Origin of the sequence: Arthrobacter sp. ISL-5, assembly GCF_018613835.1 — a bacterium.
Lineage (GTDB): Bacteria > Actinomycetota > Actinomycetes > Actinomycetales > Micrococcaceae > Arthrobacter.
Genome location: NZ_JAGGPM010000011.1, coordinates 1 through 57,671, shown reverse-complemented (window position 1 = coordinate 57,671; position 57,671 = coordinate 1). Strand labels below are relative to the sequence as shown.

General features: G+C 64.9%; 40 protein-coding genes and 1 pseudogene (1 of these 41 running past the window's edge). 23 read left to right on the top strand and 18 right to left on the bottom strand.

Features of this window, described 5'->3' with window-relative positions:
• The 4 genes in view from J7I89_RS05785 to J7I89_RS05770 are tightly spaced (at most 3 nt apart) and all read right to left on the bottom strand, a layout consistent with a single transcriptional unit that may run on beyond the window.
• Positions 1-595 carry the 5' portion of an SDR family NAD(P)-dependent oxidoreductase gene (locus J7I89_RS05785; RefSeq protein ID WP_214968177.1) on the bottom strand. Its footprint begins 215 nt before the window's first position, so the window shows 595 of its 810 coding nt (coding positions 1-595); the start codon lies at positions 593-595; its stop codon lies off the left edge, out of view.
• Between the two features lie 3 nt (positions 596-598).
• Positions 599-2,152, bottom strand: a complete 1,554-nt coding sequence (locus J7I89_RS05780; protein ID WP_214968175.1) for a glycerol kinase — start codon at positions 2,150-2,152, stop codon at positions 599-601.
• On the bottom strand, positions 2,145-3,113 hold the full coding sequence (locus J7I89_RS05775; protein ID WP_214968174.1) for a transketolase family protein: 969 nt from the start codon (positions 3,111-3,113) through the stop codon (positions 2,145-2,147). The genes J7I89_RS05780 and J7I89_RS05775 overlap by 8 nt, the downstream gene beginning before the upstream one ends.
• Entirely contained in the window at positions 3,110-3,988 is an 879-nt protein-coding gene (locus tag J7I89_RS05770) for a transketolase (RefSeq protein ID WP_214968172.1), read from the bottom strand. Before J7I89_RS05770 ends, J7I89_RS05775 begins: the two co-directional genes overlap by 4 nt.
• A 167-nt stretch (positions 3,989-4,155) precedes the next feature.
• On the opposite strand from J7I89_RS05770, the gene J7I89_RS05765 reads away from it, so the two are divergent.
• The 3 genes from J7I89_RS05765 (at position 4,156) to J7I89_RS05755 (ending at position 8,834) form a co-directional block, all read left to right on the top strand.
• A complete protein-coding gene (locus tag J7I89_RS05765) occupies positions 4,156-4,650 on the top strand; it encodes a ribose-5-phosphate isomerase (RefSeq protein ID WP_214968170.1) in 495 nt (164 codons plus the stop codon).
• Between the two features lie 190 nt (positions 4,651-4,840).
• Positions 4,841-5,320 (top strand): 6,7-dimethyl-8-ribityllumazine synthase, encoded by a 480-nt coding sequence (locus tag J7I89_RS05760; RefSeq protein WP_214968169.1) that lies wholly within the window; start codon positions 4,841-4,843, stop codon positions 5,318-5,320.
• A 2,236-nt stretch (positions 5,321-7,556) separates the two neighbouring features.
• Positions 7,557-8,834, top strand: coding sequence for a PLP-dependent aminotransferase family protein (locus J7I89_RS05755; protein ID WP_251044979.1), 1,278 nt, complete (start codon positions 7,557-7,559; stop codon positions 8,832-8,834).
• 407 nt (positions 8,835-9,241) lie between these two features.
• On the opposite strand, the gene J7I89_RS05750 is transcribed toward J7I89_RS05755, so the two are convergent.
• From J7I89_RS05750 to J7I89_RS05735, 4 genes are all read right to left on the bottom strand, one after another.
• Positions 9,242-10,615, bottom strand: a complete 1,374-nt coding sequence (locus tag J7I89_RS05750; protein ID WP_214968167.1) for an NAD-dependent succinate-semialdehyde dehydrogenase — start codon at positions 10,613-10,615, stop codon at positions 9,242-9,244.
• A 29-nt stretch (positions 10,616-10,644) separates the two neighbouring features.
• Complete coding sequence (locus J7I89_RS05745; protein ID WP_214968165.1) at positions 10,645-12,294, bottom strand: thiamine pyrophosphate-dependent enzyme; 1,650 nt, start codon at positions 12,292-12,294, stop codon at positions 10,645-10,647.
• 142 nt (positions 12,295-12,436) lie between these two features.
• A complete protein-coding gene (locus tag J7I89_RS05740; protein WP_214968163.1) occupies positions 12,437-14,119 on the bottom strand; it encodes an amidohydrolase in 1,683 nt (560 codons plus the stop codon).
• 101 nt (positions 14,120-14,220) lie between these two features.
• On the bottom strand, positions 14,221-15,147 hold the full coding sequence (locus tag J7I89_RS05735) for a LysR family transcriptional regulator (RefSeq protein WP_214968162.1): 927 nt from the start codon (positions 15,145-15,147) through the stop codon (positions 14,221-14,223).
• 142 nt (positions 15,148-15,289) lie between these two features.
• Here J7I89_RS05735 and J7I89_RS05730 point away from each other — a divergent pair, with 142 nt between their 5' ends.
• Positions 15,290-16,639 (top strand): MFS transporter, encoded by a 1,350-nt coding sequence (locus tag J7I89_RS05730; protein WP_214968160.1) that lies wholly within the window; start codon positions 15,290-15,292, stop codon positions 16,637-16,639.
• Between the two features lie 26 nt (positions 16,640-16,665).
• Here the strand turns inward: J7I89_RS05730 and J7I89_RS05725 are convergent, their stop codons facing one another.
• Positions 16,666-18,249 (bottom strand): amidohydrolase, encoded by a 1,584-nt coding sequence (locus J7I89_RS05725; RefSeq protein WP_214968158.1) that lies wholly within the window; start codon positions 18,247-18,249, stop codon positions 16,666-16,668.
• 277 nt (positions 18,250-18,526) lie between these two features.
• Here J7I89_RS05725 and J7I89_RS05720 point away from each other — a divergent pair, with 277 nt between their 5' ends.
• The 6 genes from J7I89_RS05720 (at position 18,527) to J7I89_RS05695 (ending at position 26,434) form a co-directional block, all read left to right on the top strand.
• Entirely contained in the window at positions 18,527-20,140 is a 1,614-nt protein-coding gene (locus tag J7I89_RS05720) for an ABC transporter substrate-binding protein (protein ID WP_214968156.1), read from the top strand.
• Positions 20,141-20,154: 14 nt separating this feature from the next.
• Positions 20,155-21,186 (top strand): ABC transporter permease, encoded by a 1,032-nt coding sequence (locus J7I89_RS05715; RefSeq protein ID WP_214968154.1) that lies wholly within the window; start codon positions 20,155-20,157, stop codon positions 21,184-21,186.
• On the top strand, positions 21,176-22,870 hold the full coding sequence (locus J7I89_RS05710; protein WP_214968152.1) for a dipeptide/oligopeptide/nickel ABC transporter permease/ATP-binding protein: 1,695 nt from the start codon (positions 21,176-21,178) through the stop codon (positions 22,868-22,870). The genes J7I89_RS05715 and J7I89_RS05710 overlap by 11 nt, the downstream gene beginning before the upstream one ends.
• Positions 22,867-23,685, top strand: a complete 819-nt coding sequence (locus J7I89_RS05705; protein WP_214968150.1) for an ABC transporter ATP-binding protein — start codon at positions 22,867-22,869, stop codon at positions 23,683-23,685. The genes J7I89_RS05710 and J7I89_RS05705 overlap by 4 nt, the downstream gene beginning before the upstream one ends.
• Before the next feature lie 147 nt (positions 23,686-23,832).
• A complete protein-coding gene (locus tag J7I89_RS05700; RefSeq protein WP_308159813.1) occupies positions 23,833-25,059 on the top strand; it encodes a M20 family metallopeptidase in 1,227 nt (408 codons plus the stop codon).
• A gap of 34 nt (positions 25,060-25,093) precedes the next feature.
• A complete protein-coding gene (locus tag J7I89_RS05695) occupies positions 25,094-26,434 on the top strand; it encodes an MFS transporter (protein WP_214968146.1) in 1,341 nt (446 codons plus the stop codon).
• 776 nt (positions 26,435-27,210) lie between these two features.
• Here the strand turns inward: J7I89_RS05695 and J7I89_RS05690 are convergent.
• Positions 27,211-28,299 (bottom strand): IS110 family transposase, encoded by a 1,089-nt coding sequence (locus tag J7I89_RS05690; RefSeq protein WP_251044977.1) that lies wholly within the window; start codon positions 28,297-28,299, stop codon positions 27,211-27,213.
• Positions 28,300-29,578: 1,279 nt separating this feature from the next.
• Between J7I89_RS05690 and J7I89_RS05685 the strand changes: the two genes are divergently transcribed.
• Both J7I89_RS05685 and J7I89_RS05680 read left to right on the top strand, forming a co-directional pair.
• Positions 29,579-30,967: an APC family permease gene (locus J7I89_RS05685; protein WP_214968144.1), complete on the top strand. Its 1,389-nt coding sequence runs from the start codon at positions 29,579-29,581 to the stop codon at positions 30,965-30,967.
• Between the two features lie 158 nt (positions 30,968-31,125).
• Entirely contained in the window at positions 31,126-32,697 is a 1,572-nt protein-coding gene (locus J7I89_RS05680) for an amidohydrolase (protein WP_251044976.1), read from the top strand.
• Between the two features lie 1,155 nt (positions 32,698-33,852).
• On the opposite strand, the gene J7I89_RS05670 is transcribed toward J7I89_RS05680, so the two are convergent.
• From J7I89_RS05670 to J7I89_RS05660, 3 genes are read right to left on the bottom strand one after another with little or no spacing between them, the layout of a single operon-like run.
• Complete coding sequence (locus J7I89_RS05670; protein WP_308159812.1) at positions 33,853-35,184, bottom strand: amidohydrolase family protein; 1,332 nt, start codon at positions 35,182-35,184, stop codon at positions 33,853-33,855.
• Positions 35,185-35,233: 49 nt separating this feature from the next.
• Complete coding sequence (locus tag J7I89_RS05665) at positions 35,234-36,211, bottom strand: PDR/VanB family oxidoreductase (protein WP_214968140.1); 978 nt, start codon at positions 36,209-36,211, stop codon at positions 35,234-35,236.
• The gene (locus J7I89_RS05660; RefSeq protein WP_308159811.1) at positions 36,208-36,897 is read right to left on the bottom strand and encodes an XRE family transcriptional regulator; all 690 of its coding nucleotides are present in this window, start codon (positions 36,895-36,897) and stop codon (positions 36,208-36,210) included. Before J7I89_RS05660 ends, J7I89_RS05665 begins: the two co-directional genes overlap by 4 nt.
• Before the next feature lie 194 nt (positions 36,898-37,091).
• On the opposite strand from J7I89_RS05660, the gene J7I89_RS05655 reads away from it, so the two are divergent.
• From J7I89_RS05655 to J7I89_RS05630, 6 genes are all read left to right on the top strand, one after another.
• Positions 37,092-38,363 carry an amidohydrolase family protein gene (locus J7I89_RS05655; RefSeq protein WP_214968139.1) on the top strand — a complete coding sequence of 424 codons (1,272 nt, stop codon included), beginning with the start codon at positions 37,092-37,094 and terminating at the stop codon, positions 38,361-38,363.
• Positions 38,360-39,139 carry an ABC transporter ATP-binding protein gene (locus tag J7I89_RS05650; RefSeq protein WP_214968138.1) on the top strand — a complete coding sequence of 260 codons (780 nt, stop codon included), beginning with the start codon at positions 38,360-38,362 and terminating at the stop codon, positions 39,137-39,139. Before J7I89_RS05655 ends, J7I89_RS05650 begins: the two co-directional genes overlap by 4 nt.
• A gap of 128 nt (positions 39,140-39,267) precedes the next feature.
• Positions 39,268-40,020 carry an ABC transporter permease gene (locus tag J7I89_RS05645; protein ID WP_251044975.1) on the top strand — a complete coding sequence of 251 codons (753 nt, stop codon included), beginning with the start codon at positions 39,268-39,270 and terminating at the stop codon, positions 40,018-40,020.
• An 86-nt stretch (positions 40,021-40,106) separates the two neighbouring features.
• Positions 40,107-41,300 (top strand): ABC transporter substrate-binding protein, encoded by a 1,194-nt coding sequence (locus J7I89_RS05640; protein WP_214968135.1) that lies wholly within the window; start codon positions 40,107-40,109, stop codon positions 41,298-41,300.
• A gap of 94 nt (positions 41,301-41,394) precedes the next feature.
• A complete protein-coding gene (locus J7I89_RS05635) occupies positions 41,395-42,744 on the top strand; it encodes an FAD-binding oxidoreductase (protein WP_214968133.1) in 1,350 nt (449 codons plus the stop codon).
• The gene (locus tag J7I89_RS05630) at positions 42,741-43,523 is read left to right on the top strand and encodes a creatininase family protein (RefSeq protein ID WP_214968132.1); all 783 of its coding nucleotides are present in this window, start codon (positions 42,741-42,743) and stop codon (positions 43,521-43,523) included. Before J7I89_RS05635 ends, J7I89_RS05630 begins: the two co-directional genes overlap by 4 nt.
• A gap of 443 nt (positions 43,524-43,966) precedes the next feature.
• Here J7I89_RS05630 and J7I89_RS05625 read toward each other — a convergent pair whose 3' ends face one another.
• Complete coding sequence (locus J7I89_RS05625) at positions 43,967-44,650, bottom strand: TetR/AcrR family transcriptional regulator (RefSeq protein WP_214968130.1); 684 nt, start codon at positions 44,648-44,650, stop codon at positions 43,967-43,969.
• A gap of 228 nt (positions 44,651-44,878) precedes the next feature.
• Between J7I89_RS05625 and J7I89_RS05620 the strand changes: the two genes are divergently transcribed.
• The 5 genes from J7I89_RS05620 to atzF are packed head-to-tail and all read left to right on the top strand — an operon-like array spanning position 44,879 to position 53,624.
• Positions 44,879-46,381 (top strand): amino acid permease, encoded by a 1,503-nt coding sequence (locus J7I89_RS05620; RefSeq protein ID WP_214968128.1) that lies wholly within the window; start codon positions 44,879-44,881, stop codon positions 46,379-46,381.
• Positions 46,382-46,427: 46 nt separating this feature from the next.
• A complete protein-coding gene (locus J7I89_RS05615; RefSeq protein ID WP_214968126.1) occupies positions 46,428-47,309 on the top strand; it encodes an urea amidolyase associated protein UAAP1 in 882 nt (293 codons plus the stop codon).
• Complete coding sequence (locus J7I89_RS05610; RefSeq protein WP_214968125.1) at positions 47,306-47,983, top strand: urea amidolyase associated protein UAAP2; 678 nt, start codon at positions 47,306-47,308, stop codon at positions 47,981-47,983. Before J7I89_RS05615 ends, J7I89_RS05610 begins: the two co-directional genes overlap by 4 nt.
• Positions 47,980-51,762 carry an urea carboxylase gene (uca, locus tag J7I89_RS05605; RefSeq protein ID WP_214968123.1) on the top strand — a complete coding sequence of 1,261 codons (3,783 nt, stop codon included), beginning with the start codon at positions 47,980-47,982 and terminating at the stop codon, positions 51,760-51,762. Before J7I89_RS05610 ends, uca begins: the two co-directional genes overlap by 4 nt.
• On the top strand, positions 51,759-53,624 hold the full coding sequence (gene atzF / locus J7I89_RS05600) for an allophanate hydrolase (RefSeq protein ID WP_214968121.1): 1,866 nt from the start codon (positions 51,759-51,761) through the stop codon (positions 53,622-53,624). The genes uca and atzF overlap by 4 nt, the downstream gene beginning before the upstream one ends.
• Before the next feature lie 353 nt (positions 53,625-53,977).
• On the opposite strand, the gene J7I89_RS05595 is transcribed toward atzF, so the two are convergent.
• From J7I89_RS05595 to J7I89_RS05580, 4 genes and pseudogenes are all read right to left on the bottom strand, one after another.
• Positions 53,978-54,136 carry a VOC family protein gene (locus J7I89_RS05595; RefSeq protein ID WP_214968120.1) on the bottom strand — a complete coding sequence of 53 codons (159 nt, stop codon included), beginning with the start codon at positions 54,134-54,136 and terminating at the stop codon, positions 53,978-53,980.
• A 562-nt stretch (positions 54,137-54,698) separates the two neighbouring features.
• Positions 54,699-56,054: pseudogene (locus J7I89_RS05590) on the bottom strand (IS1380 family transposase); the annotation flags it as partial.
• A gap of 316 nt (positions 56,055-56,370) precedes the next feature.
• Positions 56,371-56,775 (bottom strand): nucleotidyl transferase AbiEii/AbiGii toxin family protein, encoded by a 405-nt coding sequence (locus J7I89_RS05585; protein WP_214968115.1) that lies wholly within the window; start codon positions 56,773-56,775, stop codon positions 56,371-56,373.
• Positions 56,754-57,266: a hypothetical protein gene (locus tag J7I89_RS05580; RefSeq protein WP_214968113.1), complete on the bottom strand. Its 513-nt coding sequence runs from the start codon at positions 57,264-57,266 to the stop codon at positions 56,754-56,756. Before J7I89_RS05580 ends, J7I89_RS05585 begins: the two co-directional genes overlap by 22 nt.
• Between the last annotated feature and the right edge of the window lie 405 nt (positions 57,267-57,671).

The following is a 57,671-nucleotide window of genomic DNA, read 5'->3' as shown; positions in this document are numbered from 1 at the left end:
TCTTGACGATGCCGGGGCAGTAGCTGTTAACGCGGACCCCGGACGGTGCGAGTTCCTTGGCGAGGGATTGGGTGAGGCCGATGACGCCGAACTTGCTGGCTGCATAGTGGGGAGTGAAAATGAATCCCTGCCGGCCCTGACCGCTGGAGGCGTTGAGAATGACACCGTGGTCGCTGGCCTTCAGCAGGGGTGCCGCTTCCCGGCAGCAAAGGAAAACGGCCGTGGTGTTGACGGCGAGGACTTTGTTGAATTCGTCCAGGCTGAGGTCTTCGAGGTTGGCGATCGTGATGATCCCGGCGTTGTTGACGAGGATGTCCAGGCCGCCCCACAGCTCGACGGTCTTGGCGAATGCCGCCTTGACCTGGGCCTCGTCTGTGACATCCGCTATTGCGTGGTCGACGTCAAAGCCGGCTGCCCGAAGATTTGCCGCCGCCTCGCTGACCTGCGGGCTGCGGTCAACAAGGAGTACCGATGCGCCGGCCTCGGCGAAGGCCTGGCCAATGCCGTAGCCGATGCCGCTGGCTCCGCCCGTAACCAGGGCGCGACGTCCCTTGAAATGGCCCTGAAAGATTTCAGATCCGATCATTGTGTTCATTAGTCACTCCGTTACTGCCGGGGCCAATGCGACGTGCATCGTTCCCGGTGTGGGGAAAAGGGTGGTGTCTTCAGGGGACCAGCGTGCCTTGGCCACCGCACGGGACCAGCTTGACCTTCTGCGGTCCGCGTCCTGGACGGGCATTGCCGGAAGGATCTCGGTCCTGTTCCGGGGAAGGCTTTCAACGGCCTCCCGGCTGAACAGTCCCGTCTCGATCGCGGCCATGTGTGCCACACCCAGTGCTGAAAGATCCGGGACCGTGCTGCGGAGCACGGTGCGTTGGCTCAGATCAGACTGCAGCTGCATCAGCCAGGTGTTGGATGTCGGTCCGCCATCGGCCAGCACAGAGCTGATGCGTGGCGAAAGTGCCTGCTCGGCCGCCCGCAGCACATCTTCGATCTGCAGGGCAATTGATTCGAAGGCGGCCCGGGCCAGGTGGGCTGAGGTCGTTCCGAGGTTGATTCCACTGATAGTCGCTTCTGCGCGTTCGTCCCACCACGGGGCACCAAGTCCTGCGAATGCCGGGACGATGTTGACCCCGCCGCTGTCCCCCACAGTCCGGGCCAGCGAGTCCAGATGCGCGACGTCACAGTCGAGCACCTGGGACAGCCATACTGCGGTGGCGCCTGTGGCAAGGATGTTCCCTTCGAAGGCGTAACGGGGGGTCCCGTCGTGCCAGGCCAGCGTCCGGACCAGGCCCCCCATGTCAGCCGGCCGCACCTCGTCCGGAAGCAAACCCATCACGGAGCTGCCCGTACCGTAGGTGGCCTTGACCGTGCCCGGGCCCCGGACGCCGTGTGCGTACAGCGCCGAGTGTGAGTCACCCATGACAGCGTGGACCCGGGAACCCTTGGCCCGCCCCCCAAGCAAGGGGGAGCTAGCCGCGTTGGACGCCACGATCGTCGGGAGGACCTGAGCCGGGACATTGAAGAGATCGAGCAGTTGCTGGTCCCAGTCCACTGAATCCAGGTTCAAAAGCTGAGTGCGGCTTGCGTTCCCCGCCTCGATCCTGTGTTCACCCGTTAGGCAGCTCAGTAGCCAGGAATCGACGGTTCCGGCTGCGATTTTGCCCGCCTTGCTGAGGCGGCGGTCCGGGTCCGCGGCATCGAGCAGCCACTGGATTTTCAGGGCGGAGAACATCGGGTCGATCGGCAGGCCGGTCGACTGGCGGACCAGGTCGCCGGCACCGTCGCCGATCAGGTTTTTGGCCTGTTCGGCGGTGCGGCGGTCCTGCCATCCCAGAACCGGACCCAAGGGCTGTCCGGTCTCACGGTCCCAGATCATCGCTGACTCGCGCTGGGTGCTCACGCCAAGTCCCAAGACCGTGTTTTCCAGGCCGTTGAGGCTGTCTGAGACGGCTTTAAGGACGCTGTCGCGTATGACGATGGGATCCTGCTCGACCCAACCCGGCCGGGGGTGCTGCTGCGTGAGACTGACCTGTGCCCGGGCGATGATCCCGCCAGAGCCGTCCATGACCAGGGCCTTCGTAGCACTCGTGCCTTGGTCCACCGCGACAACTACGGCGGTCGCGGCAACGGCAGGGGCCAGGTTAGTCACGATGCAGTACCTCACGTGCTGCGGCCGAAATGTGGTCTGCGGTAAGGCCGAAGTGGTCCAGCAGGAATGCGGTGCTCCCGGTGGGTGCGAAGTGCTTCAGGCCCAGGATGCGCATCGGAACGCGGGCTCCATCCTCCAGCTGGCCTACGACGCTTGCTACTGCGGCGCCCAGGCCGCCGGCGACGTTGGCTTCCTCTGCCGTGATGATGGCGCCGGTCTGGCGGGCTGCGTCCTTGATTGCATCTTCATCGAGCGGGCTCAGGTAGGCGGCGTTGAGGACGCGGGCTGAGACTCCCTCGGCGGCGAGCGATGCGGCTGCCCACAGGGCCCTGGACACTTCGGTTCCGGTGGCGATGATGGTCAGGTCGCTTCCTTCCCGTGCGACGACGAACTTTCCTCGTTCGAGCCCGACGTTGTCCTCGGACACGTGCGGGACCTTGAACCGGCCAACCCTGATGTAAGTGGGCCGCGGATCGGCCACTGCATTGCGGACCGCGGCGCGGGTCTGTGCTCCGTCGGCGGGAACGACAATGTCCAGGCCCGGCAGCGCACGCAACCAGGAGAAGTCCTCAACTGAGTGATGGGTCGGGCCAAGCTCGCCGTAGGCCATGCCCGGGCTCATGCCACACAGAATGACGTTGTGCTGGCTGTACGCTACGTCCGCCTTGATCTGCTCCAGCGAGCGGCCGGTCAGGAAGGGTCCGGCCGCGCAGACGAACGGAATGAGGCCTGCGTTGGCCAGCCCGGCACCGACGCCAACCATGTTCTGCTCGGCGATGCCAACGTTGATCAGACGGTCCGGGAACTCATCCCGGAATTTGGTCAGGTTGCTGGAACCGACCGAGTCGTTGCACACCGCGACGACTTTGTCGTTGGTGCGGGCCAGCGCGATCAGCTCGTCGGCAAAATCCTGGCGGTTGTCGAACGTGGGTGCATCGGTCAGCACTGTGGTTGTCGTCATGACAGCTCCTGAAAAGCCTGAAGGGTTTGTTCTTTGGACGGTACTTTGTGGTGCCATTCGACTCGGTCCTCGATGAACGAGACGCCTTTGCCCTTGATGGTATTGGCGATGACAGCCACGGGGGAGCCTGTGGTGGAGGGACTCATGGCCTCGATGAGGTCGTTGTAGTTGTGGCCGTCAACGACCCGCACTTCCATGCCGAAAGCGGCAAGACGGGCATCGAGCGGATCCAGCCCGTTCGTCTCTTCGGTCCTCGCGCCCTGCTGGAGACGGTTGCGGTCAACGATGACGGTCAGGTTGTCCAGCTTCTGGTGGGATGCCGACATCAGTGCTTCCCAGTTGCTGCCCTCCTGCATTTCACCGTCGCCTGTGACAACGAAGACCCGCGAACCGCTCTTCAGTAGTTTGGCGCCGATTGCGGTACCGACCGCAACCGGGAGACCGTGACCCAGAGGTCCGGTGTTGGTTTCGACTCCGGGAACTTTCACTCTGTTCGGGTGCCCGTTCAGTGCGGACAAGGGCGCCATGAACGTGTCCAGTTCCGAGACGGGGAAGAAACCGGTGTGGGCCAGAGTCGAGTACAGGGCGCCCGCGCAGTGGCCCTTGCTGAGGATGAAGTGATCGCGGTCTTCCTTGCGGGGATCCTCCGGATCGACATCCATCACCGCATCAAAGAGCACCGTCAGGATGTCCGTGACGGAGAAGTCCCCGCCAATGTGGCCCTGGCCGGCATCAGAAATCATTTTCAGGATGGAGCGGCGCGTGGCCTGGGCGCGCTCGTGCAGCTTTGCGGCGCGGGTGGCGGGATCACCGTCCAGAACTTCCTGGCGGAGGGATCGCCAGGCTGCGGCCTGGGAAGCGTCTGCAGTTAACATTTGCATATCCATTCAGTAGTGACTGTATGTGCAACAATGTTACCCATGCCACATTTCTCTGTCAACACACTCCTTCGGGAAGGGGTTGACTGCGGCGCATCTCACGAGCCTGGGGGAGCCCCTACCTGCTTGATCCCGGCTCTTCATGAAAAGCAAAGGAAGTTACAGTGACCGAATCTCCTGCATTTCCGCGGGTCCACATAGCCACCGACCACGCCGGCATGGAACTGAGCGCCCACTTGGTCAGCCACCTGTCCGCGAAGGGCTACGAAGTGGTGGACCACGGACCCAAGGAATACGACGCCTTGGACGACTACCCATCGTTCTGCATCAACGCGGCCGTGGCAGTGGCAGCGGATCAAGAAGCAGGGGTCCACGCCCTGGGCATCGTCTTGGGCGGGTCCGGGAATGGCGAGCAAATCGCCGCCAACAAGGTCCGGGGCGTTCGCGCCGCCCTTGCGTGGAACCACTCCACCGCCACACTGGCCCGGCAGCACAACGACGCCAATGTTGTGGCCGTCGGCGGACGCCAACACAGCATGGAAGAAGCAACTGACCTGATCGAGGCCTTCCTGCAGGAACCCTTCAGCAACGACGAACGCCACATCCGCCGCATCGGCAAGATCGCCACCTACGAGGCCACCGGCGAAGTCGTCGGGTAACTCTTACCATCGGGTAACTCCTACCAAGGGAGTGACCTACACCGAAAACTGCGGTCCATGGTGGCGCGGCACTCGGGCCGCCAGGTTCCACAATGCAAGACGGGAACAAATCACCACTGTGCATGCGCCCCGGCCCCGCACCTTGGACACATACCTGCCAAGGTCAGTATCAGCGTGAAAGAATCCTCTAATGACCTCCCAAAGAAAGGAACTTACCTTGTCACCTCTCGCCACTTCCTCCTTCCGGGTAGCGATCGTCAGTGCCCGATGGCATGCCGACATCGTTGATCGTGCGGTGGACAGCTTTCAGACGCGACTCAAGGAACTCGGCATCGTCAACGTGGATGTCCACCAAGTGCCCGGGGCCTTCGAAATTCCGCTGCTCGTCCGACGGCTCGCAGCGTCAGGCCGATACGACGGTGTCGCCACCTCTGCTCTGGTGGTTGACGGAGGTATTTATCGCCACGAATTTGTCGCACAAAGCGTCGTGGACGCCCTCATGAGAGTGCAGTTGGAAACGGATGTACCAGTATTCTCCGGTGTCCTAACTCCTCACCATTTTCACGAGCACGAAGAGCATCGCAACCAGTTTTCCCAGCATTTCGTGACCAAGGGGAAGGAGCTGGCAGACGCTCTCGCCTCAACTCTCGCATCATTGGCGGCCCTGTAGATCCAACGAGACCTGAATGAGCTGGCTGGAACTCTAGTCCTGCTTGGCGGCGTCACTGCAGGCTACGAGATCGACCGTCGCCGACCCGGCCGGCGCCCCAACACGTCCAGTTGTTCCTCTGCCCATGTCGAAATGACGACTGGTTCCGGCAACAGGCTCTGAGCTCGGAGCACGCGGCAACTCGTTAAGCGGGACGTCTGACGGGTTGTTACGCGAAAGCGGGCCCAGACCCCTGGTGGGGGCCGGCCAGAGGGGCGTCAGCCACACTACAGATCTGCCCTTCTCGGCACAGCTTGCTTAACGTGGGCTATCGGCCATCGATCCAGTCGTGCCTATGCTTGCCTTGGGATGTTTCCGCTCCTAGGAAGCCTGTCAGCAGTCGCTAACAGGCTTCCTAAGTCGTGAGCCGCAGGTTGCGTTCCGTCGCCATTTCCGTGGTGGAATCCTGTCGCGGCAGAATGTTCCTGCCGAGCCTCCAGACGTCTATTTTCGGTTCGCTCTCGGCTGGTTCCTGAACGCCGATATCGGACGTTTCGTCGTTCTTGGGGCTGAGCCAGAGAGCAACGCCGGTGACCGGTCCTGGACCACGAAGGCCGTGAGGAACAGGCAGAGGGCTCCGCGCCAAGCTTTCGACCGCGGCGGTTGCAAAACCACTGGTTGCGCGGTGTCCGGCAACGGAGGAACAAGCCGATATGACGCTCATCGATTGTGAGGTGCCCGGTAGATCGATGCTCAATCGCTGGGCAAAAAGGCAGTGTGGACAGCGTCCACACACTGGGCTTCGGATCGGGTCGTACTGGGGCCGGACTGGGCCGGATTGGGGATGTTTTCAGGACTTCCCAGTGTTTGCGCGGGCTGGAATGCAGTTCGAGTCCCACCTTGGGCACAGCATGACCCCTCATCAGAGGAGTTTTTGCTTTAATGTGTGGACATTGACCCTCCGCGGGTCCCTCTGACGCTGGCGGCGGATTGTGGCTGGTGCCGCGGTGGCCTGTTCGGTTGTGTGTGGGGCGGTGTCAGGGTCCTGGCCGCTGGGCCCTCCGCCTGCTGGAATCTAGGGTTATGTGCCGTCCTTTCTGGCTGTTCCGGTGGCCAGTTGTTGGCCGTCACTCATTCATGGCCGGGAGTTGTGGTGACGACATGACGAAGCCGACTTTTCTTTGAGGACCTTCCGCGGGACTGCTTTCTGCGAGCCACACAGAGTGCGCTTATCGCGTGTTTGTCCGGCCAAAGGGGGTGTGGACATTGTCCACACACTGTCCACGGGCGGCTTTTCGACCTGCGTTTTCGTCCCTTCCTGCTGGTTCTCCCGGTACCACTTCATGCAGGTCTCTGTTGCAGGCAACATGACCTTGCGCCCGCGGGCCCTCGGTGTCCTAGGACGTTCCCGGGTTCAGCGGGAACGTCTTTTGGGGTATCTGCGGCTGTAGGGTCCGATCCGTCGACAGAGTCGAGGTGTGTGGGATCCGGACTCTTCTTCCGGGGGCGGTCCTGGTTGGCTTGATCCGTAAGACCTGTCCATAGTTGGACGCGCGTCTATCATTTTCCTCCCGTGAATAGGGTCAGTGCCGTTCCCGCTAAGATAGGCGTCCCGCGCAGACTTGCGGTAGACGAGGCGGCTGCCGCACCTCTCAGAGACGGGCCCGTCACCGACGGTCATTCCGCTGAACACGGCGACGAGCACGCTGGCGGTACTGGCGTCGTGGACGAGGTAGCCGGCCGTTGCTGGCACCGGATGTGTCTGTCAGATTTGGGCGTCGTTCTGATAGCGGAGTCACCGCTGGGTTGAGGGTCCGGAGTGCAACTTGGGGAACCGGGAGCGATTCAAAGTTTCGAGAGGAAATAAGCGACGGGGGAGCGCCGAACGAAACTTTGGATCGTGAGCGGCGCATAGCGCCCTGGTTGCGTGGAGGATCCGCCCAGCGATGATGGGGATCAGAATGACAAACAGCGAGGACGCTTCTGGTCATTCGTGATTGGGAATTGGTGGTGCGGCATGACGTGAGGATCGTGTCGATTCGGATAACAATCCTGTTAAAGCGTCCCGGCCCGGGGGCTCTCCCTCGGCTCTGGCACAACGAGGAAGCCCGCAGGGGACCGGTTTGCTCCAGTTTGGCTGCCGCAGGGGCGAGGAACCTTATGCCGTCCCGGTATGCCCATCCGCGGACTTTGGTCTTAGACAGCATCGGCGGGCCGGCGCGACACTGGAAGGATACTCGCGACCGAAAGGTATACCATGTCCGTTTCAGTGGAAACTTCCCCAGGATTTGCCAACCCGTCCGGTGACATAAGCGTCCCCGCCCGGCAGCAGCACCTCGCGCAGCGCACCCTCGCCGCACGGCCCTCGGAAGTCCGCAAAGTCTTCAGGGCCGCCCAGCGGCCCGGCATGATCTCCTTCGCCAACGGCGCGCCCTACCTCGGTGCCCTACCGTTCGACCGGATCGCTGCAGACGCCCAGCGGATCCTGCTTGACAGCGGCGAACGCTCCTTCCAGTACGGCTCCAGCGACGGCATTCCTGAGCTCCGCGCCCACATTTCCGAACTCATGAAACTCGAGGGCATCACGGCCGGTCCGGACCGGGTCATCGTGACCTCCGGTAGCCAGCAGGCCCTGGACATAGCCGCCCGCGTCCTCGTCAACCCGGGCGACGTCATCTTCGCTGAGGCCCCGTCCTACGCCGGCGGCATGGCCGTGTTCACCAGTTACGAGGCCGACATTGTCCACGTCCCTATGGACGCCGACGGCCTGATCCCGGCGGAACTCGAACGGCTCATCCGCGAAGTCCGTGCCGCCGGCAAGACCGCCAGGGGCCTCTACACCATCCCCAACTTCCAGAACCCCGGCGGCGTGAACCTCTCCGCCGAACGCCGCCTGCAGGTCGGCGAGCTGTGCCGCAGCAACGACCTGCTGATCTTCGAGGACAACCCCTATGGGCTCCTGGGCTTCGACGGGGAAACGATGCCTGCCATCCAGCCCGACTTCGAGGACATCACCCTCTACTTCGGCTCGTTCTCCAAGATGATTGCGCCCGGGCTCCGTGTAGGCTGGGTCCTGCCGCCGGTGTCCCTCTACGGCCACCTGCTCAATGCCAGCGAAACCTCACAGCTCAACCCCTCGGTGTACTCGCAGCAGCTCATCAGCGCCTACCTCGATGACCCCGCCTGGGAAGACAAGCTGGCCGAATACCGGGCGATCTACCGGGAGAAGTTCACCGCCCTGGTGGAAACACTCGCGAAGGTCATGCCCGCCGGCACCACCTGGAACCGGCCCACCGGCGGCTTCTACCTTTGGGTGGAGGCCCCGGCCGGGATCGACACCGAAGCACTCGTCTACGACTGCATCGAACGCGGCGTGGTGTACGTCCCAGGAACCGCCTTCTACACGAACGGCAGCGGCCACAGCGAACTGCGGATGTCCTTCTGCCTGCCGTCCCTGGACGACATCCGCAAGGGCGCCGCCATCCTCGGCGAGGTATTCAGTGCCGCCCTTGCGGGAGCAGCAACCTCGGATTAGTCGCACTGCGAAGCAACAACGTGAGGCGCCCCCAGAGCTGTCTGGGGGCGCCTCACGTATATGTGGGTATTTCAGATCGGATTACACAGCGGCCGGGGCGGCTTCCGTATGACGTCCGAAGAAGATTTCGAATGAATCGAAATCGATCAGCCGTCGGGTGCCGGTGATGGTGTCCTGAATCCAGAACACTCCCAATTCCGGGTGGGCTTCTTCGATGTGGCCCCGGTGGTGAACTTTGTGGTTCTGCCGTGCCTCGATGAGATCACCAAGGCAAAGGTGGCTGAAGTCATAGGACCGGAACTTGTCGGGGGGGGAGGGCGGTCATGTGGGGCCCCTTCTGGGTGGGGGTGGGTGTCTGGGGCCGTGCGTGGTGGTTCTGCCGTTTCTTCATCGGGGATTCCCGCCGCCTACTTCGCGGTACGGATTAGCTTCCGGTTCACGAACTCGTCCATGCCGTACCTGCCCAGTTCGCGGCCCACGCCGGAGCGCTTGATGCCGCCGAAAGGCAGCTCGGCCGCGGTGCCGGGGGCTTCGTTGATGTACACCATGCCGGCATCCAGGCGGTCTGCGATCTCCGCGGCCTTGGCCGGGTCGGTGGACTGGATCACGGCGCCCAGCCCGTAGGCGGAATTGTTGGCCAGCTCCACTGCCTCGTCCTCGGAGGACACCCGGTACAGCACCGCCACCGGGCCGAACAGCTCCTCAGAGAAGGCGCGCATGTCCTCGGTGACGCCCGCCAGGACCGTCGGCTGGAACCAGGATCCCGGCTGCTCCAGCCGCCCACCGCCGGTGAGCACCGTGGCGCCCTTGGCGACGGCGTCGTCCACCTGCTCCGCCAGCCCGTCCAATGCGGCGGCGGAGGCCAGCGGCCCCATGAACGTGTCCGCCTCTGTGGGGTCACCCACCTTCACGGAGGTCACGGCACCCACGAACTTCTCCACGAACTGCTCGTACACCGCGTCCGCCACGATGATCCGCTTGGCCGCATTGCAGGCCTGGCCGGTGTTGCCAAAGCGGCCGAACAGGGCGTGCGTGGCCGCCTGGTCCAGGTCCGCGGAGTCCAGCACCAGGAACGGGTCCGAGCCGCCGAGTTCGAGCACCACCTTCTTGAGGTTCCGGCCGGCGATCTCCGCCACGGCGGAACCTGCGCGCTCCGAACCCGTCAGCGAGACACCCTGCACACGGGGGTCGGCGATGATGTCCGCCACCTGCCCGTTTGTGGCGAAGACGTTGGCATAGGCGCCTTCGGGTGCGCCGGCGTCGCGGAAGATCTGCTCCATGGCCAGCGTGGATTCCGGGCATTGCGGGGCGTGCTTGAGCAGGATGGTGTTGCCGTTCATCAGGTTGGGCGCGGCGAACCGGGCCACCTGGTAGTACGGGAAGTTCCACGGCATGATCCCCAGCAGCACGCCCAGGCCGTCCTTGCGGACAATCGCCGTGCCGCCGGCCGCGACCTCCAGCTCCTCGTCCTCGAGGAAGGTCGGGCCGTTTTCGGCGTAGTACCGGTAGATGGACGCCACGATGTCCACCTCGATCTGCGCCTGGAAGACGGGTTTGCCCATCTCGCGGGTAATGATCGCGGCAAGCTCGTCGCGGCGCTCGGTGTACAGCTCGGCCACGCGGCCCAGCAGCTTCACCCGGTCCGCTAGCGCCGTGCGGTTCCATGCCTTGAAGGCGGCGTTGGCGGTGGTTACTGCGGCGTGGATCTGCTCATCGGTGGCGGTGGGGTAGGCCTTGACGGTCTCCCCGGTGGCCGGGTTGGTGACGGCATAGAGGCTCATGATGTGCTCCTTCAGTCGGGTTGGATCGGTTAGGGGAGGGCGATCGCAGGGTCGGTGATGACGTGGATGATGGCCGGGATGCGCTGGTCCTGGACAGCTTTCAGGGAACGTTCGACGGCGATCGCGGCCTGGTCGTCGCTGGTCACCGTTTCGCCGTGGCCGCCGAAGGCGCGGGCGTAGGCCGCGAAGTCGGGGTTGGCCAGCTGGGTGCCGCTGACGCGGCCCGGGAAATGGTGTTCCTGGTGGTCCCGGATGGTGCCGTACTGGCCGTTGTCCATCACGATGATGAGCATCGCGGCGCCGTACTGCACTGCCGTGGCGAACTCCTGGCCGTTCATCAGGAATTCCCCGTCGCCGGCGATGGCCACGGCCAGGCGCTCCGGGCTTTGCAGTGACGCGGCCACTGCCGCCGGCACGCTGTAGCCCATGGAACCGTTGCGCATGCTCAGTTGCGACGGGAACACGTTCGTGGGCAGGTACCGCTGTGCCCAGGCGCAGTGGTTGCCTGCGCCGAAGCTGTATACGGCGTCCTGCGGCAGGCGCCGGACCAGTTCGGACACCACGGCGCTCATGTGGCCGGTGCCTTCACGGGTTGCCGGCAGGGCTGACACGTCCGGGAGTTCGCTGAACGCAGCCTGCGCGGACCGGCCGGCGGCACGCCAGGAGTCCCACTCGGCGGCCTTGCCAAGCCGCAGGTCCTTGACGGCCGCGGCGAAGGCCAGCGGGCTGGCCAGGATGTGGGCCGTCACGGCGCCGGAGCGTCCCCGCAGGGAACTGTCGATGTTGACCACGATGTTCGTGGCGTCCAGTGACTGCCGCACGGTGTAGCCGTCGGTCGGTACGTCGGTGGGCACCGCGCCGATGGCCAGCAGCACATCAGCCTCGGCGAAAATCTGGGCGGTCTCCGCGGTGCGGCCGTAGCCCAGGGCGCCGACGAACACATCGGAATTGAATGGGATACGGTCCGAGGCGCGCCAGTCCTGGATGACCGGGATACCGTTGACCTCGGCGAAGGTGGTGATTGCTGCTGCTGCCTCCGGCGTCCAGCGCTGGCCGCCCACAAAGAGGGCGGGCTTCTCTGCGCCTCCCAGCGCGGTGCGGACCAAGTCCAGCTCAGCCGCGGACACTGCCCCTTCGGCCACGGCCATGGGCGCGTGCAGGCCACCGGTGAACTCGTGGGTGATGACGTCTTCCGGCAGGCCCACGATCACGGGACCGGGGCGCCCTGACTTGGCGGCGAAGAATGCTTCGGCAACCACCTCAGAGGCCCGGGAGGCTTCGTCAAGGACAAGGACGCGCTTGGCCTGGGTGCCGAACCACGCTTTGGGGTCGAATTCCTGGAAGGACTCGCGCTCGCGGTCCGCGACAGGGATCAGGCCCACGAACAGGACCATCGGGGTGGCGTCCTGCCAGGCGGCGTGGATCGCGACGAACGCATTGGCGGCTCCGGGTCCGCGGGTCACCATGGCCACGCCGGGCTCGCCGGTGAACTTGCCGTGGGCTTCGGCCATATAGGCGGCACCGCCTTCCTGGCGGCATACAACCGTTTCGATGTCGGCTCCGTGGAGTCCATCGAGAACGGCCAGGTAGCTTTCTCCCGGGACGGCGAATACACGGCTGACGCCGTGCAGGGCCAGTGAATCAACAATCGCCTGGCCGGCGTGGGTCTTCTTTTCCAAAATAGTGTGCTCCTCAACAGGGGGATGACCCGGAACCTGGCATTTTGTGGCGGCCCGCTGCGGTGCCGGCGCCAAGGGGTTTCCTCAAGTATTGACAGCCAAGATCATGCTGTCTAATACATAAAAAGCTGGAATTCGATAACTAAGAGGCATGAAGTGTGCCGTGGACCAGTTCGCCGCCCACCACTGTCGCGGTGACGCGGACCGCCCCGATGGATGCCGCCGGAACGCGGTAGATGTCCTCGCTCAGTGCCACGAAGTCGGCCAGCATGCCCGGCGCCAACGACCCCTTGTAGTGGTCCTCGTGCACGGCGTGTGCACTGCCCACGGTGTAGGCGCGCACGGCCTGGGCCACGCTGATGCGTTCCTCCGGAACGAAGTCAGCCCCAGAGGACGTGCGGCGGTTCACCAGATCGTGGATGTTCAGCAGAGGGTCCCCTGACACCACCGGCGCATCCGAGCTGGCCGGGATTTCTATGCCGGCGTCGAGCAGGGACTTCACCCGGTAGGCGAGGCGCGTCCGCTCCGGCCCCAGCGCCCGGGCCGCGCCGTCACCGAGTTCGCTGATGAAGCGGCCCTGCGGTACGGGGATCAGGCCCAGGGATGCCAGCCGTTTGATCTGGTCATCGCCGGCCACGTTGACGTGTTCCACCCGGTGGCGGGCATCCGGGCGCGGGTAGAGCTGCTGGGCTTCCTCGAAGATGTCCAGTACCACATCCAGTGCGGCATCGCCGATGGCGTGCGTTGCCACCTGCCAGCCCGCGCGGTGTGCTCCGATGACGCGGCGGCGCAGCTCCTGGGCCGGGAATTGCAGGAGCCCGCGGTTGCCTGCCGGCTCGCCGGCCGCGTGCTGGTAGTCGCAGCACATGAACGCGCTGCGGCCGATCAGCGAACCATCGGACAGGATCTTGGCCGGCCCCAGCCGTAGCCATTCGTCGCCGAAACCGGAACGCATGCCCAAGTCCAGGCCCAATCGCGCAACGGGGCCCGCACCGTTAGCGGCGTCCACGTCCCCGTCCCCGAGCCCGTGAAGTGTGGTCAGGTACGGCATCACCGTGGCGCGCACGCCCAGCGTTCCGCCATCGCGCGCGGCCTGGTAACCGGCAATGTCGGACAGGCTGTGACCGATGTGCTGCGGCGCCCCCAAACCGGGTTCGGTAATGCTGGTGACGCCGAGTTCGAGGAGGGCGGCACTGCCTGCACCCACCATGCCGGCCACGTCGGCCACCCCCGGCGCGGGGATGGCGTCCATGACCAGTGCCCGGGCCGTTTCCTGGAGCAGGCCGAGTGCCTTGCCTTCCGCGTCCGCAGGTGCGGCGCCGCCGTCGGGCGCGGTGACATTGCGGCGGCCGGGATAGCCTGCCCGTTCGAAAGCGGCCGTGCTGGCAACCCCCATGTGCCGGGAGTTGTGCATCAGCCACACCGGGTGGCCGTGGCTGACGGCATCCAGCTGCTCCGCCGTCGGGTGCTGGTTGCCGAGATGATTCTGGTCGTATCCGGCCCCCTGCACCCAGACACCTTCCGGAGCGGCCAGGCAGGCGCGCTCCACCGCGGCCAGCAGTTCCTCCATGCCGGGACACGCCGCGGGACGGAGATCCGCTTGCACCAATGCCTGCCCCACATAGCTCAGGTGGCAGTGCGCATCATTGAAGCCGGGAACGACGGCGGCGCCCCCCAAGTCGAAGACGTCGCGGAAGAGCGAGGCGGGCAGGTCGCTGTCGAGACTGACGATGCGCCCGTTGTGGACGCCCACGCTGTGGGCATGCGGACGCCGGCGGTGTTGGGTGTAGAACGATCCGTTGGTGTAGAGCGCGTCCAAGAGCATGCAGTTCTCCCGATGTGTGTGGATGCGTTATTGCGATCCATCAAGTATCGGAAGCAGGCCTCATGCTGTCTAATGTTTATTTGGTTGCTTATTCATGCTCATCAGGCATGGTCAGTGACCTTGGCGTCATTGATAACTGCGCCCTGCTGGTTGAGGAAAGCTCGGATCCGGCGGGCCACTGCCAGGATGGTGTCCTCGGCGAAATGGCCCGGGATCCAGGCGGTATGCAGCGGAAGGCGCAACGCGGGCCCCGGCCTGGCCTCTGTGCCCGCCAGGATCCTGATGGGGTGGGTGCCGTAGGCAGGCAGGTCAGTGGTGACGCCGATCCCGTGCCCGGCCGCTGCCAGCGCCATGATGGTCTGCCCGTCGTCGCATTCGGAGACCTGGCGGAAGCTTAGATGGGCCTGGTTGAGGGCGTCGTCCAGGATGTAGCGGCTGACGCTCTGGTGGGAGGACAGGATGGCATGCTGGCCGGACAGGGCGGAGAGCGGAAGTTCGGTGACGCCGTCGCGGGCCCACTTATGGTCCGCAGGCACGTAGGCGGTCAACGGGATGCTGCCCAGCGGCATGGTGGTCAGTCCCGGCTCCGGCGCGGCGGGGGAGACGGCGAAATCGCAGCCGTGCAGCAGCGCTTCGGCAATTGCAAAGTGGCTGGTCTCCTGCGTAATGATGAGCGGATCCTCGGGCCCAGTGGTGGCGATGTACGGCGCCAGGAACCCGCGGACCGAGGCCGCCGTGGCCGCTGCCACCAGGGTGGTCACGCGTCCGGTGCGCAGGGCGTCCGCGGCAGCTTCCAGGCCCTGGGTTTCCACCATGAGACGTCGGGCGGCCGGGATGAACGCCCGTCCGGCGGGCGTCAGGGCCAGCTTGTTGCCCTGGGCCTCGAAGAGGCGTAGCTTGAGCTCGTTTTCCAAGGTCTTTATCTGCCGGCTGAGCGCGGGCTGTGCGATGTGGATCCGTTCGGCGGCGGCGGTCACGGTGCCCGCGTCCACGACGGCAAGGAAGTACTGCAGGCGGCGAAGGTTCATGGCAACAGCATGCTCTTTGGGTATACCTCAACGCAAGAAGAAGTATTGGCGGGTATGCAGCGCCTCACAGTACGTTTCATGGGACAGAGCCGTCCGCGCTCTCGCAGCCCATCAACATTGCACCGCCATTTGAGGATCTCCCATGACACGTCTCCCATCCCGAGCAGCGAACACACCGCCTGCAGCGCCGCCCACCCCCGCGCCGCCCACCCCCGCGCCGCCCGTCCCCGCAGCGGCCCCGTCCAGCCCCGGCAAGGTAGTGGCCGCCGCCTTCATCGGCACCGCGCTGGAGTGGTACGACTTCTTCCTTTTCGGAACCACCGCAGCGATCGTCTTTGCGCCGCTGTTCTTCCCCGGCAGCGATCCCGTGGCCTCCACCGTCTCCGCGTTCCTGAGCTTCAGCGCAGCGTTCATCGCCCGCCCCGTCGGTGCTCTGATCTTCGGGCACGTCGGTGACAAGTACGGCCGGCGCGGCGCCCTGGTGGCCACTGTGATGATCATGGGAGCCGCCTCCACACTCATGGGCCTGCTGCCCACCTACGAAACGGCCGGCGTCGTCGCCCCCGTTCTGCTGACTCTCCTGCGTGCGGTCCAGGGCGTTGCCACAGGCGGCGAGTGGGGCGGCGCCACCCTGATGGCCATCGAGTACGCCCCGGCGAAACGCCGCGGACTGTACGCGGCGCTGGTCCAGCTGGGATCACCGGTGGGCACCCTGCTCTCCACCGGAGCCATCACCCTGGTGGCCCTGCTGCCCAAGGACGACTTCATGGCCTGGGGCTGGCGGCTTCCGTTCATTGCCTCGATTGTCCTGGTGGCCGTAGCGCTCTGGCTCCGCTGGAACGTGGAGGAGACGCCGGAGTTCCAGGAACTCAAAGCCAGTGACGGAACCACAAAGGCACCGGTGGTCGAACTGTTCCGCCAGTACAAGGCGAAGCTGGCCATCGGCGTGTGCACGTACCTGGTGGGCAACGCCGGCTTCTTCATCCTCACCACGTTCATGATCAGCTACGTCACCCGGGTCCTGGGACTGCCGTCCACCGTGATCCTCACGGCCATGACCATCGGCGCCGTGGCCCAGATGGTCATGACCGTGCTCGCCGGCCGCCTTGCCGACCGCTTCGGCGCGGCACGGGTGGGCATCATTGGCTACTCGGTCTTTATCGCCCTGGCCTTCCCCATCTTCTGGCTCGTGGACAGCAGGGATCCGGGACTGATCATCCTGGCCATGGTGCTGGCCTTCGGCCCCTGCGCCATCACCTACGCCATCATCGGCGCACTGATCGACCGGCTCTTCCCGGCACAGGTCAAGTACACGGGCATGGGGCTGTCCGCCAACCTGTCAGCGGTCGTCGCCGGGTTCATGCCGGCCCTGGCCACCGTCTTCCTCACCTTCTCCGGCAACGCGTCGTGGGGACCGGCCTCGCTCCTGGTGGTCATCGGCCTGATCTCCCTGGGCGGTGCCATCGCCACCTCCAAGGTGCGGGCCGCCTAGCCCAGACGCACTCGTGTACGCCTGGATCAGGCATCCCGCCGGTGCCGAACAGCCCCGCCTGTGACGGTCATGTGGACCTGAGTGTCCCTGATCCCGGCGGGGTCTGCAGTGAAAATGTCGGTGTCCAGGACAACGAAGTCGGCGAGCATGCCGGGGGCCAGCGTGCCCTTGAGCGACTCCTCGCCGGAGGCAAACGCCGGGGCCACGCAGTACGCATGCAGTGCCTCGGCCAGCGAGATCCGCTCCTGCGGTTCCCAGCCGCCGTCGGGCTCCCCGGCGGCGGTGGTCCGCGTGATGGCGGCGTGCAGACCGTGGAACGGGTTGGGGACCTCCACGGGGGAGTCCGAGCCGAAGGCCACGGTGGCCCCGGCGTCCAGCAGGCTCCGCCAGGCGTAGGACGCCAGGCCCCGGCCCTCAACCATGCCCAGAATGGGCAGGTCGCTGGGGCAGTGCTGCGGCTGCATGGACGCCACCACACCCAGTTCGGCCAGCCGCGGTACCTCGGCGGGCTGCAGGAACTGCACGTGCTCGATCCGGTGCCGCAGGCCGTTCAGCGCGGTGGTGTCCCGAATCGCGGCCAGGGCGTCCAGAACCAGGGTGTTGGCGCGGTCGCCTATGGCATGGACCGCGACGGCGATGCCAGCCTCCGCCACGCGCCCGGCCAGCGCCAGCAGCTCAGGATAGGCCGTGACCTCCACCCCGTGGCCGGTGCCGCCCGGAAAAGGCTGGCTCATGTGGCACGTGTGTGATCCCGCCGCGCCGTCGGCAAAGATCTTCACGGCGCCGTGCCGGATCCAGCTGTCACCCTGGCCGGTCCGGATGCCGGCTGCTATGGAGGCCTCAAGGTCGTCCTGGGCCAGCAGCTTGTGGACGCGCAGGGTCAGCTCTTCCTCCTCGAGCAGGGTCCGGTAGGCGGCCAGGGCGTCAGCGCCGTCGATATCGTGGACGCCGGTGATGCCAAGGGACAGCAGGTACCGCTGCGCCTCACGCAGCTGCTCCGGAAGGTTTCCGGAGACCCCCGACGCCGCCAGTTTCCGCACCGGGTCGACGGCGCTTTCCCGCAGGATCCCGGTGGCCTCACCGCCCGCGTCGCGGACTATTTCCCCGCCCGCCGGATGGGGTGTGTCCCGCGTAATGCCCAGCAGCTGCAATGCCTGCGAGTTGGCCCAGACCGTGTGGCCGTCCGCGCTGGTGAGGGCCACAGGATTGCGCGGGCAGACCGCGTCCAGGCTGGTCCTGTCCGGCTGCACCGGAACCTGCCATGTGTTGAAATCCCACCAGCCGCCCAGGATCCACTCGCCTGCCCGGTAGCGCGGCAGAACGGCGCCGACGCCGGCCAGCGCTTCGGGCAGGCTGCCCGCGCCCCGCAGATCCACTTCGTGCATGGACCTGGCCAGGCTGGCGGTGTGGATGTGGGCGTCGGTCAGACCCGGAATCACGACGGCGTTGCCGAGGTCCACGGTGTTGGTTCGCGCGGGTGCGTGGGCACGCAGTTCGGCCGCCGGGCCGGCTGCCAGGATGACGCCGTCCGCCACCAGCAGGGCGTCGGCGCGGGGCTGGGCCGGGTTGAGGGTATGGAAGATCGCATTGGCAAAGAGGGTGGGGGTCACCGGAACAGGGTAAGGGTTCCGCGGGCGCATACCCGCCACCGGGTCCGCAACAAACGAGTCACATACCGGCGCCCTTGGCGCTGCTCCCGCCTGCATCGAAGGCCCAGTCCCGCTGTGGCCGCGGAACTCCGCAGTTCATGCCCTGCCGGCATGGCATCTCTAAATAATGAGTCTTAGACGTTCTGAGATGCGGGTCACATACTCGATTCTGCAGGTGTCCGCCGCCGCTTCACGCCGCGGCTCCTGCGCTCGCATCGGACCAATCTAAGGACCCCTCGTGATTCAGACTTTCCCGCCCACCGCAGGCGCTGCGGTCCGGCGCGGCCGCAGGCTCGCTCCATTGGCCGCCGCCGCCGTGGCCATCGCCGTCGCCGCCACCGGCTGCACCACCGGCACCGCCACCACGGGTTCCACAGCCGGGCAGGCTTCCATCGACACCATCCGGACCGTGGTCAACGCCGACCCCACCAGCTTTGCTCCTGTAGAGGTCCGCAACGCCGACGACTACGGCGTCAACCGCCTCCTCTTCTCCACGCTGGTGCGCCGCGACGAGAACAACAAGATCGTGCCGGACCTCGCCACCAAATGGGACATCACCCCCACCCAAGGCACGTTCACCATCCGCAGCGGGGCAACCTGCGCTGACGGCACGCCCATCACCGCAGGCGTGGTGGCGGAATCGCTCAAAGTGTTCGCTTCCCCGGACAGCAAATCCAGCTTCCGCCCGCTCGTCCTGGGCGAAGGGCCCGCCACCGTCACGGCCGATGACGCCGCCGGCACCGTCACCGTCAAGCTTGCCCAGCCATGGACAGACCTCCTCCAAGGACTGTCCCTGCACGCCACCGGGATCGTCTGCCCAGCCGGCCTCAAAGACCCCAAGGCGCTGACCGCAGGTGACATCCCCGGTGCGTTCTCCGGTCCCTACACCCTGACCAAAAAGCAGCACGGCGTGGCCTACACGTTCACGCTCCGCGACGACTACAGGGCCTGGCCCGAATACCAGACCGAGATCGCGGGTACCCCGGCCAGGACCATCGAGGCCAGCGTCAACGCCAACGCCAGCGCCGTGTCCAACGAACTCCTCACCGGCACCAAGGACCTTGCCACCATCCGTGGCAAGGACGCCACCCGCTTCGATGGCAACAAGGACTTCAGCACCCAGGTGATTCCGCAGGGCAGCCTGTACATGATGTTCAACGAACGCCCCGGCCACCCCTTCACCGACCTTGCGCTGCGCAAGGCCGTTGCCCAGGCCCTGGACGCCACTGCCTTCAACCAGGCAGCCTCCGGCGGCCTCGGCGAGCTCTACGCCTCCTTCGCACACCCGGGTGTGCCGTGCTCCAACAAGGACACCGGACTGCTCGTCAAGTCAGACCCCGCAGCGGCGAAAGCCACCCTGGCCGGCGTCAAGATCCGCATGGTGGGTGCACAGGTCTTCGGCCCCAACGGCGCCGCCAACACCTACGTCGCCGAGGCACTCCGGTCCGCCGGTGCCGACATTGAACTGCGCAACGTAGACCTGGCCACCTGGAGCACTGACCTGACCCAGAAGCTGGACACCTGGGACATCACCGTGATGGGCGGCATCAACGCCGGCGGCACCATGTACGGGGCGCTCTCCACAGTCATCGGAACCCCGGTGGAAAAGGGCGGCCTCAACTGGGGCGGCCTGGAGAACCAGCCCGTCCTGGACCTCGTGTCCAAGGCCATGACCCAAACAGATGACACCGAGCGTTGCGGGACCTACCAGGAAGCCCAGAAGCTCATGATCAGCGAGGCCCATGTGATCCCGCTGACCAGCCTGCCCTCCCAGGTGACCATCCGCTCCGGCTTCGCCATGCACACCATGAATGGCCAGCCGGACGAGAGCACCATGCGGATCACGAAGTAGCCCGGACACCAGCCATGACTGCTCCAAGCATTGCTGAAGCTTCCCGCACTCCCGGCACCCCTGCCGGGAGTGCGGGAAGCCGCTACCTCCGCCACCCATGGGTGGGATTCTCACTGCGCCGGCTCGGCGGGCTCCTGCTCTCCTTCGCCGTCCTAGTCATCGTGACGTTCCTGATTGTCCCGCTGATCCCCGGGGACCCGGCCGTCATCGCCGCCGGTGAAGGCGCCAACCCCGCCCAGATCGCCGCCGTTCGGGCAGAGCTGGGCCTCGACCTGCCCCTGCTCACGCAGTTCCTGAACTACGCCTCAGGCGTCCTGCGCCTGGACATGGGAGCCTCGTTTATCAGCGGCGAAAGCGTATCTGCCCTGATCTTCACGCGGTTCCCGTTCACCGCGGAGATCGCACTCCTGGCCATCGTGCTGGTGCTGGCCATTGCCGTGCCGCTGGGAATGACGGTGGCCATCCTGACCCGCGGCGGCCGGAACAGATGGCTGGACGCAGGCTTCAACTTCGTCACCAGCCTGATCTACTCCGTTCCCCAATATGTGGTGGCCACCCTGCTGGTGGTGGTCTTCGCCGTGACCCTTCGCTGGTTCCCTGCAGCCGGTGCGGCAACCCTGAACTCGCTGGTGTTGCCTACTGCGGCCCTGATGCTGGGGCCTGCGTGCGTGATTTCGCGGATCGTGCGGCGCGAAACAGCGGCGGTACTGGAGAAGGACTACATCCGCACGGCGCACGGCTGGCGGCTCAGCGTGCTGCGGACCAACGCACGCTACGTCCTGCCCAACCTGGTGACCACCACGCTGACCCTTTCGGGCCTGATCCTTGCCGCCCAGCTGGGGGGCGCCGTGGTGATTGAAACCGTGTTCGCCTGGCCCGGACTGGGGCAGGGAATCGTCAACGCGATTCTGCAGCGCGACTACCCCGTGATCCGCGGCATCATCCTGGTCCTCGGGCTGCTGGCCACCCTCATCATCATCCTGGTGGACCTCATCCTGGCCATCATCGACCCCCGCAACCTCGGAGGAACCACCCATGACGTCTAGGTTTACGGTCCGGGAGTTCTGGACTTCCGCCATGGTGACCGGCGCCGTGCTGATGATCGCCCTGATCCTCATCGCCGTCATTGCCCCGCTGACCCTGAAACAGGCCGCCGAGCAGCTGTCCCCCAACGCAGCCCAGGGACCCAGCGCCGCGCACTGGCTGGGCACCGACGACTTCGGCCGGGATCTGCTGGCCCGCGCCTTGGTGGCCACCCGGCTGACCCTGCTCATGACTGCCGGGGCAGCCGCGATCACGGTGCTCGCTGGCGTCGTGATTGGCCTTGCCATCTGGCTGTCCGGCCGGTGCATCCGGGAGGCTGCCCTGCGGGTCCTGGAAACCGCGGTGGCCTACCCCAGCCTGATCTTTGCACTGGTGATCGCGGCGGTGCTGGAGCCGGGAGTTTCCTCGGCGGTCATCGCGATCGGGATCGCCGGGATTCCCGGCTTCGCCCGGATCACAGCCAACCTGGCCTCGTCCGTCTCCAGCAGCGAGTACGTGATCACGGCCCGGCTCCTGGGCGTCAGCCCGGTCCGCATCGCCATACGGCACATGCTGCCCAACATGGCCGAGCCGCTGCTGATCCTCTCCGCCACCGTGTTTGCCCTGTCCCTGGTGGAGATCTCCGCCCTGTCCTTTATCGGGCTCGGCGTGCAGTCCCCGAACTATGATTTCGGCCGGCTCCTGAACGACAGCCTGGGCGCGCTGTACACGCAGCCGGTGGAAGCTGTGGGCCCGTCAATCATGATCGCGCTGACCGGACTGTCAGTCATGCTGATCGGTGATGCGCTCGCCGCCCACGCCGACCACAGGGCCAAACGAAGGTTCTTTCCCCGGGTCCTGCAGCGCAACCGCACCGTGCCCGTCCCGGCCGGCGACGCAGCGCTGGTGCGCGTGGAAAACCTGCGGATCAGCATCCCGGGCCGCCAGGAACTGGTGAAGGGCGTCTCCTTTGCCATCCACCCCGGCGAGGTGGTGGCGCTGGTGGGGGAGTCCGGCTCGGGGAAATCATTAACGGCCATGGCCATTGCCGGCCTGCCGTCGGAGGACCTCGCCGTCGAGGCGGACGTGCTGCGCGTAGCCGACATGAACATGCTGGCCGAACCCAACCAGTCACGGCTGGCCAAGGAAATCAGCATCGTCTACCAGGACCCCGGCACCACGTTCAACCCGTCCCTGCGCATGGGGTCCCAGCTGACCGAGGTCCTCCGCACCCATCTGGGTATGGGCGGCGCCAAGGCCCGAAAGGTCATCACCGAGGCGCTCGCCGCCGTCAACATCACCGAGCCGGCCAAGCGGCTCCGCCAGCACCCCTACGAACTCTCCGGCGGCATGCGCCAACGGGCCATGATTGCCGCGTCCATCGTCACCTCACCCACCCTGATCGTGGCGGATGAGCCGACGACGGCGCTGGACGTCACCGTGCAGGCGGAAGTTCTGCGCCAGTTCCGGCGCATCCACCGCGAGCAGGGGACGGCGATGCTGTTCATCTCGCATGACCTGGGTGTGGTGGAGGCGCTCTGCGACACCATCCTGGTGATGAAATCCGGAGAAATCGTCGAACGGCTCACGTCCGGACAGCTGGCCGCACGGAATGTCCACCACCACTACACCAAGGCATTGCTGGCCGCGATCCCCGTCCTGGATCTCGGCCGCATGCCGGCCACCGCAGGAGCTGACACACGATGAATCCACACACCAACCTTGCCGTCACGGAGGCGCCGACGGCGGCCGGGGCACCCCACGCCGCAGCGGTACGGAAGCTGAACGTCAGCTTTGGCTCCGCCCATGTCCTGAAGGACGTCACCCTGGCCGTTCCGGCGGGACGGGTGGTTGGCCTGGTGGGCGAGTCCGGGTCCGGGAAGTCCACGCTGGGCAAGACGCTGGTGGGAATCAACCGGCCCACCAGCGGCGAAGTGCTCATCGGCGACAAGGACTTCACCACGGTGCATGGCAAAGCCCGCCAGCAGATGCGCCGCGAAGTTCAGTACATTCCCCAGGATCCGTACTCCTCGCTCAGCCCGCGGCGCACCACGGGCCAGACGCTGGCCGAAGCCCTGGACCCGCGGGGAGCCGACCCCGTCAGGCACCGGGACGCCATCGCCGCCGCATTGGAGCGCGTCAAGCTGGACCCCTCCGCGGCGGACAAGTACCCGCACGAGTTCTCCGGCGGCCAGCGGCAACGGATCGCCATCGCCCGCGCGCTGATGCTGCAGCCAAAGCTGGTCATTGCCGACGAGATCACGTCGGCGCTGGACGTGTCCGTCCAGGCAGACATCATCCGACTGCTGCAGGGAATGCGCGGCACCGTGGACAGCGCCATGCTGTTCATCTCGCACAATCTGGCCGTGGTGCAGGAAGTCTGTGACGACGTGGTGGTGATGTTCCAGGGTCGCATCGTGGAACAGGGCACCATCGACGCCGTGTACCGCGACCCGCAGCACGAGTACACGCGCAAACTCCTGGCGTCCGTGCCCGGGTCCCCGGAATTCACGCTGGACTGACGTTCGCCCTGCTCAGTCGGCGTTATGCCGGAACGGCATGCAATTCCTGCAATATAGGTCATGGACGGCAGGTTGCCCAGCTCACATACTCGAAGGAAGCCAAACCACTTTTCAGTGGACTACCCGTTCATCCGAAGGGAACACACTGTGTCCGTCGCCCGAATCCTTGAAGACGCCCGCGAACTCCACGGCGATCTCGTCCAGTTGCGCCACGACCTCCACCGCCACCCGGAACTGGGCCTGGAACTGCCCCGCACCCAGGAGAAGGTGCTGGAGGCATTGTCCGACCTGCCGCTGGAAGTCACGCTGGGCAAGGGCCTCACTTCCGTGGGGGCCGTCCTGCGCGGCACCACCGGTGACCCGTCCGCCGTCGACCGCCCCACTGTCCTGCTCCGCGCCGACATGGATGCTTTACCGCTGCAGGAGGAAACCGGCGTCGACTTCGCGTCCACGACGCCGAACCGGATGCACGCCTGCGGCCACGACCTGCACACCTCCATGCTGGTGGGCGCCGCGCGGCTGCTGGCCGAGCGGCGGCACCAGCTGGCCGGCGACGTGGTCCTGATGTTCCAGCCGGCGGAGGAACAGCTGGCCGGGGCCCCAATGATGATCGAAGAAGGCATTCTCGAGTTGTCCGGCCGCCAGGCCGACGCGGCCTACGGGCTGCACGTTTTCAGCGCCGGCGGCAACACCGGCCGGTTCGAAACCAAGGCCGGAGTGATGATGTCCGCCGCGGACGCAGTCTTCGTCAAGGTCATCGGCCGGGGCGGGCACGGCTCGGCGCCGCACCAGGCAAAGGATCCCGTCCCGGTGATGGCCGAAATGATCCTGGGCCTCCAGCACATGGTCACGCGACAGTTCAACGCCCACGACCCCGTGGTGGTTTCCGTGGGCATGGTCAAGGCGGGTGAAGCCATCAACGTCATCCCGGACACCGCCGAATTCGGTGCCAGCTTGCGCATGTACTCGGACGAAGCCCGCACCAAGATGCAGTCGGCCATCCCGCGCCTGCTCAAGGGCATCGCATCAGCCCACGGGCTGGACGTGGACATCAACTACCACGTGGGCGGACGCGTCACTGTCACTGACGCGGCCCACACCGCCTTCGCCGCCGAGCAGATCCATGAGCTCTTCGGCGCCGAACGCCACCACAGCCTGCCCGCCCCGCTAGGCGGGTCCGAGGACTTCGCCGACGTTCTGGCCCGGGTACCGGGCAGCTTCATCTGCCTGGACGCCACCCCGCTTGGCGGCGGCCCGGACGCAGCCTTCAACCATTCACCCCGCGCCACGTTCGATGACAGCGTGCTGGTGGACGGAACCGCGCTGTACACCCAGCTCGCCCTAGCGCGGCTCGCCCAGCTCGCCGCCGCCTGACCCGGCCCTCCCGGCTCCCACCCAAGGAAACCCCATGACCCACGATTCAGCTACCCGCGCCCACGATCAGGTGGCCGAGGTTTCGGCCCACCCGAACCCCGCCACCGTCGCGCCCACCAAAGCAACTAAGGAGCAGCGGCAGACCCTTCTCGCCACCGGCATGGGCAACGCCCTGGAATGGTACGACTGGGGGATCTACTCAGCCTTCGCCATCTACTTTGCCACCGAGGTGTTCAACCCCAGGGACCCGCTGGCCGCACTCCTCGGCGCGATGGCCGTGTTCGCCGTCGGATTCGTCGCCCGGCCGGTGGGCGGATTCGTCTTCGGCTGGCTGGCGGACCACCTCGGCCGCCGCGCCTCCATGATCTCCACGGTGAGCCTGGCGTCCCTCGGGTCGCTCATGATTGGCTTGGTTCCCACGTACAGTGCCGCCGGAGCCTGGGCCGCGGTGGTGCTCCTGACGGCCCGCCTGCTGCAGGGACTGGCGCACGGCGGCGAGATGCCCTCGGCACAGACCTACATCGCGGAGTCCGCGCCCGCAGCGCGCCGCGGGCTGTGGTCCTCGCTGATCTATGTATCCGGGACCTCCGGCATCGTGATCGGCCTGCTTTTCGGCTACATCCTCAATCTGCTGCTGAGCAAGCAGGACATGCAGGCCTGGGGCTGGCGCATCCCCTTCATCATCGGAGCGGTGCTTGGCCTCTACACCCTTGTTGCCCGGTCCCGGATGAAGGAGACCGAAGCCTTTACCGCAGCTAAGGCCACTGTCTGCCCTCCGATCTGGCCCGAGATCCGCCGTAACTGGCGCTCGGCCGTCCGGGTGATCGGGCTGGGCATCGGTGCCACCGTCTGCTACTACGTGTGGTCCGTGAGTGCAGTCCAGCAGGCCGTCATCATCCACAAGATGGACCAGGGAACGGCGCTGCTGGCCAGCGTCTTAAGCAACGTCGTCCTGATCATCTCGCTTCCCTTCTGGGGCAAGTTCTCAGACCGCTTTGGCCGCCGCGCCAGCATGATGATCGGCACCGGTGCACCCATCGTGCTGTTCCCGCTGCTCGTCAACACCGTGGGCCAGAGTTTCTGGTCCCTGTTCCTTCCGGCCACCCTTATCCTGGTGCTGATGGGCGCCACCCTCGCCGTCACCCCGGCAGTCTTCGCCGAACTGTTCCCCACCCGGATCCGCACCGTGGGTGTGGCGGTGCCGTACGCGGTAGCCGTGGCCATCTTCGGCGGTACCGCACCGTACCTGCAGAGCTGGTCCAACGCAGTCTTCGGGCCCTCGGCCTTCACGATTTACGTGGTGGCACTGTTGGTCATCTCAACCCTGGTGGCCTGGAAACTTCCGGAAACCAGGGGCAAGGACCTCACGAAGTAGCCTCAGCATCCGGAGGCCCGTTTGTTTGCCGGAAAACCTTGCCTCGCATCTCTTCGAGCGGTTGCGCCCGAACTCGGCGGGGAGGCTGTTGTTTATCCCGACAAAGGACCGGATGTCCGCGACCCCTCACAGTACGACGGGTTCTAACGGAAGCCGTGTGGCTGCGAAGCCAATTTTGGCGTGGTCCTGTGCTGGCCTGCCGGACAGCTTACGAAACGCGTGAAGGACGTGTTGTTGCCGCTAAATGGTCCGTTGTCACTCCGGCGGGCGGCATCTCACCAAGAAACGAAAATGGGAGAACTCGCCCGGGATGTCCGCCGCCTACGTCATTGAATAAAGAACCCGCGCTTCCTCGGTGCGGGAGCGCGGTTGGCGTTTCGGGGTGCGGGAGGGTGAAGTTGGGTGTGGACACTGTCCTCCTATTGTTGTCAATGGTCGTTGAGCCACGTGGCCGCACAGGCTACCGGGGCCGGCTTCTCCAGCCTCAAGGGTCTGCGATCGCTGCGCGACGGCCTACGGCCGCCTTTGACCCCGGAGCCTCCGCGGCCCCGGTCTTGTAGCCAGCGCACGGGGCACGCCAAGCCCGCCCCCTGGCGCGCGGCGCTAGGCCAAGACTCGGGCCAACTCACAATGCGCAGTCTCTACGCTTTCAGGGGATTGAGAGTTGAGCCGGGTTTCGTAGCGTTTGTGGAAGTCGTTGTCGTGGGTGAGTCCGCGTTCGAGGCGGGACAGTGCGGTGGGCCAGACGTGGAGGGCGTCTGCGGCCTGTTGAAGGGTCAGCTGCTTGGCTGTGCGTGTTGCCCGGAGGGTTCCGGCGTCGGGGCCGGGGCGTGGGTGGAGAAGCTGGTCGTAGACTTCCCGGGCGACGTAGCTTTAGAGAGGCAGCGCATGATTTCCTTGGTGCTCTTGCCTTCCTGATGTCGCCTGGCCACATAGGCCCTGGTCCTGGCGTCGTACCTCATCCGCACGAGGACCACGCGGTGGATGGCTTTGTTGGCCTGCCGGTCGCCTGCCCGGCTGAGCCGATGACGCGAGGTCTTTCCCGATGATGCGGGGATCGGAGCGACGCCGACCAGTGCGGCGAACTTCGCTTCGGTAGTGACGCGCTCGGGGTTGTCTCCCACCGTCACGAGGAGCTGGCTGGCGACGTCGGTGCCAACGCCCTGTAGATCGCGCAGCATCGGTGCATGGAGGGCGAGGATGGCGTCGAGTTCGGCATCGATCAGTGCCAGCTCCTGGTGCAGGTGCCGGTAGCGGACGGCGAGCCGTTTCAGCACGGTCGCGGTGCTGGTCAGCGGCTCGGACGGCAGTCCGGCGGGCCGTGTCTTCTCCAGTGCAGCCATCAAAGCGGGACTGGTCATGGCCCGGTATCTGGCGCGGATTGTCTCCGGTGCGGTCACCAGGATCGCCCTGACCTGGGCCATCGCGGCGACCCGGGCCCGCATTGCCGTGGCGCGCTCAGCGCGCAACACCCGCAACGATTCCACCGCCCCGTCCCGGGATTTCGGGGTGGCGCCGGCGCGGCCGGCCAGCACCGATTCGGCGGCCTGATAGGCATCGAGCGGATCGGATTTTCCCTGCAGCCGACGGGCCTGCCGGTTCGGGCGCATCACCTCCACGACGTTAATGCCCTCACGGACGAGCACGCGTGAGAGCTCGGCCCCGTAGCTGCCGGTCCCTTCCACGCCCGCGGCGAGGACCGGACCGAACTCTGCGATGAACTCGATGATGCCCTGGTAGCCGGACCCCGCGGCAGGGAATTCCCTGTCGGCGACGTGCCGGCCGGTATCGGTGATGAGGGCGACGTGGTGGGTATCGGCGTGGGTATCGATCCCGGCGATGACTTTCAGATGTTCCTTTGCCATGATGAAACTGCCCTGACCTTTGCATGCGATGAGAAAAGGGCACGCCGGCCCGGGTGGGCAGACAAGACAGTAATGGGACTCTTCGGAACAGGCTCCTATAAGGTCATGTCCACCTGGCCGCCGCGTTTACTGCGGTCGTGTCGCGGCGGACAGATCAATGTCAAGACAAACCCCTCACAGGGCGTCAGCCACACTTGGAGCCACGCCGCGACACAACCAATTCCATCATTACTGTCCACACTTTTGGCTTCGGACGCGGTCGTACATCGGCCGGACTGGGCCGGATTGCCTATGTTTTCGGGAGTTCCCAGTATTTGCGAGGGCTGGAATGCAGTTCGAGTCCCACCTCGGGCACAGTGTTTCCGCAGGTCAGGGCCGTTTGGGGCTCTGACTGTGGACAAATGTTCACGTATGGGCCCCTTCGGGGGCCTTTTTTGGTGCCAGCTACTGTTGCCGGCTACCTCCTTCCTGAAGTGCGGCGGCTGGGTAAGGGGCTAGTTACTCTTCATGGTTTCCTCTGGCCTCCACGACATAACGCTGTGGATTTGGAGCGAGAAGGTCCCGGAGGAGTGGTACCGGCTGCCTGGCTGGTTCTTCATATCCATTCATTGCCTGCGTGTTGGATGACTACATGACGGAATGGTGAGACGCCGAGGTGGTGTCTGTGGAGAGGTGGTGTCTGTGGAGAGGTCGGTGTCAGGCCAAAGCGCGAGCGGGCGACCCCGAGGCTCTCCGCAAGCCGATAAGAACCTCTTATGTCTTGTTGTTGCCTCAGGCAACATTCTCGAACGTGGTGCTTACCTACACTTAACGCCCGCACCACTAGCGGTTAGGCCGCCTTCACCGGGCATTTCCTCGGGCGGGTATACGCGAAAGTACCAGGTCGGGTTGTACCGGAATTTTGGCCACCGGGGAGTGTCTGGAATGGGTTGCGGTATGGGACGCGCTGGCGCGACAGTTCGATGTTCTCCTTCGCACGCTTCACCGGCCACTGAATCCCGACCGCATGATTCAGGCGGCGTGGGAGCTTCTGGATCTGGGTGCGTAATTTTGACGGCGGTACTTGACCGTGACTGACGTCACTGCTTTACTAAATGAACCACATTCATTTATATCCGGGCACCACGGAACTGGACTCGCGTAAACCGCGACACCATGGGGAGTGGCACCGACGGCTTGCCACCGATTCCCAGCGCCTTGGTATCCAACAACGAGCTTTTGCTTCTACTCATGCCCTTCCCGCCGCTGACTCTCGGTGGCCTCTACGCTTAGGAAACCCATGAGCTCCGCTTTTGATACGCAGACCCCGACCGATGGGAACCATGCAGTCCGCCAAACCGGGATAACGGGTAACGGCTGGCGCCGGGTTCTAGGGGTTCCCTCACTGGTATTGCTGGGCCTGGTGTACATGGTGCCCCTCACAATATTCAGCACCTACGGAATTGTCGTCGAACTAACAGGCGGGCGCCTCTCAGCGGCATACGCCGCCGCTTTGGTTGTCATGCTGTTCACCGCCCGGTCATACGGTCGAATGGCCCAAGCCTTCCCGTTCGCTGGCTCCGCCTACACCTACGCCACAAGATCATTCGGCCCCGGTCTAGGTTTCATGGCCGGCTGGTCCCTGCTGCTTGACTATCTGCTGCTGCCGATGATCAATTACCTGCTAATAGGCATCTACCTTAACGCTGCTTTCCCGGCCGTCCCTGCATGGTTGTTCATGGTCGTTTCCATCGGCGCCGTGACCGCGCTGAACATCGTCGGGATTACAGCGGTAGCGAGGGCGAACTTTGTAGTCATCGGACTCCAGGCTCTTTTCATTGTGCTGTTCGTCGTACTCGCCTTCGCTTCCGTCACGGGTTCCGGCAAGGTTGATCTTCTTGCCCCTTTTACTGGAGTCGACGGCGCCGAAGGCTTTTCACCTATCCTGGCCGGCTCTGCAATCCTGTGCCTGTCGTACCTTGGATTTGACGCCATCTCGACATTCGCCGAAGAGGCTAAGAATCCGCGGCGCAGTATCCCCCGGGCCATCATGCTGACCACCGTCCTGGCCGGATTGATCTTCCTGGGACTGGCCTACATCAGCCACCTGTTGCTTCCAGTAGGCACCTTCTCCAATCCGGACTCCGCGGCAATCGACGTGGTAGGTACCGCAGGTGGCGACCTTCTTGTGGCGTTTTTCACCGCCGCATACATTGCGGGAAGCCTCGGGTCGGCACTGACCTCCCAAGCTTCGGTTTCGCGCATCATCTACTCCATGGGCCGTGACCGGGTCCTTCCCTCGGTCTTTGGACGCCTCCATCCGCGTCTGGGCACGCCAGTTGTTCCTATCGTCCTGACCTCGGCAGTAGCGCTGCTGGCCCTAGTTCTCGACCTGACAACCGTGTCCTCACTGATCAGCTTCGGCGCCCTGGTCGCCTTCTCTGTAGTCAATATGTCCGTTATCAAGCACTACTTCATCGATCAGAAGAATCGTGGACCGAAAGGCTTGATCCATAACCTCCTGCTACCGGGAACGGGATTTGTGCTGACGCTCTGGCTCTGGACAAGCTTGAGTGGACTGTCATTCTCTCTGGGTCTCGCCTGGGCTGGTCTGGGCCTGGCTTACCTGGCCTTCCTTACACGCGGATTCCGCCGTCCCACACCTCATCTACAACTTGAGGAAGCATAGGTGTCTGAAACAATGCAGCAACCCGAAGCTCAGCACAATCAGGAGTTCCCGTGGCTTTGACTCTCTTTACGGGCGGCACCATTGCACCCTCCGGCGTCTTACAGCGTCAGGAGGCCGAGACTGGCCCTCCTTTAACGGCGCTTGCAGTTCGGGATGGAATGATCGAAGCAGTGGGCGTTGAGGCACTCGCGCTGGCGTCCAGGGCAGATGAGACGGTGGACCTTGACGGCGGCTACCTATCGGCTTCATTCGCTGACGGCCACGCCCATCCCCTTCTCGGCGGGCTGGAAGAGATGGGCCCGCAAATCCGTTCCTGCACATCCGTGCCCGAAATCGCCGAAGCTGTCCGGAAATGGGCCAACGCACACCCGGCGGACGACTGGATTATCGGTGCCAGCTACGACGCAACCCTCGCACCGGACGGAGTGTTTGACGCCGAATGGCTTGACGCAGCGGTGCCGGACCGTCCGGTTCTGTTGAAGTCCTGGGACTATCACACGGTGTGGGTGAACTCCGCAGCCCTCCGCGCCGCCGGCATCGATCGCAGCACGCCCGAGCCGGCACTCGGCCGGATCGTGCGACGGCCGGATGGGTCTCCACGCGGCACCCTGATGGAAGCCGGCGCGATCGACCTTGTCCTCCGAGTCGCGCCCGGCTACAGCTTGGAGGACCGCGTAAACGCTTTGGAGTCCGCGACCGCACGATACGCCGCGGCTGGAGTGACATGGATCCAGGATGCCTGGGTGGAACTGGACGACGTTCCCGCATACCTGACCGCGGCCAGTGCCGGCCGGTTGAACGCCAGGATCAACCTCGCGTTCCGTGCCGATCCTCAAGATTGGACCAATCAACCCCCCGGGTTCGAAACGGCGCGGCGCCGGATCCGAGAGCTCGGTAGCCCCATGCTCACGGCCAACACGGTGAAGTTCTTTCTGGACGGCATCATCGAAAGCCGCACCGCCTTCATGCTGACCCCCTACACGGACGCCCCCGGGGAGGCCGGACTGCCCAATTGGCTACCCGAGGACCTGCACGACGCAATGGCGAGGTTTGACGCTCTCGGATTTCAGCTCCACCTGCACGCCATCGGCGATGCTGCCGTGCGCATGGCCCTGGACGCCCTCGAAGTAGTCCAGCGACGAAACGGACCCCGGGACCGCAGGCCGGTGATCGCACACCTGCAGGTTGTCGATCCGAACGACATTCCCCGCTTGGTAAAACTGGGCGCCGTGGCCAACTTTGAGCCGCTATGGGCCTGCGCTGACGACGTCATGCGCCTGCTGACCATTCCTCGGTTGGGCAACCCCCGCGCCCAGCTGCAATACCCCATCGCATCACTGGCGAAAGCCGGGGTCCCGCTCTCCTTCGGCAGCGACTGGCCCGTTACCGGGCACCATCCCCTCCCAGGGCTCGCAACGGCGGTCACGCGACAAACAGCCGATCACCTTCCCGCCGCCGGCTGGATACCCGACGAACGCGTAGATATTGAAACTGCACTGGCAGCGTACACTTCCGGGGTGTCCTATCAGGCCTTTGCTGAGCATGAATGGGGCACGCTCCGCCCCGGGATGCGCGCCGACATGGCCCTGCTCTCGGCCAACCCGATGCAGGTCCAAGACGACCGACTCGCTGACATCGAAGTCCTCGGAACTTGGTTAGCCGGTCGGCCAACTTACCTGCAGCGTAGCAGGGCAGAGAAGCTCCCGACGGGACCTAACTCCGTGACATAAGCGGAGCTCCCCGAGTAGGCACCGGCCCATCACCTCCGTGATGTCCAGGACAGTCCGGAAGAGGGCCAGGACAAGCCCGGCCGAGGCGATCCAGATGCTTGCAACTTGGAGCTGGAAAGAGCGCTCATTGCTCTGCTGTATAGCCACTGCTGCCTTCCTCCTTCAGATGGAGGATCATCATAGGTTCGGGGGCCGTCACCGACAGGTGCGCCGGGAAGCCAAGGCAGCCTATCCACAGGGCGCCGTCCGTCGGGGCCGAAGGGGCCGGGGAGTGTGGAAATGGGCACGCAACTAATCCACAGAAAGCAGCTGGCGTATCGTGGACTTCGGGCGTGTCCGCTAGCTTCGCGGCCGCACCTAACGTCTCTCGCAACTGTCCTTGATGACAGCCAGAGCAGTAGAACCCCGTTACCGAGCACGCGAGGATCGGTACTGGTGCTATTGCCAGCCCCAAGCTCCCATGCCAGACATCCCGGGAACGGTTCTTTCGTCCACGGCTCATCGCGGTTCGAGTGCAGCAAGAGAAATAGGATTACACCCGCCACAGTGAGCATCAGTTGCCTCATGGCACGATCATGTCAGTAGAAATGTGAGCCGATTACGCATAACTTTCTTTCTCGCGCCCATTGACACGATCAGTGACGCAACTAGCACTTTGCGGCATTCGGTGCTGATCACCGGCCTGGAGCGGAACCACCCGCTGTCCGGCCGTATCGGCCCTGGTCGAGGAAGCCAAGGCAACCGGCCGATGATCACCGATCACCCTTTCAACGAGAAGAAATCTCCCATGGATGGTAAGACCGGCATTAGCGTGGGACATGAGGACCTCCGTGGCCGTGAAGATGTCAGATACCTCCACTAAGCCCCGGAGGCCCTCCTCACTTCAAGACTGATGTCACCAACGTCATGGCCGAGTACAGCTAGCCTCCTGCAGGCCTGCCTCGTCCTTCGGTGTGCTGGCCCTCATCGCCGGAATTCTCGGCATGCATGTCACCACTGCAGACCACGCCGGAGACTCATCGATGGCAACTAATATCACTGTGAAAACACGGCCAAATACTGCTGCAAATCACAGTCGTTTCGAGATCATCGTCGCCCTCTGGGCCCACGCTGGCGCTGCGGGCGGCCAGATCGCAGATCCGGCTTAGTGCCGCACTATCGGCCCACGCGTCGGCGCAAAGCCATGACGAGTTCATGCTCGTCTGTGTTGACCAGCTGGAAGTCGCGGACGACCACTTTGCCCGCGACCACCACGTGACGGGGCCGGCGCCCCGGCGATGCCCACAGGATCCCCGCAACGGGATCCGCGACGCCGGCATCGGCAATCCCGGTGACGTCCCACACGCACAGGTCGGCTGCCGCCCCGGGCCGCAAATGGCCGAGTTCGGAGCGGCCAAGACCTTGCGCCGAGCCTTGCGTGGCCATGCCGAGCACCTTGCGGGCGGATACGGACGGGCCCACAAGCGGTGCAAGCTGCATGGCGAGCCGTGCATCGGCGAGCAGATGGCCGGCGTCGTTGGAGCCGCCGCCGCTCGTTCCCAGACCGACGGTCACGCCGGCGTCGAGCAGGGCCGCGACCGGCGCTATGCCCCATCCCATCGGAAGGTCGCAGCCAGGGGCGTGGGTCGCCGATGCACCAGACGCGGCAATCCGGGCGATTTCCTGGGGTGTGACATCGCATAGGTGTGCCAGCGTCACGTCGTCAGCCAGCCACCCCCACTCTTCCAGGAGATCCAGCGGGCGTCGGCCGTATCGCTCCAAGGCGACTCTGACGTCCACCTGCTCGTTCGACTGGGTCCGGCGCCGTAGTCCGTGCCTGCGCGCCACCTCGCCGAGTAGTTTGTACGTTTCAGGGCCGTCGCTGTGGACTCCGGCGGGCCCGACGGCGAGTTGCAGCATGCCGTCCCCGCTCATTCCGCCCGTGGCGCCGGGCATGAGGGCTGCAACGATGTCCTCCGTAGATGTAGCGGCGGTCTGGGGATCGTCGCCTGCGGTTCCTCGCACAAAGGCAAGGCGGGCGCCCACACGCCGGACGGCTTCGGCGCTGGCGCTGGCTATGGCCACAGTGTTGGCCGCGTGCGGCCAGCTCAGGTGGTGGTCGGCCACGGTAGTCACCCCGCATAACAGGCCCTCCGCGGCGCCGGCAGCTGCCGCAAGGCCCGCGAGTTCCGGGTCGATGGTGGCGGTGTCGTAGGCCTTTGCCATGGTGGGCAGCCATTCGCTCATGGCCACACCGCGCGTGCCGGGAAAGGTGCGGAAGGCCGTTTGAAGCAGGTGGTGGTGTGCGTTCACAAGCCCGGGTGTGACCACGCATCCGGTGGCGTCGAGCACCTCTCCGTCGGAGGGTGCGGTGATGCCCGATGTAGGGATGGTGCCCGCTGGGACGGGCGTTTCCTCGGCCACGGTCCCGGCACTGATGTGCAGCGGGCCGGTGCGTTCGGTGTTGCCGTCGATGAAGATCCGTTCGGCGTTGGTGATAGTGAGCACGGGGGACTCCCTGGATAGTGGGCGTGTCGGTGAAGGTGCCGGGCTGGGGTCAGAGATCGAGCACGAGGCGGCTGCATGCCGCGCGCGAGACGCAGACCATCATCACGCGGTTCTCGGCTTGTTCCGCCGCTGTCAGAACGGAGTCGCGATGATCAGCCGTTCCGGAGATGATGGGGGTCTCGCAGGTGCCGCAGGTACCTTCGCGGCAGGAGGAGAGAACAAAAGCCCCGGCTTCTTCCGCGGCCTCCAGGATCGTTCGGCCCTCGGCCACTGTGACGGTCACACCCGTCTGCTGGAGTTCCACCTCGAACGGCCCGTTCAGAAGAGGCGCGCCGGCCTCCTTCGGGGTGAAACGCTCCAGATGCACGCTCACTCCGACGCGCCCGGCGAAAGCGTCCTCGACGGCGTCGAGCAGCCTGGCGGGGCCGCAGCTGTACACGGCAAGCCGGGCACCTGGTCCTGGACGGCTGTCGGCCGCAAGCACGCCCAGTGCGAGACGCCGACCTTCATCGGCGGCGTGGATCCGCACTCGTTCGGGATGGGTGGCGAGCAGTTCGTCCACGAACGCCATGGTCTGCCGGGAGCGCCCGGCGTAGTCCAAGGTCCAGTCGAGGCCCCGTGCGGTTGCCTCACTGACCATGGGAAGGATCGGTGTGATGCCGATTCCGCCAGCCACAAATAGGACCCGGGCCGAGGCATCGGGCTCAAATCGAAAATGATTGCGCGGACCGCGAACGCGCAATGTGGTCCCAACTGTGGCGGAGTCGTGCAACTGGATGGAGCCGCCCCGACCGCCGGGCTCGCGCAAGACCCCGATCTGCCAGGGCGATCCCGTACTCGCGCCGCTGCACAGGGAGTACTGCCGTTCTATCCCGCCAGGCAACAGGACATCGAGATGTGAACCCGGCGTCCACGCGGGAAGGGCCGAGCTGTCTGTGCTTGCCAGCTCGAAGGCCATGACGCCGGCCGCAAGCTCTCGGCGTGCCGCGACGCTGACCTCGAACACCTCGGCGTGTTCGGCGCTCATGACTTCCCACCCCGGTCGGCGTCCGCGCGTTCCAGGTGGACGTCGCCAGTCCTGCTGGTCAACGACTGGTCTTCCTTGACGACGATGGCGCGGTACACGCTGCCGTCCGGTGAGCTCCAGCGGTGCCGGGTGCCGCCGGGGTAGTGGATCGAGTCCCCCGCATGCAGCAGCTCGCACCCGCGGTCGTCCAGTTCCACCAGCACGCTGCCGGAAATGATGAACAGGAACTCGTCCTCGTCATGCACATAGAACCTGCCCGGATCGACATTGGAATCGTGCCATTCCAAGGTCATGACTCCCCGGTTCCCTCGGGCCAGCGTGCGGGCCTCGCCCTTCCGCGTCGGCCTGCGGATGCCTTCGTCGGCCCGGACCACGTGGACGTTGCCGTGGTCGGCTGAGGACGGGCCGCGGGCCTCCGCCGCGAGCATCAGCTCGATCTGGCTGATGCCCAGTGCGTGGGCGATCCGGTCCAGCGACGACATGCTCGGGCGGGCAAGACCCCTTTCCAGTTGGCTCAGGAAGGAATGCGAAAGGTCTGTTGCTCCCGCGAGCTGGACCAGCGTGAGTCCCTTGTCCTTGCGCAGCCGACGGATGCGCTGGCCCATCAGTGCGATCTGCCTGTCAATGGCGGGCGCCCGGCCGGTGCCTTCGCCGTCGGATCCCGCCACGTCTACCGGGTTTTTCACCGTCACTCCTTTCGGTCCCCTCAAGATTGTGGAACCGTCATTTCACCCTCGGTGGTGCAGGACGCCGACGGATTCACCGTCGGGAAATCGACGCGTTACGCGGGCGAAACACAACCACCGTATGTTGAAGCTATCAACATGTTGACTCTATCAACATTTTACCCCACATCGACGCAATGTAATCGGAGGGCCTTTTGCACCAGCTACCTCGCCAGATCTCGCTCCTGTGTTCAGCTACGCTGCTCGACGGAACCGTCCGGGACGTAGAGATTAACGGAAGCCGGGTTGGCCGCGTCGTGGCCGCTGGGCAGGGCCGGCGGTCCGGCTCCGGAACGGAGATAGACCTCAGCGGCTTCATGCTCCTCCCGGCACCTGCCGAACCGCACGCGCATTTGGACAAGGCACTGTCCGCGGATGCCATCCGGCCTCCCCTGGGAAATCTGCGAGACGCGATCGATGCGTGGCGGCGCCACGCCTCCACAATGACCGTCGACGACATCCGCGACCGGGCCCTTGAAGCCGCATTCACGCTGCTCGCCAACGGCACCACGTCGGTGCGGTGCCACGTCGACGTCCTGCTCGGAGACAAACCTCTCCGCGGCGTCGAAGCCCTCGCTGCTGTCCGCCGGGAACTTGCAGGGCTCATGGACCTCGAACTTGTGGCCCTCGCGGGTCCCGATGTCCCGGACCGGGACATCGAAGCAGCCATCGATCTCGGCGTCGACCTCGTGGGCGGATCACCCCACCTCGCCTCAGACCCGTTTACAGATCTGCGCCGACTGATCACGCTCGCCGAACGCCGCGGCGTCGGCGTCGACCTTCACACGGACGAGAGCCTGGACGGTGCCCTCACCATCGTCGAGTTCGCCCGGTTGGTCCGAGCGTGGCCTCCGGACAGGATGAGGACAGCAGGCCACTGCGTGCGGCTGGGAACCCTCGAACCGGAGGATCTCCACTCAGTAATAGACGAGATCCTCGAGAGCGACCTCGGAATAGTCACCCTCCCCATCACCAACCTTTACCTTCAAGGCTGGGACCACCCGGTGTCGACGCCGCGCGGCCTCACCGCAGTCCGTGCACTGCTGGACCGTGGCGCCCGATTGGGAGCCGGGGCTGACAACGTGCGTGACCCGTTCAATCCAGTGGGGCGAAGTGACGCCTTCGAAACGGCCGGGCTGCTTGTCGCCGCCGCGCATCTGACACCTGCCGAGGCCTACGACGCGGTTTCTTCCGGCGCCCGTTCCGTCATGGGTCTGCCCGTAGCGGGCCCGGTCGAGGACGCCAGCGCCGAGCTCCTGGCCATCCGCGGGGCGAGCATCGACGACGTGGTGGCAACTGCGTCCCCTGATCGGTACGTAATCCACGCCGGGATGCTTGTGGCGCACAGCGAAGTATCGCGCCGCATCGCCATTCCCGGAACCCCGGTCAATTCAATGACCCCGATCGAATCGAGGTACTCCGCATGACAGCTACACAGGCAGCGGCGCCGCCGGCAACACAGGAAGAAGCCAAAGTGCTGCTCGATTTCAAGGACGTCGAAATGACCTTCCCCAACGGCACGGTCGCCCTCTCCGGCGTTGATCTGACGGTCCGCGAGGGCGAGTTCGTGACCGTCGTCGGACCTTCCGGATGCGGCAAGAGCACCCTGCTCCGCATCGCTTCGGGGCTAGAAAGCTCATCCCACGGAACAGTCAGCATCGCCACGTCCCGGATCGGATATGTCTTCCAGGATGCCACCCTGCTTCCCTGGCGCAACGTCCGCGCGAACGTCGAACTGCTGGCCGAGTTAAGGAAGGCCTCCCGGGCCGTCCGCTCGCAGAAGGCCATGGAAGCCATCGATCTGGTCGGGCTCAAAGGCTTCGAAGAGCACCTTCCGCGGCAGCTCTCCGGTGGCATGAAGATGCGCGCTTCCCTGGCCCGTTCACTCACCCTGGACCCGGAACTGTTCCTCTTCGACGAACCGTTCGGAGCCCTCGATGAGATCACGCGCGAGCGGCTCAACGACCAACTTCTTCGGATCTTCGCCGAACGCCGCTTCGCGGGCCTGTTCATCACTCACTCCGTTTCCGAGGCCGTGTACCTCTCCACGAAGGTGGTGGTCATGTCGGGCCGGCCCGGAGCGATCGTGCGCACCTTTGACGTGCCGTTCCCCATACCCCGTGACCCTGACATCCGTTTCACCCCCGAGTTCGCCGCACTGGTAGGCGACGTCTCCCACGCACTCCGAGAGGGGCACCACTGATGTCAGCCACGATCAACCCGGAGAAGGCCCCCACAGGCACGGCCTCCGGACCTTCAGGGCCTCCCATCAAGCGAACAATGCCCGCTGTTCGGGCTCGTAGGCCCCGGCCGGCTATATGGGTTCCGCCCATGCTAGTCTTCCTGGTGCTCCTGGGGCTCTGGTACGCAGTCAGCTACCTGGTGCTGGACGAGAAGCGACGGTTCCTCATGCCGCCTCCGGACCAGGTGGTCACAAAGGGCTTCCTGGACCCGGATGTCCTGGGCGAGATCCTGGCAAGCCTGGGGCAGACCGCCGCCGTGGCCCTCGCCGGTCTCGCTGCAGCGATCGTCATTGGGATGGCGTGGGGGATCGCAATGTCACAGGCCAGGTGGATCGAACGCTCACTGTTTCCCTACGCCGTGATCCTGCAGTGCATCCCCATCCTCGCCCTGGTGCCCCTGATCGGATTCTGGTTCGGCTTCGATTTTTTCTCCCGGACAGTCGTCTGCGTCATGATCGCGCTCTTCCCCGTGGTCTCGAACACCCTGTTCGGGCTCCAATCGGCTGACCGCTCCCAGTTGGAACTCTTCCGGCTGCAGAACGCCAGCCGTTGGACGGTCCTGACCAAGCTCCAACTGCCCGCTGCCCTGCCGGCGGTCTTCGCGGGTATGCGTATTTCCGCAGGCCTCGCCGTCGTCGGAGCCATCGTCGGAGACTTCTTCTTCCGCCGCGGTACCCCCGGCATCGGCTCCCTCATCAGCAACTACCAATCACGGGTCGAATCGGCCGAACTCTTCGCCGCGATCATCACCGCCTCGCTGTTCGGCGTCGTGATCTTCTGGCTCTTCGGCTCGATCAGCAAGTTCGTGGTCGGAGCCTGGTACGACGTCGATGCCCGCTAAAGACCGCACCCGGCCACCCCACAGATAATTCACCGTGCACGTTCCATCCTTCCCCATTCGGGATCTTCCCCCACTCGAGGAGACACATGCAACGCCCAACACCCCGCACCTCAGCCCGCGCCATTGTCCTGTCCGGCGTCGCGGCGCTCACCGCGCTCACGCTCAGCGCCTGCGGATCGAACGCCACCGCACCCGCCGCAAGCGCAGCAGACCAGGGCATCGGTTCAGTCGATCTCAAGGCGGCCGGCTGCCCGGCCAACATTGTTATCCAAACCGACTGGAACCCGGAGAGCGAACACGGGCACCTCTACCAACTGCTCGGACCCAACCCCACGATCGACGCCGCGAACAAATCCGTCTCCGGCCCCCTCTATGCAAGCGGCCGGTCCACAGGCGTTAACGTCGAGATCCGTTCGGGAGGGCCGGCCATCGGCTTCCAGACCGTGGCAGCACAGATGTCCCAAGACCCGGCCATCACTCTTGGCTACATCAACACCGATGAAGCCGTCCAACTCTCCGCCAAGATGCCCACCAAGGCTGTGTTCGCCCCACTGGACAAGAACCCGCAGATGATCATGTGGGACCCCAATACATACAAGGCCAAGACCATAGCTGAACTCGGCCCCGAACTGGCTGCAAAAGGCGGGGTGGTGCGCTACTTCGGCGGCTCCAGCTGGATGGAATACCTGAAGGCAAAAGGCACTCTCACCGACAAGGTCATAGACGGAAGCTACGACGGAACCCCGGCCAACTTCGTCGCGGGAGGCGGCAAGGACGCCCAGCAGGGGTTCGCCAGCGCCGAACCGTACATCTACCAGAACGAGGTCTCGGCATGGAAGAAACCCGTTGCCTACCAGCTCATCCACGACGCCGGGTGGCAGATCTACCAGGCTGCAGTCTCCGTCCGGGCTGCCGACGAATCCGCGCTGGGCGGATGCCTCGCCAAGCTTGTGCCCGTGCTCCAGCAGGCCGAGGTGGACTTCTTCAAGGATCCCAAGCCCGTTGAGAGCCTCATCCTTGACCTGGTCACGGAATTCAACACGGGCTGGGTGTACTCGGAGGGCGTGGCCGACTTCTCCGTGAAGACCATGATCGAACAGAAGATCGTGGGCAACGGCAGCAACTCCACGCTGGGGGATTTTGATGCCGATCGCGTGAAGAAGGTTTTCGACGAATCCGTCTCGCTTTTCACCACGCTGGGCAGCGCCCCCCAAAGCGGGCTGACGGCCGAGGACATCTACACCAACAAGTACATCGACACCTCCATCGGCCTGAAATAGCCCCGAAGACAGCATCACGGGACAAGCATCCGGCCGTGCCTTCGACGGCGCGGCCGGCGCCGGCTGCGGTCTTTCCCTAACGAAAGTGGTAACCATGAACTACACCTACCCTCGATCGACGATCGACGCGCTGGCGGGGGAGCTGCGCGGCATTCTGGGCGAACGCGGGGTCAGCACCGACCTTGCGATGCGTGAGAAGGCCTCGATCGACGGCGCCAAGCTCTCGCCGGTGATCATGGAGCAGCTTCCGCTGGGCCTCGCCGACCTTGTTGCCTTTCCGGCCACTGCCGATGAGATCGTCCAGGCAGTGGGGGCGGCGGTGCGCCACGGTGTCTCCATCACCCCGCGGGGCAAGGGCACGGGCAACTACGGCCAGGCAATTCCGATGCCCGGCGGGCTCGTCCTCGACGTATCGCGGGCGAAGGGCATTCTCGAGTTGGGAGACGGCTACATCACGGCGGAAGCCGGGGCCACCATGGTCCAGCTGGAAACGGCGGCCCGCGCCGCCGGCCAGGAGTTGCTCATGTACCCGTCCACGGCCCAAAGCACCATCGGCGGCTTCCTCTCCGGCGGGTCCGGAGGCACCGGCTCCATCGAGCATGGCGTCATAGCCGAAGGGGACTTTGTGATCGCGCTGGACGTCGTTCACGCCGTCGCCAATCCCGGTCTGATCCGCGTCGAGGGCCCAGAAGCCCAGAGCTACCTTCACAACTACGGCACCGCCGGCATCATCGTCCGCGCCACCGTCAAACTCGAACCGCTGCGCGAGTGGCGCGCGTTCTACGCGAGCTTTCCGACCTTCGACGGGGCACTCTCCATCGTCCGCGAGCTCGGGCTCCTCTCTCCGACCCCCCGCCTCGTCTCGGCGGACCTGCCGATGCTCGCCGCAGCGCTACCGGCGGATGCAGCCATCCCCGCCGGCCGGGCCAGCCTGCGCGCCATCCTGGACGTGGCTGCCGTGCCCGCCGCCACCGCCCTCGTCGAACAGTCGGGCGGACGGGTGGAAGACATCCGGGGAGGCCCTCAGGCGGTCATCAAACTCAGCATGATCTCCTACAACCATCCGATCGAGTGGTTGCAGAAGGCACACCCTGACACCTATTTCCACGTCGAAGTGGCAGGCGATGCCCTTATTGAACGCATCGACGAAGTCCACGCGGTCTACCCCGGCGGGATGCTCCACATCGAAGCACAACGCGACTACCCGATCGGCATGCTCGCCGGGCGCTACGAAAGCAAGGCCGAGGTGGAGGCCGGCCTTGAGCGGCTCAAGAACCTTGGGGTGCGCGTCCACAACCCGCATCAATGGTTCGTCGATTTCGAGGTCCAGAGGACCAAGGATCTTGCCGCCGTGACCGACCCCTTCCGGCTCCTCAACCCCGGGAAACTCATCAACGACGAGGAACAGCCGCACGGCCTCATGACGGTGGAGGCCCAGCGATGACCCGCAAACTCGCAGAACTTTCCGGCCCCGCCGCCGCTTCGATGCTCTCGCCATCGTCAGTGATCGTGGTGCCCACGGGCGCGATCGAACACCATGGCCCGCACCTGCCCCTGATAACCGATTACCTCCTGGCCGACTCGGTGGGCAACGCTGCCGTGGAGCGCGCAGCTGCCGCCGGCGTCGACGCCTGGTTGCTGCCGACGCTGGCCTACACCAAGTCGGATGAACACGCCTGGGCACCTGGAACAGTGTGGCTCAGTTGGGAGGCGATGATGAAGACCGTGATCGACATCGGCCGGTCCGTCGGGTCCACCCCGGCCACGACCCTGGTTTTCCTGAACGGGCACGGCGGCAATGTGGCACTTCTGCAGGTGGCGTTGCGGGAGATCCGCCGCCGCTTCATCCTCAACACCTTTCTCATGGGAGTCCGGGTATCGGCCGACAGCGTGGAGCCGCCAGAGGAGGAATGCGGCCTCGGCATCCATGGCGGCCACGGCGAAACCTCGCTCATCATGCACATCCGCCCCGACCTGGTGGACACATCGCTCGCGGAGCGGAATGTACCCGCCCACATAGCCGAGGCGGATTACATTGGGTTCCATTCCAAGCCCGTCAGCTTTGGCTGGCTCTCGAACGACTTCGGTCCCAGCGGGGTGGTGGGGGATCCGACGCGGGCCAACGCCGCCGACGGCGCTGCTCTCTTCGAGGCAGCGGTCGCCCAGGCCGCCGCGGCGTTGGATGAAATCTCGCGTTTCCGGCCGGCCGGGGACGACGCATGATCACTTCTTCCGCGACCTTCGGAAGCGACACTGCCCGCGGCCGCCGGGAATGCGTCATGGGCCGAGGCGAATGACCCGGAGCCGCGGGCCTGGGCCAGGGCTGTGGAACCAGGCGAGGCACCCGGTTTGGTCTTTAGCACCTCGACGTAGCGGTCCAGGGCACCGTGGCCTTGAATCAAACTGTCACGATCACTCCCGCTGTTCTGCCTCGATGGAATCGACGAGCTTCGTGGAGTTGCGTGCGGCCTACTCCGCGAGCCATTCCTGCTGGCGTACGAGAACGTCTTTCGCCTGCTCCTTGGGTTGTAGCCGATCATGGTTATGGCTAGAACCAGCTTCGTGAAGGTCGAGGAAACATCCGCCGATTCCGCCTGCTGCCCCGGAGTAGCACAAAATCGAAGTATACGAAGGACGCCGGCGGCCCTGCGGTGCTTAGATCGACCTCATTCCAACCGCCTAGCCCAATCCGAGATAAGGGCTGCACTGTGCGACCTGATAGCGGGCAGGTTGTTAGCCAGTCCGCAAAGGATGACGGCGGAATCTGCCACCTGCAGCGGTGATTCCGGTGTTGTCATTCCATCTGCCCGGAGGCTGATGAGGGACTCGACGAGACGGAAGGCGAGATCGCCGAAGTCGGCCCCCCCGATGACAGTCCAGCCCTTGGGGGAAACCCCAGTGCCAAGCTGCCGGTACAGGTCCCGCAGTTCCTGCCGGTCTGCCAGGAACCCCGCGAAGCGCCCGCTCCGCGCCTCCGGAAGGTGGTAGAGGATGCCGAGGTTCCAGTGTGCAGTGGATAGTTGGCTGCCGTCGTAAAGTGCGAGGGCATGAAGACGGCTTCCGGCTGGACCCGCGCCGGGTGCCTCGGCGGAGATGGCCCGTGCGAAGGCCAGCCCACTGGAGACGGTGCCGGTTAGCAGGTCATCCAGGATCTCGTCCTTGGTTTTGAAGTGGTGGTACAGCGAGGACTGCCTGATGCCCACCGCGTCCGCGATGGACCGGGTGGAGGTGTTGGCAAACCCCTGGGTGGTAAAAAGCTCGGCCGCTGCATCCAGGATTTCGTCGCGAGCGGTGGCGCCAGGCCTGGAGGGCTGTTGGTGTCGGGGTCGTCCCGGTCCGGCTGAAGTCACTGCATCATTCTTGCATTCTCCTCCGGACCGGACTCCACCCAACGAATTGGTGAGCAGACGGAAACGAACCGGAAACAAGATCTCAACGCGCCTTTTACAGAAGTGAAACTATTTGGGGATACCCGACTGGAAAACTATCAATTGACCGGTATTAGTGCAGCCATCGACCGAATGCTGCACTTCCGGAAACGCTTCACCCCCACGCCGTTCCAGCTCCCGGAGACTCCGATGACTTCAACCGTTCATCCCCCTGTCCACGCGGACGATGCAGATCTGACGTCCCTTGGCTATCAGCCCACCCTCCATCGAAAGCTCGGCCGCTACGCTTCCTTTGCCGCCGGCTTTTCCTTCGTATCCATCCTGACCACCATCTTCCAGCTCTTCGCCTTTGGCTACTCGTTCGCGGGACCGGCCTTCTTCTGGACGTGGCCGATTGTGCTGGTAGGCCAGCTGCTCGTTGCCCTGAACTTCGCAGAACTCGCCGCCCGCTACCCGCTTTGCGGAGCGGTGTACCAGTGGGCACGGCGCGTAGGCGGAGAAGGCGTGGGCTGGTTCGCGGGCTGGTTTATGGCAATCGCGCAGGTGGTCACCGCCGCGGCCGCCGCCATAGCCCTGCAAGTAGTGCTGCCCCAGCTATGGGGCGGCTTCCAGCTGGTGGGCGGTGACCCGGCGCTGAATACCGTCACGGGCGCCGCCAACGCCGTGATCCTTGGGGCGGCCCTCCTGGTGGCCACTACCGTCATCAACTCGCTCGGTGTCAAGCTTATGGCCCATGTGAATTCCGTCGGTGTGACGTGCGAAATTGTGGGTGTCGTCGCCGTGATCCTTGCCCTCATCAGCGCCGCTCAGCGCGGTCCGGACGTCGTCGCGGACACCACCGTACTTCAAAGTTCAGATCTCGGGGGCGTGGGAGCATTCCTGGTTTCGGGGCTGATGGCCGCCTACGTCATGGTGGGCTTCAACTCTGCCGGCGAGCTGTCCGAAGAGACCAAGGACCCGCGCCGCACCGCTCCGCGGACCATTCTTTCTGCGCTGCTCATCTCCGGCATCGGCGGAGCGCTGATGATCATCACAGCCCTGATGGCCGCGCCCAGCCTCGACGACGGCCGACTGGCCACCGAAGGTCTTCCCTACGTCCTCACCGCTGTCCTGGGCACCTTCTGGGGCAAGGTCCTGCTGGTGGATGTAGCCATCGCCATTTTCGTCTGCACCCTTGCGATCCAGACCGCGGGTTCCCGCTTGGTGTTCTCCATGGCACGGGACGGCAAACTCCCCGCCTCAGCCTTGCTGTCCTCTGTCCACCCCACCCGTGGCACTCCGATGTGGCCATCTATCGTCATCGGCGCCCTGGCAGTTGGCGTCCTCGCCACCAATATCGGCAACGCCGCCGTATTCACCACGTTGTGCAGCGTCTGCATCGTCATGGTCTACCTCGCCTATTTGATGGTGACCGTGCCGCAGCTCCTCAACCGTATCCGGGGTGACTGGAACCGGGTAGGACAAACACTGCCGGCGGGACTCTTCTCGCTCGGCCGCTGGGGGCTGCCCGTCAATATCCTGGCCGTTCTCTACGGGGCCGGGATGGTGGTCAACCTCGCCTGGCCTAGGCCCGAGGTCTACAACCCCTCCGGCGAGAACGGGATCCTCCTTTATTCAGCACCACTCATGGTGACCGCGGTCCTGCTCCTGGGTCTGTGGGTCCGCCGCCAGAACCTTGCGGCAAAAGCCTGAGGCTCCTCCAAACTTCAACAGCTCCCGAAACAACCACAGGACGGACATGACACAGACCATCGAAACACCAGCAACCGGGACAGCCACGACGGCCGGGGCGCGTGCCCACGCCAGGGAACAACACGGCAGGACCGTAGACACCATGCGCCACGTGCCGGCGGCTTCGGTGCCTGCGCGCCTCACTGCCGGCCTGACGGGCGGCGCCGTCGCGTCCCTCACCTGGGCCGAATCCCTGGCCTTCGGCCGCTACACCACCATGCAGCTGGCGCGCGGCACCAGGATCAGATTCACGGACACGGCGGGCGACGCCTGCGTGCACACCCTTCTGTACCGCGCCGGTGACCCCCATGAACGCCTCAACGTCGCGGACACCGTCAAGGTCCAGTGGCAGGCATACCCCGGCGCCGGCCACCCGCTGCTGTCGGACGCCGGCCGCCTGATGGCCACCATCGTGGCTGACACCTCTTCCCGCCACGATGCCCTGACCGGTGCCACCACCTTGGCCGGAAACACCGCCCAGTACGGTGCCGGAACGGTCCACAGCGCCTCGCCCGCCGCCCGCGAACTGCTCACCCTGGGGGCTCTGAAGAGCGGGCTGGGTCCCCGCGACGTGGCGCCGTCGTTGTCCTTCTTCAAAGGCATCACTGTTGACCTTTTCGGCAGTATCACTTTCACCGGAAGCGCCGGCCCGGGTGCCGCCGTCGAACTTCTGCTCCAGATGGATGCGGTGCTGGTGCTCGCCAATACCGCCCACCCATTGGACCCCCGCGCAACCTTCACCGGAACCGCCGTCGACATCGTCGCCTGGCACGCGCCGCAGGACCTGGCAGCACTGCACGCTGGCCGGCTCACCGGGCCCCTCACTCCCGAGCACCTGCAGGCACTCCGTAACACCGAACACGACCTGACCGCAAGGAACGCCCGATGAACAGAGCCCTTAAAACAGAACGCGTCCCGCACGCGAGCGAAACCGCACTGACGCCCGGCAAAGTGGTCCTCGACGAATTCGTTCAGGCCCGAGGCCCGTGGTCAGCCGTGGTGGCGGTCGGCGACGTGCTGACCATCGTGGACATGGAAGGCAACCAGGCGGTGGACTGCCTGCTGTACGCGGCCGACGACACCTCGGTGCGCTACTCGGCAGCGGTCACCATCGCCCAGCAGCAGTCGATTTTTCTGACCACGGGTTCCGTGCTTCGCGCGGACACAGGGGCTCCCCTGATGACAGTCGTGGCGGACGAGGTGGGGGTGCATGACACCATCGGCGGCGCATGCTCGCAGGAATCCAACACTCTCCGTTACGGGCAGCACACCCGTGAACATCACGCCTGCGTGGAAAACTTCCTCATAGAAGGCTCCCGATGGGGCCTCGCAAAGCGCGACCTGGTATCCAACATCAACTGGTTCATGAACGTCCCAGTGGACCCGGACGGCGCCCTGGGCATTGTCGATGGCCTCTCCGCTCCCGGCAAGCGCGTCGCGCTAAGGGCCGAGGTGGACACCCTGGTGCTCGTCTCCAATTGTCCGCAGATCAACAACCCGTGCAACGGCTTCAACCCCACCACCGTCCGCATGATCGTCACCCGGCCGGAGGCTGCCCTGTGAACCGCTTTGACACCCTGCTCATCGCCAACCGCGGTGAAATCGCCTGCCGCATCATCGAATCAGCCAGGAAACTGGGACTGCGAACCGTTGCCGTGTTTTCCGAAGCGGACCGCGGGGCACGCCATGTCCGGCTGGCGGACGAGGCAGTGCTGCTCGGTCCCGCGCCGGCTAAAGAGTCCTACCTCCGGATGGATGCGCTGCTGGCCGCAGCCAAGTCCACCGGCGCGGGGGCCATCCACCCCGGATACGGCTTCCTTTCCGAGGACGCCGGCTTCGCGGAAGCCGTGGAAGCGGAGGGACTGGTCTTTGTCGGTCCCACCGCTGAGCAGCTGCGCATCTTCGGCACCAAGCACACCGCACGGGATGCCGCCCGTGCGGCCGGGGTGCCAATGATCGCCGGTTCAGGGCTGCTGGCAAACGTGGACGATGCCGTAGCGGCCAGCGCCGCGATTGGCTTCCCGCTGATGCTCAAAGCCACCGGCGGTGGCGGCGGCATCGGCATGACCGTCTGCCGCAACGAGGCCGAGCTCGTGGAAAGCTTCCCCCGCGTGGCCCGCCTGGCCGGTGCCAGCTTCGGCACCGCGGGGGTCTTCGCCGAGCGCTACGTCGAAAACGCCCGGCATGTCGAGGTCCAGATCTTCGGCGACGGCGAGGGCCGGGTGGTCAGCCTCGGCGACCGGGACTGCTCCCTGCAGCGCCGACACCAGAAGGTCCTCGAGGAAGCACCTGCTCCCGACCTGCCCGACGCGCTGCGCGAAGAACTTCACCGTAGCTCCCGCGCACTGTGCGCGTCCCTTAACTACCGCTCCGCCGGAACCGTTGAATTCGTCTACGACCCTTCCCGCCGCGAAGCCTCCTTCCTCGAGGTCAACGCCCGGCTCCAGGTGGAGCATCCCGTCACCGAGGCCGTCACCGGCGTCGACCTGGTGGAGTGGATGCTGCGGCTGGCACAGGGTGGCCAGGAGGCCAGCACTGTCCTTGCCGGCGTACCCGACAGCCTGCCGGTTGCCGGCAGCGCAGTGGAAGCACGCGTGTACGCCGAAGATCCTGCCCGCGGGTTCCAGCCCAGCGCCGGAACGGTCACCAACGCTGTCTACCCTGCTACAGAAGGTGTCCGCGTGGACGCCTGGGTGGAAACCGGCACCGAGGTGTCCACCAACTACGATCCCCTTCTGGGCAAAATCATCACGTCCGCTCCGACGCGCTCCGAAGCCTTCGACCGGCTCGCCTCCGCGATCGCCGGCACCCGGATCGACGGCATCGAGACCAACCTGGGAATGCTCCGTGCCGTGAGTAGAATGGACGTGGTCCGCAGTGTCCAGCATTCCACCAGCACCTTGGACACGGTGGGAGACCCCGAACCGCGCATTACCGTGGGCCGGCCGGGACTGCAGACAAGCGTGCAGGACTGGCCCGGCCGCACCGGCCTCTGGCAGATAGGCGTCCCGCCCAGCGGCCCCATGGATGACCTTTCCTTCCGGCTGGGCAACACGGCGCTGGGCAACCCCGAAGGCGCCCCCGGCCTGGAATTCACCATGACCGGTCCCAGCCTGACCTTCACACAAGCCACTACCATCTGCGTCACGGGCGCGGACGTCACAGTCACAGTTGACGGTGCTGCCGTGCCCACGTGGGCACCAGTCACAGTGCCCGCGGGTGGAACGCTCGACGTCGGCACTGCCGCGGGACACGGGCTCCGCGGGTACATCCTGTTCCAGGGCGGCCTGGATATCCCGCAGTACCTGGGGAGCGCATCCACCTTCACCCTGGGCCAGTTCGGCGGACACGCCGGGCGGGTCCTGCGCGCCGGTGACGTGCTCCGGGCAGTTGTTCCGGGTGAGTTCGGCGCCGCGGGCGCGGCCCTCCAGAAAGCAGCGATGTCCGAGGTGCCGGTGGACAGCCGGCCTGCCCTGACCTCGGCCTGGGAGTTGGCCGTCGCGGAAGGCCCGCACGGGGCCCCCGAATTCTTCCAGCGCGAAGACATTGAGGAGCTGTACGCCTCCGGATACGAAGTTCACTTCAATTCGGCACGCACCGGAGTCCGGCTGACCGGTCCCAAGCCGCGCTGGGCCCGCATGGATGGCGGGGAAGCAGGCCTGCACCCGTCCAACATCCATGACACTGCGTACTCTGTAGGTGCCCTTGACTTCACCGGCGATACGCCCATCCTGCTAGGCCCCGACGGACCCAGCCTGGGCGGGTTCGTTTGCCCGGTCACCGTGGTGACGGCGGACCGGTGGAAGCTCGGCCAGCTGAGGCCGGGGGACAAGGTCCGGTTCGTTCCCGTCCAGGTGAGCCAGGCGCCGTCGGCCAAGGACCTGGGCCCTGGCCGGCAGTTGGTGCTGCCGGGTGACCCCGGATGGTCCCGGGATCTGTCGACGGCAAGACTGTCAACGGCGAACCTGGCAACGTTGGCGGCCGCAGGTAGCCGCACCGCGCGAGGGGACGGCGACGACGGCGTGATGGGCCGGGTGCCCGAAGGCTCCGGCCGGCCCGCGGTCACCTACCGCCGCTCCGGGGACGACAACCTGCTGGTGGAGTATGGCGAGATGGTGCTGGACCTCGCCCTGCGCGCCAGGGTCCACGCACTGCACCAGCGCATCGAACAGCTCCGCCTGCCCGGCATCGTGGATCTCACCCCGGGAATCCGCTCCCTGCAGATCAAGGTGGATCCTTCCGTCCTGTCCACGAAGCGCCTGCTGGGACTCGTGCAGGAAATCGAGGCGGCACTGCCGGCGAGTTCGGAACTGGTGGTTCCCAGCCGTACCGTCAGGCTGCCGCTGTCCTGGGACGATCCTGCCACCCGTGAGGCGATTGAACGCTACATGGCAGGCGTCCGGGACGATGCCCCGTGGTGCCCTTGGAACATCGAATTCATCCGCCGGATCAATGGGTTGGACTCTGTCAACGACGTGTTCGACACCGTCTTCAACGCCGAGTACCTGGTCCTGGGACTGGGTGATGTTTACCTTGGCGCCCCGGTGGCCACGCCGCTGGACCCGCGGCATCGGCTGGTCACCACGAAATACAACCCGGCCCGCACTTGGACGCCGGAAAACGCGGTGGGGATCGGCGGCGCGTACATGTGCGTTTACGGCATGGAAGGACCCGGCGGCTACCAGTTCGTGGGCCGCACGACGCAGGTCTGGTCGCGATACGCGGACTCTGCCCCGTTCGAACCGGGCTCACCCTGGCTGCTGCGCTTTTTCGACCGGATCTCCTGGTACCCTGTCAGCCCCGAGGAACTCTTGGACCTCCGGGCAGACATGGCTGCCGGAAGGGGCCGCGGTGTCGAGATTGAGGACGGCACTTTCTCGCTGGCTGAGCATGAGGAGTTCCTGGAAGAGAACCGCGACTCGATCGCCGCGTTCCGGGAAAAGCAGGGTGCGGCGTTCGCCGTCGAGCGGCAGGCGTGGGCCGACGCCGGCGAGTTTGACCGGGCGGAGGCGGTTGCCGCCGTCGTGGCCCCGCCCGCCGACGAGGTGGTGGTTCCGGATGGAGGATCCCTAATCTCCGCACCATTTGCCGCGAGCGTCTGGAAGGTTGATGCGGCTGCCGGCGACCGGGTATTGCAGGGCCAGCCGCTGGTGTCCCTCGAGGCGATGAAGATGGAAACAGTGCTGGAAGCGCCGTGCGATGGCGTGGTGCTGCGCGTGCTTCCGGCCGCCGGATCACAGGTAGTCGCCGGCGAAGCGCTGGTGGTCCTTGGCAGCGACCAATCCGAAATCGCCGGGAGCAGCAAAGTGGAGACCAAAGAACTGGAAGAGGCAGCAGTATGACCACCGCAACCATCACCGGTGCTGCCACCACTCGGGTCCGGGGCGCCCTCGCCGCCGTCGAGGTTGTGGACCGGCCGGAAATCTGGATAACCCTGCGGGGCGAGTCGGAGCTCCTGGCCGAAGCCGCTTCCATTGACACGGCCGTTGCCGGCGGCGCAAACCTTCCGCTCGCCGGTCTGCTGCTCGCCGTCAAGAACAACGTCGACGTCGCGGGCATCCCGACGACGGCGGCGTGCCCCGGCTTCTCGTACCTGCCGGAGCGGGACGCGGAAGCCGTGGCCCGCCTCCGTGCCGCGGGTGCTCTGGTCCTGGGCGCCACCAACCTCGACCAGTTCGCCACGGGGCTGGTGGGGACGCGCAGCCCGTACGGTGCAGTCCGGGACTCCCGCAATCCGGACTTCATCTCCGGCGGCTCCAGCTCCGGTTCCGCGGTGGCGGTGGCACTGGGTCTGGTGGACATCGCCATCGGAACTGACACCGCAGGATCAGGCCGGGTGCCCGCCGGACTGCAGGGAATCGTGGGCATCAAACCCACGCTGAACGTTGTGTCCACCGCCGGCGTTGTCCCTGCCTGCCGGTCTTGGGATGCCGTCACCATTTTCGCCCGCGAGTTGTCCACGGCGGAGCTCGCAATGGGCATCATGGCGGGTGGATCGCGGGCGTGGCCCACCGATCTCCGGCTTGCAGCACCATCGAAGCCACGCGTCGCGTACCCTGCCATCCTGCCGGCGCTGCCCGGCGCCTGGGCCGCCGAGTTCACACAACAGATCGACCGGCTGCGCGCCTCCGGGGTGGACGCCGAGGCCATCGAATTCGACGCCTTCCTCGAGGCAGCGCGGCTGCTGTACGACGGCGCGCTGGTGGCTGAGCGTTATGTCGCCGTCGGCGACTATATCGAAGCGTCCGAGGGCGGCGTGCAAGGGGAGGCAGATATTGACACCACGGTGGGGGGCATCATCCGGGCTGCCGGCAGGCTGCCTGCCCACCGCTACGTTGCTGATACAGGCAAACTGGAAGAGCTGAAGCAAAAGGCGATGGCACGGCTGGAAGGTTTCGACGCGCTCCTGGTCCCCACGGCGCCGTTCCACCCGACGCTTGTCGAGGTGGCCGCGGACCCGGTGGGAGTGAACTCCTTGATGGGCACCTACACGAACTTCTGCAACCTGTTCGACCTATGTGCAATGGCTGTTCCCGCCGGCGAGGTGGAAGGTTCGCAGTTCGGCCTGACCGTGGTGAGCCGGACCTTCGATGATGCTGTGGCGGCCGACATTGCACGCAGAGTCGAATCAACCCCAACCGCTCCAGTGCTGTTCGCCGACGGCGCCGCAACTGCCGCATCCCACGCCTCGACGTCATCAATTCCTTGGCCTGTTGTTGCGGGCGCCTCAGCAGTATCCCTGATAGTCGTGGGCGCACACCGCAAGGGCCAACCGCTGGCCAACGAACTTGAACGGCTCGGGGCCGCCTGGGACGGCGTAGTACGGACCGCAGCGCAGTACCGAATGGTTTCCCTCGATACCCTGCCGCCAAAGCCGGGGGTGTATCGTTCGAACGAAGGAGCCGCATTGACGGCCGAAAGGTGGATCCTCCCCGAAGCGGCCATTGGTCGATTCCTTGCCGCCCTCCCGGAACCCATGCTGCTGGGTTCGACCCTCCTTGAGGACGGCTCCACGGCCGTCGGATTCGAGTGCGACGCCTTGGCCGCCTCGGAAGGCAGGGACATCACGCACTACGGCGATTGGTTAGCTGTTCCGAGGGATGCCTCACGGCAGTTCTCGTGGAAAGGGCTAGGCGAGGCCGCCTTGACAGGCTTCACCAGAGGCTCGCACTCGAACAGCCGATTGGAGCGGCGAGTCGAGTGACTAAAGCGGCGATGAAGTTAAGCCCAAGGGGGACAGCAACGAAAGGAGCCTCCGGCCCCCGTTCGCGAGCGAGGGAGTGCTCAACCGCAGGTGACTGTTCCGGTAGGTTCCCGCGAATCGTCGATGCTCCTGGTGCGCCGTCAACGGCGCTTCGCGTCACTGCGAGATGAGCCTCCGGCCCGCCCTTGACCGCGCACTCTCTCCGCAGACATTGCAGCCCTTTTCGGGGTGGGGGAGCAGCGGAACCGGACACAGGGAGAGGCCCCTTTCAGGGCCCCTCCCTAACTGGTACACACGGTTATTCGAGGGGTGCGAAGCAGGCTGCTGGGGGTTCGCTGACCCTAACCTGTCGCTCACCTGGAATCGGCAGGTGTAGTGCAAGTTCCCGCCCTGGGGCAGATGAAGCCGAGGTCTTCGAGATCGGGAGCTTTGGATTGGAACAGGTCGCGGTAGAAGTTCGTCGCTCGCTCCACGTCGGTGGCGTAGACGAGGAATTGATTCGGCGCCGACATGCTGTTGCTCCTTTCGCGACGGCCCGGGTATCGGCCGCTTACGCAGGGGTTGCGCGATTAAGGCTTGGTCGGTGGATGCGGGCGAATCCAGCGACCACAACGGAGAGAACTGCTGTCGCTTCGAGGGCCTGATAACTCTTCAAGGTCCGGGAGCGGTCGGGATTCAACCGCCCAAGGCTCTTAGTGCAGGTCGATTCCGGACTCGGGGTTTCCCGGGCCAAGGAGGTTAGCAGGATGGACTGTCGTGCTTGCGATTGTTTCGTTTTGCTGGATCGTGCGGGCGAAACTGTCGAGAGTGGTGCCTAGCCCGGATATTTCATGAGGGTCGGGTTGGCCGCCAGGTCCGGGTTTGATTCGAGTCCGGGTTGGATTCTGTGGTTTTGGGCATGCTGGTGAGGCCGGTTGTCGCTGGGTGGGCGTCGGGTTCCACGTCTCCGATGGGTCGTGCTGGGGGTTGAAGGGGCCAGCCGAGTGGTTCTCAGGCCAGGAGGCGGGCCCGATGTCGGAGGCTGCTTTTCAGCTCGGAAATGGCAGCCAAGAGCGTGGTGATCGTGCCGCTTTAAGGCGCTTTGTCAGGGATCAGCAGCCGGGTCCGCCTGGCCCGGGTGATGAGTTTCCCGGCGGTAGCGAAGAGCCGGTAACGCCACCGTTTCATGTCCCATCCGCGGGCTTTGTGGCCGGTTGGCAGCGTGGCCAGTTGCAGCCAGACCACCAGGTTCATGGCCAGGGTGGCGATGTTGGCCCAGCCTTGGTTGGCGTGGAAATCGAAGAATGGCAGCTTACCGAGCCCGGTGTTCTTCAGGGTTTTGATCCGGTTCTCACACCGTCCCCGGGCCCGGTGCCGGGCATCAAGAGTGGGCCCGTGCCAGCGCGGTGAGTTCGTCAGAAAAGCCGTGACGCGGTGCCCGTCCACATCCAGCAGCGTCGCCTGCGCTCCCGGGTGCAGCGGTTCGGCTCGCAGGTAGAGGTTCGTGCCGGACGGGTAGTCGGTGAGCCCGAGGACGTCGGTGGCGTTAACGACCCACGCGTCCGTGCGTTCGTTGCCGTCCTGGTCGAGCGCGGGTTGCCAATACTGCTTGTCGGTGATCCACGCGATCATGTTGGCCTTCATCACCGGGACCGGGTAGGAGACACTGAACTGCACCCCTAATGATGCGAGGTAATGCAGGAATTTCCGGGACGCCCCGGCGCTGTCAGTGCGCACGAGGATCTTTTCGCCGATGAGCTTTCCCTGCTGGTCGTAGAAGTCGTCGGGGAGTTGGGCGATAGCCTGGGTGAAGACCTTGATGTGGTCCTGGGCGCTGTTGGCCCCGGCATTACCCGGACGCAGGAGTGCTGCCAGGATCTCCCCGGTCCCGTTGCCTGCGCCGTAATCAACACTGGCGATAAACGGAGCAAACCCATACCCGCCCTTGTATGTGCCGACGGCTTGTTCCTTGTCACTGTGCGAGGTGACGAGGGTGGCATCCAAGTCCACGATGAGCGGATCCAGCGCTGTGGCCTTCAACGCCGGGTTCCGCTCCTCCGCAGCTTCCCACGCCCGGGAACGCAACTCCCGCGTCAACGTCGCGAAGCCGTAGCTGAAGAGGTCAGGGTTGGTCACGGTCCGCTCAAAGAACCGCGAGATCGTCGCGTTCGAAGCAACCTTACCGAAGACACCGGCACCGGTCCGCAGGATATCCAGATCGGAGACGTGTTCCCCGCCGCCGGCGAGCATGACCGCCAACGAGCCCAGGATTGTGCCGGGCCGATGCCACGCCCCGGACGGGACAAACTGGCCCAAACGGTCCTCGCACAAGTCTCGGAACCCCAGCGCGTCAACAAAGGACGTCACGACATTCAGCCCGGCATGAGAGACCAGCGCCTGCCCCGTCGTGGCGACAGGAAGGGACGGAAAAACTCCGGTAATCTTGGACATCAGAAAGGTGCTTCTTTCAGCCGGTAGAAAAGTGCGTCAACAACACTATTTTCCCAGCTCAGAAGCACCTTTCGTCGCTTAACCACACCCAAGGGACGGCACCCTCATGAAAACCCCGGGCTAGTGTGGAAAGCTCGGCGGTCGGCAGGCCGTATTTGGTGTATTCGGACGTTGGCAATTCCCGGTAGCGGGTCATTGATGCTGCGAACATGCCAAGGTCCAGGTGCGGGTCCCTGCGTTGGCACAGGGCAATCAACTGCTCGTGCGTGAATCGGCCGCTGGTGAGGATTGAATAGGCATCCAGATAATCGCGGGCCTAACCGCGTGAATAGACCGCGATCAGCTTTGCCGCCACGGAATCCTTGAGAGACAGGACGGGTCCGAGATCCACGACTGCGGGCTTGTTCTCCCACCAGTCCAGCCCCAGGTCCATCACGACCGTTGTGCCGTCCTTGTCCACTGTGAGACTGGCGAACTCCTGGTATAGACGGGTGATCTCGACGGTGTATCCGGCGGATTCAAGGGCAACAGTCATCTTCTGCACGGATGCTGCAAATGTTTCGGGGGTGTGCTTTCGGTGCAATGCAAAAAGGTCGACGTCCTTGGACAAACGATCGATGACACCATGCTCGGCCAGCGCCTGACCGCCAGCGAGGATGAACCCGTCTTCGGAGAGAACGGACAGGGCTATTTCGGTCGCTACTCGTTGAGCTTGGTCCATGAAGGATGTTCCTTGGATTCGCGTTGTGTGGGCAGCTGGGGGAATGCTTTTTCCCATGCCCGTCTGCATCGGACGGGAAGCCGCAACGAAGGCCATAGGGCGGCCAGCCGGACCGCATTGACGATGCTGCAGATTTCATCGATTGACCCCGAGTTCTGCAGTGTCAGCTGGTAGAGCGTACTGCAGCTGCCGTCCTCCTGAACGAGATAGCGGCTGTCCGGACCCCAGTCCAGGTGGATGGGAAGCTCCACCATGCCGGATGCAGGGCCTTGCAGATCTTCCAGGGCGTCGGGAACCAAATACACCAGCGAATCCGCGAGGGTGTGTCTAAAAGGAGCATGCTTGGAAGCAGTTGCGCCGGAAACGTAATTGCGCAGTCCTGCCCGGATGAGTTCGGAGACGGTGGTGCCGTGTCTGGTTGCCTTGGAGTGTGCTTCTTTCCAGAGCTGGTCTTCGATGCGGATGGTATGCCGTGTCGTGCCGGCTGACATGCTGCGCTCCTGGTTCGCTGGTCTTTGAGACCAGTCTATGGGTGTCATGACACCCATGGAAGAGTGCGACGTCATGACACCCGCCGACCCGGGTGAGAGTTCCACGATGCTTCGAGGACTGCAGGTGTGCCCCTCTGCCTGGGGGCGGAGGACGGCCACTCCGGGGGCTTGACGGTCAGTGTTTCCGTTGCTCGTGTCTCACTTCACCCTCTCTTGTTACTGTCCGCGATCGTTGGTTTGGGCGTCGTTTTGATAGGGGACCCGCCCAGCGATCATGGGGCTATCAGAATGACAAGCAGCGGTGATTCACCTGGCCATTCGTGGTGGCTTCACACACTCGCCTCGGCAGTTTCGGACGATGGTGGCAATCGTGTTTGGGATTGTGTGTTTCGTCAACTTAAAGTG

Excerpts from the sequence above, each read along its gene's own strand:
- J7I89_RS05775 (WP_214968174.1), bottom strand. The coding sequence starts at position 3,113 with ATGACGACAACCACAGTGCTGACCGATGCACCCACGTTCGACAACCGC.
- J7I89_RS05770 (WP_214968172.1), bottom strand. The coding sequence starts at position 3,988 with ATGTTAACTGCAGACGCTTCCCAGGCCGCAGCCTGGCGATCCCTCCGC.
- J7I89_RS05760 (WP_214968169.1), top strand. The coding sequence starts at position 4,841 with ATGACCTCCCAAAGAAAGGAACTTACCTTGTCACCTCTCGCCACTTCC.
- J7I89_RS05755 (WP_251044979.1), top strand. The coding sequence starts at position 7,557 with ATGTCCGTTTCAGTGGAAACTTCCCCAGGATTTGCCAACCCGTCCGGT.
- J7I89_RS05750 (WP_214968167.1), bottom strand. The coding sequence starts at position 10,615 with ATGAGCCTCTATGCCGTCACCAACCCGGCCACCGGGGAGACCGTCAAG.
- J7I89_RS05740 (WP_214968163.1), bottom strand. The coding sequence starts at position 14,119 with ATGCTCTTGGACGCGCTCTACACCAACGGATCGTTCTACACCCAACAC.
- J7I89_RS05735 (WP_214968162.1), bottom strand. The coding sequence starts at position 15,147 with ATGAACCTTCGCCGCCTGCAGTACTTCCTTGCCGTCGTGGACGCGGGC.
- J7I89_RS05730 (WP_214968160.1), top strand. The coding sequence starts at position 15,290 with ATGACACGTCTCCCATCCCGAGCAGCGAACACACCGCCTGCAGCGCCG.
- J7I89_RS05715 (WP_214968154.1), top strand. The coding sequence starts at position 20,155 with ATGACTGCTCCAAGCATTGCTGAAGCTTCCCGCACTCCCGGCACCCCT.
- J7I89_RS05710 (WP_214968152.1), top strand. The coding sequence starts at position 21,176 with ATGACGTCTAGGTTTACGGTCCGGGAGTTCTGGACTTCCGCCATGGTG.
- J7I89_RS05705 (WP_214968150.1), top strand. The coding sequence starts at position 22,867 with ATGAATCCACACACCAACCTTGCCGTCACGGAGGCGCCGACGGCGGCC.
- J7I89_RS05695 (WP_214968146.1), top strand. The coding sequence starts at position 25,094 with ATGACCCACGATTCAGCTACCCGCGCCCACGATCAGGTGGCCGAGGTT.
- J7I89_RS05690 (WP_251044977.1), bottom strand. The coding sequence starts at position 28,299 with ATGGCAAAGGAACATCTGAAAGTCATCGCCGGGATCGATACCCACGCC.
- J7I89_RS05685 (WP_214968144.1), top strand. The coding sequence starts at position 29,579 with ATGAGCTCCGCTTTTGATACGCAGACCCCGACCGATGGGAACCATGCA.
- J7I89_RS05680 (WP_251044976.1), top strand. The coding sequence starts at position 31,126 with ATGATCGAAGCAGTGGGCGTTGAGGCACTCGCGCTGGCGTCCAGGGCA.
- J7I89_RS05665 (WP_214968140.1), bottom strand. The coding sequence starts at position 36,211 with ATGAGCGCCGAACACGCCGAGGTGTTCGAGGTCAGCGTCGCGGCACGC.
- J7I89_RS05650 (WP_214968138.1), top strand. The coding sequence starts at position 38,360 with ATGACAGCTACACAGGCAGCGGCGCCGCCGGCAACACAGGAAGAAGCC.
- J7I89_RS05645 (WP_251044975.1), top strand. The coding sequence starts at position 39,268 with ATGCTAGTCTTCCTGGTGCTCCTGGGGCTCTGGTACGCAGTCAGCTAC.
- J7I89_RS05640 (WP_214968135.1), top strand. The coding sequence starts at position 40,107 with ATGCAACGCCCAACACCCCGCACCTCAGCCCGCGCCATTGTCCTGTCC.
- J7I89_RS05635 (WP_214968133.1), top strand. The coding sequence starts at position 41,395 with ATGAACTACACCTACCCTCGATCGACGATCGACGCGCTGGCGGGGGAG.
- J7I89_RS05630 (WP_214968132.1), top strand. The coding sequence starts at position 42,741 with ATGACCCGCAAACTCGCAGAACTTTCCGGCCCCGCCGCCGCTTCGATG.
- J7I89_RS05620 (WP_214968128.1), top strand. The coding sequence starts at position 44,879 with ATGACTTCAACCGTTCATCCCCCTGTCCACGCGGACGATGCAGATCTG.
- J7I89_RS05615 (WP_214968126.1), top strand. The coding sequence starts at position 46,428 with ATGACACAGACCATCGAAACACCAGCAACCGGGACAGCCACGACGGCC.
- J7I89_RS05610 (WP_214968125.1), top strand. The coding sequence starts at position 47,306 with ATGAACAGAGCCCTTAAAACAGAACGCGTCCCGCACGCGAGCGAAACC.
- atzF (WP_214968121.1), top strand. The coding sequence starts at position 51,759 with ATGACCACCGCAACCATCACCGGTGCTGCCACCACTCGGGTCCGGGGC.
- J7I89_RS05595 (WP_214968120.1), bottom strand. The coding sequence starts at position 54,136 with ATGTCGGCGCCGAATCAATTCCTCGTCTACGCCACCGACGTGGAGCGA.
- J7I89_RS05585 (WP_214968115.1), bottom strand. The coding sequence starts at position 56,775 with ATGGACCAAGCTCAACGAGTAGCGACCGAAATAGCCCTGTCCGTTCTC.
- J7I89_RS05580 (WP_214968113.1), bottom strand. The coding sequence starts at position 57,266 with ATGTCAGCCGGCACGACACGGCATACCATCCGCATCGAAGACCAGCTC.